Source organism: Rhodoferax sp. RT5P35 (assembly GCF_056521385.1).
On record NZ_JBWMAX010000018.1, the window covers coordinates 1 to 57,671 of the forward strand.

The following is a 57,671-nucleotide window of genomic DNA, read 5'->3' on the forward strand; positions in this document are numbered from 1 at the left end:
ACCGGGGCCGACATCGACCACGATGCCTGCGCCTTCGTGGCCGAGGATGGCGGGGAAGATGCCTTCGGGGTCGGCACCGCTGAGGGTGTAGTAGTCGGTGTGGCAGATGCCGGTGGCCTTGATTTCGACCAGCACTTCGCCGAACTTGGGGCCTTCCAGGTCCACGGTTTCGATGGTCAGGGGGGCGCCTGCTTTCCAGGCGACGGCGGCTTTGGTTTTCATGGCAATGTCCTTGCTGCTGGCAAAGCTTGAACTATAAGCGGACAGCACCAATTCCCATCAGTTTGCAGTGCGATTTTTATAATAAAAGTGCCTCTGGCGTAGGTGCTGCATACGTGCGTAGCTATCAACACTATAGCGAGCATGGCTTTAGCCCGGTCATGAAAAAGCCCCAAGGAACAAACACCAAGGGGCTTTGAATCAAACCAGGGCAAGCGTAGCAAAGCCCCTACCAGAACAGCGCGGAACTGGCTCCGCCAGGCCGCTGCTGTTGCCCCCTGCAAGGGGGTTGGCGAAAGACGCGAAGCGCTGCAGCCTGGGGGTGTTCAACACCCTATGCGAAGAACTTCTTCAGCTTGTCCGTCCAGCTGTCACCGGTGGGCGAATGCTTACCGCCCCCCTTTTTGAAAGAGTCTTCCAGCTCGCGCATCAGCTTGCGCTGGTGTTCGGTGAGCTTGACCGGGGTTTCCACCGTGATGTGGCAGTACAGGTCGCCAGGCGAGCTGTCGCGCACGCCCTTGATACCCTTGCCGCGCAGGCGGAACTGCTTGCCCGCTTGCGTGCCTTCGGGGATGTCGATGGCAGCTTTACCCGCCAGGGTGGGCACTTCGATCTCTCCGCCCAGGGCGGCGGTGATAAAGCTCACCGGTACCGAGCAATGCAGGTCGCCGCCGTCGCGCTCGAAAATGTCGTGCTTCTTGGTGCGAATCTCGATGTACAGATCCCCCGAGGGGCCACCGTTCGAGCCCGGCTCGCCATTGCCCACGCTGCGGATGCGCATGCCGTCGTCGATACCGGCGGGGATTTTGACTTCCAGCGTTTTTTGCTTTTTGACCTTGCCCTGGCCGCTGCAGACGGTGCAGGGGTCGGGAATGACCTTGCCCGTGCCACGGCAGGTGGGGCAGGTTTGCTGCACGCTGAAGAAGCCCTGGCGCATCTGCACCGTGCCCTGGCCCGCGCAGGTGCCGCAGGTTTTGGCCTGGGTGCCAGGTTTGGCACCGCTGCCGTGGCAGGTGTCGCAGGCTTCCCAGGTGGGGATACGGATCTGCGCTTCCTTGCCACGTGCGGCTTCTTCCAGCGTGACTTCCATGGCGTAGCTGAGGTCGGCGCCGCGGAACACCTGGCGACCGCCACCGGCGCGACCACCGCGGCTTTGGCCGAACATGTCGCCAAAAATATCGCCAAAGGCCTCGGCAAAGCCACCGCCCGCAAAGCCTTCGGCCCCCGGGCCGCCACGCATGTTCGGGTCGACACCGGCAAAGCCATGCTGGTCGTAGGCGGCACGCTTTTGCGCATCGCTCAGCATTTCGTAGGCTTCCTTGATTTCCTTGAACTTGTCTTCGGCACCCTTGGCCGAATCCCCCTGGTTGCGGTCAGGGTGGTGCTTCATCGCCAGCTTGCGATAGGCCTTCTTGATTTCTTCCTCGGAGGCGTTCTTGGGAACGCCGAGGGCTTCGTAATAATCTCGTTTGCTCATGCTGCAATCACTTTCTCACTACGGCGATCGGGGTGGGGCCGGATAGCCCGTTACGCAAAAAGCCGCGCCGGAAGTCCTGTGAAGGACCAGCCGGGCGCGGCGCGGGTTTTTGATCAGCCTACGGCTAACCAGTTAGCCCTTCTTGACTTCTTTCACTTCGGCGTCGACCACGTTGTCGTCAGCGGCTTTGGCAGCTTCGGCTTGTGGCTCTGCGCCACCGGCTGCTGCTGCATCAGCGGCCTGCTTGGCTTGCATGTCGGCGTACATCTTCTCGCCCAGCTTCTGGCTGACAGTCATCAGGGCTGTGTTCTTCTCGTCGATGGCGGCTTTGTCCTCGCCCTTCAACGCTTCTTCCAGGGCCTTGATGGCGGCTTCAATGCTTTCCTTCTCGGCGGCTTCGATCTTGTCGCCGTACTCGGTCAGGCTCTTCTTGACGCTGTGCACGCTGGCTTCGCCCTGGTTACGGGCTTGCACCAGTTCCAGCTTCTTTTTGTCGTCGGCGGCGTTCAGCTCGGCATCTTTCACCATTTGCTGGATTTCGGCTTCCGACAGACCGGAGTTGGCCTTGATGGTGACCTTGTTTTCCTTGCCGGTGCCCTTGTCTTTCGCGCCGACGTGCAAGATGCCGTTGGCGTCGATGTCGAACGACACTTCGATCTGCGGCGTACCACGCGCTGCCGGTGGGATGCCTTCCAGGTTGAACTCACCCAGCAGCTTGTTGACGTTGGCGATCTCGCGCTCGCCCTGGAACACCTTGATGGTTACGGCGGGCTGGTTGTCGTCGGCGGTAGAGAAGGTCTGCGCAAACTTGGTCGGGATGGTCGTGTTCTTGACGATCATCTTGGTCATCACGCCGCCCAGGGTTTCAATACCCAGCGACAACGGGGTCACGTCCAGCAGCAGCACGTCCTTGCGGTCGCCGCTCAACACCTGGCCCTGGATGGCTGCGCCCACGGCCACGGCTTCGTCAGGGTTCACGTCCTTGCGGGGTTCCTTGCCAAAGAATTCCTTCACCTTTTCTTGCACCTTGGGCATGCGGGTCATGCCGCCGACCAAAATCACGTCATGGATGTCGGCCACGCTCACACCCGCATCCTTGATGGCGGTGCGGCAGGGGGCGATGGTGCGCTCAATCAGTTCTTCGACCAGGGCTTCGAGCTTGGAGCGGCTGAGCTTGATGTTCAGGTGCTTGGGGCCGGAGGCATCTGCCGTGACGTAGGGCAGGTTGATGTCGGTGGATGCGCTGTTGGACAGCTCGATCTTGGCCTTTTCAGCGGCTTCCTTCAGGCGCTGAAGGGCCAGCACGTCTTTCGACAGATCGACGCCGGATTCTTTCTTGAACTCGGCAATGATGAAGTCGATGATGCGCTGGTCAAAGTCTTCGCCGCCCAGGAAGGTGTCGCCATTGGTGGACAGCACTTCGAATTGCTTTTCGCCATCGACATCGGCGATTTCGATGATGGACACGTCGAACGTACCGCCGCCCAGGTCATACACCGCAATCTTGCGGTCGCCTTTTTCGTGCTTGTCCAGGCCAAAAGCCAAAGCAGCTGCGGTAGGCTCATTGATGATGCGCTTCACGTCCAAGCCAGCAATGCGGCCTGCGTCCTTGGTGGCTTGGCGCTGTGCGTCGTTGAAGTACGCGGGCACGGTGATCACGGCTTCAGTGACGGCTTCGCCCAGGTAGTCTTCGGCGGTCTTCTTCATCTTGCGCAGAATGTCGGCGCTGACCTGCTGGGCCGAAATCTTGTTGCCGCGCACTTCCACCCAGGCATCGCCGTTGTCGGCCGCCACGATGGAGTAAGGCATCAGGTCGATGTCTTTCTGGACTTCTTTTTCAGAAAACTTGCGACCGATCAAACGCTTGACGGCGTACAGTGTGTTCTTGGGGTTGGTGACCGCCTGGCGCTTGGCGGACGCGCCCACCAGCACTTCGCCGTCTTCCTGGTACGCGACGATGGACGGGGTGGTGCGTGCACCTTCGGCGTTTTCGATCACGCGGGGCACATTGCCTTCCATGACGGAAACGCAGCTGTTGGTGGTGCCCAAGTCAATGCCAATAATTCTTCCCATGATTTCGTCCTTAGATTTGTGTAAGTGTTGCGGGCTTCAAGCAAAGCCCTGATGCGTTCAAGGTGCGGATTACTTTCGCCACTTCAAGAGTGGGGAGATTGAAATCCCTGCGCTTTTTATTTATTTAGGAGCGGTAACCGTGACCAGGGCCGGGCGCAGCACGCGCTCCGAGATCAAATAGCCCTTTTGCAGCACGCTGACCACGGTGTTGGCTTCCTGCTCGGCAGGCACCACGCTGATGGCCTGGTGCTGGTGCGGGTCGAACTTGGTTCCCGCGGCGGGGGCGATCTCAATCACCTTGTTGCGTTCTAGCGCGCTTTTGAGCTGGCGCAGGGTGGCTTCGGCGCCTTCGCGGATCTGCGCGGGCGTGCCGTCCTTGATGGCCAGACCGGCTTCCAGGCTGTCGGCCACGGGCAGCAGGCTTTCGGCAAAGCTTTCCAGGCTGAACTTGCGGGCCTTGGCGATATCGTCTTCGGCGCGGCGGCGGGCGTTTTCGGCATCGGCCTTGGCGCGCAGAAACTGGTCGGCCAGATCGGCGCTTTTGGCTTTCAGGGCAGCCAGTTCGGCCTGGGCCATGGCCAGCGCTTCCACGTCGCTGGTTGCTTGCTCATCGGCAGGGGCCATGCCGTCCAGGGGCTGGTGGTCGGGATTGGTGTTGTTTTCAGACATGTTCTGGAGGGTGAATGGAGTGAACCAGTTACGCAAACTTGTGCCGCCCAGGCCTTTTGCAAGGGGGCGGCGTCGAAAAAATGGGTTGGCGCGGCGGGACCACAGGCCCCGCCCAGGGAAGTTTCAGCCCTTGATGGCCAGCAGTTCCACGTCGAATTTCAGCGTGGCATTCGGTGGAATCGCGCCGCCCGCACCGCGTGCGCCGTAGCCCAGGGCGGCGGGGATGACCAGGGTGCGGGCACCACCGACTTGCATGCCGGCCACGCCTTCGTCCCAGCCCTTGATGACCATGCCTGCGCCCAGCGAGAACACGAAGGGGTCTTTGCGGTCCTTGCTGGAGTCGAACTTGGCACCTTGCACGCCGTCGTTGTAGAGCCAGCCGGTGTAGTGCACGGTAACGCTCTTGCCCTTGGTGGCGACATCGCCCGAGCCCTGGATGGTGTCTTCAAACTGCAGGCCGGAGGCGGTGGTGGTGAAAGCCATGTGTGTTCCTTGGAATGGTTGCTGAAACTACGCATACCCCCAGGCTACAGCGCAAGTGCTTTGCGTTTAGGCTGATGCAGGGGCAGTATGTAGTTACTGCTATTTAAAATATAGCTACTGGCGCAATAAGAATCTGCACCAGAGCCCTAAAAGACCCTGAATTATGCCAGCAGCCCGCGCCGCGCCAGATCGGCCATCAAAGCGCCCATGCCATAGGTCCACGGCGGCACCTGGTCGCAAGTGTTGACACGATTGACCAATTGGCCAAGCTGCGCCGTGCCGACGGTCACCACATCACCCACCGTGTGGGTGAATCCCTGGCTCGCGCTGTGGCGGTCTTGGGTGGGGGCAAACATGGTGCCCAGAAAAAGCATCAGCCCGTCGGGGTACTGGTGGTTGGGGCCGATAGCCTGGGCCACCAGATCCAGCGGGTCGCGGCTGATTTTGGACAGGCTGCTGCTGCCATGCATCACAAAGCCGTCGTCTTGCCCCGTAACCTGCATCGCCAGATCGCAGCGGCGTACGTCGTCAATGCCGAAATGCGCATCGAACAGGCGAATGAACGGCCCGATGGCGCAAGACGCGTTGTTGTCCTTGGCCTTGCCCAGCAACAGGGCGCTGCGGCCCTCGAAGTCGCGCAGATTTACATCGTTGCCCAGGGCTGCGCCCACGGTTTCGCCCCGGCTGTTGACGGCAAGCACCACCTCGGGCTCGGGGTTGTTCCAGCTGCTGCCAGGGTGGATGCCTACCTCGGCACCCGTACCCACGGCGCTCAGCGGCTGTGATTTGGTGAAGATTTCGGCATCCGGGCCGATGCCTACTTCCAGGTACTGCGACCACATGCCCTGCGCCAGCAGCACCTCTTTGAGCTGGGCGGCGGCGGGCGAGCCGGGCTGGATGTTGCTGAGGTTGTCACCAATTACCGCCACCACGGCTGCGCGCACAGCCACGGCCTTGCTGGCATCGCCCCGGGCTTGTTCTTCGATCACCCGCTCCAGCATGCTGGCCACAAAGGTCACACCTGCGGCCTTTAGCGCCTGCAGGTCGCAGGGTGCCAGCAGCCAGGGTAGGGCGGGGTCGCGGGCGTCAAAGGCCGAATTCGCCAGTACCGCGGCGGTATCGGCGATGCGTGCGCCGGGCTGGGCGCGCACCTGGGCGGCGGCATCGGGCAGGTTCAGCAATTGGCTGGCGGTGGCGGCCAGGTGTTCCATGCTGATAATGCCGTCGGACTGTACGCGGACTAACACCGGACCGGTGCCTTCGATCCAGATGCGGCCGATGAGCACGGCCTGGGCGTGGTCGGCGGGCAGGGTGCTGGTCAGTGTGAGGTGCTGCTGCATGAAAGTCCTAATACGTAGCGCGGCCGCCTGAAAGATCGAACACCGCGCCGGTGGCAAAGGCGCACTCGGCGGAGCACAGCCAGGCCACCTGGTCGGCGACTTCTTCAGACGTCAAAAAGCGCTGCATGGGGATGCGCGCCAGGATGGATTGGCGGCGCTCGTCGGTCAGGGCATCGGCCATGGCCGTCATCACAGCGGCGGGCGTGATGGCGTTGACCAGCACGCCCTCGGTGGCCAGCTCCTTGCCCAGGGTTTTGGTAAGGGCGATCATCCCGGCTTTGGAGGCGGCGTAGGCGGCGGCCTGAGGCATGCCTTCCTTACCCTGGATGCTGGACACATTCACGATGCGGCCGCGCCAGTCGGATGCCGGGTTCTTCAAGATCCACGGGATGACGGCGTGGCAGCACAGAAAGCTGCCGACCAGGTTTACATCTAGCACCCGGCGAAATTGTGCTGGGCTGTGCTCCCAGGTGTTGGCAACCGGGCCGAGGATGCCGGCGTTGTTGACCAACGTGTCGATATGGCCAAAACGCTTTGCGGTGGCTGCAGCGGCGGCCTGTACTGAGTCTTCGCTGGTCACATCGACCTGTTGGGCCACGACCCTGCTGCCCAACCGGTCGGCCAGGGATTGCGCTCCCGCCGTGTTGGCATCCCACAGGGCGATGCTGGCACCTGCGCCCCACAGACGTTCGGCCATGGCCAGGCCCAGGCCGCCGCTGCCGCCAGTGACGACGGCGACGCGGCCCTTGAAATCATAGGCAAGCGGCATGGCCATGGCTTATTTGCCCACCAATTGGTTGGTGTAGAAGGCAGTGGCGGGCAAGTCGGTCTTCAGTTCCTGGTAGTCCTGCGCCATCTTCAGGGTGCGGGCCCAGTCGTCTGGGTTCATCCAGCCGATGGGCTGGGTTTCGCCACCCGCGGCGCGCTGCAGGGCCAGGCCGGCTTTGAGCTGCTTCAGGGCCAGGTCTTTGTCCAGGTCGGGCTTGATCTTGGCGATGGCGGCGATGGCTTCTTCGGGATTCTTGCTTGCGTAGGCAATCGACTTCTGTGTGGCACGGATGAACTTTTGCACCAACGCTGGGTTGGACTTGATGGTGTCGCTATGGGCCACGGCGACCAGCCCCAGCGTGTTGGCGCCGATATCGGCATAGCCCAGGGTGGTCACCGGCAGGCCGCGCTGGGCCAGGATCAGTGACTGGTTTTCCAGCCCACCCAGCATGGCATCGACTTTTTTCTCCAGCATGGCGACCAGCTTGCCGCTGCCGTCTACGCGCACAAACTTCACCTTGGAGATGTCGATCGGGTTGGCGCTGGCAAGCGACGGAAAGATGGTCAGTGCAGCTTCGCCGGTGGTGGCGGCAATGGTTTTGCCTTCCAGGTCCTTCACCGATTTGATGCCCGCATCGGCCCGCGCGATCACGGCGAACGGGGTCTTGTTCATGATGCCCATCACCGCTTGCACCGGCGCGCCCTTGCTGGCGCCGCCAATCACGCTGCCGCCGTCGCTCAGGCCAAAAGTGTCTGACTTGCTGCCCACAATCTGGATCGCACGGCCTGAGCCTTGGCCTTCGCCAATGGTCAGATCAATGCCTTCTTCTTTGTAAAAGCCCTTGTCCACTCCAAGCTGAAAGAACGAGTGGAAGCCATACAGCAGCCAGTTCAGCCGCAACGAGGCTTTTTCTTGCGCCATGGCCTGGGCGCTGAGGCACAGGGCGATGGCCAGGGCGGCAGTTTTGAGGATTAATTTCATGCGGGTCTCCGGTGGGTTTTTGGGTAAGGAAAGGCGGTCAATGGGCACTGCCGGCGGCGGATATGCCTTGGGGTTCGCGGCGAGAGATATGCCAGGGGATGGCGATCATTTCAACCAGCTCCACGATGCCGTACAGCGCCAGGCCCAATACGCTGAGCACGATGATGGTGGCAAAGGTCATGGTGGTGTCCAGCGAGCCGTTGTACTCCAGCAGCAAAAAGCCCAGGCCTTTGTCAGAGGCTACAAACTCGGCCACCACGGCGGCGGTGGATGACAAGGCGGCGGCCACCTTGAAGCCGGTGAACATGGTGGGCAGCGCGTGTGGGATCTGGATCTTGAAGAAGGTGCGTAGACGCGAGGCTCCGGTGGACTTGGCCAGGTCCATGATGTCTGCGTCCACCGAGCGGAACGCGGTGATGGCCGACACCACCACCGGGAAAAACGATAGCAGGAACACCAGCAGCACCTTGGGCATCAGCCCAAAACCAAACCAGATGATGAACAGCGGTGCCACCGCGATCTTGGGGATGATCTGGAAGAACACCAGCAGCGGGTACAGCGTGCGCTCCAGGGTGCGCGAGAAGGCGATACCCAGCGCAATCAGTACCCCCAGCACCACGGCCAACCCATAGCCCAGCAGCATGGGCTGCAAGGTGTACATGCTGGCCTCGGCCAGGCGCGGGAATTTGGCGACCAGGCTGACCAGGATCAGGCTGGGCGCGGGCAGGATGTACGGCTTGATGCCGGTCACCATGCAGAAGATCTGCCAGGCCAGCAAAAAGCCCCCAAAAGTCAGCGCCAGGCGCACAGCCTGCTGGTAACGCCCAAACATTCGCAAATGCATCTTGTCTCCGTCTCTTTGTAGATGGGCAGCGGCTGCCACCCGGTTTTATTTCCCCTGCCGTGTTTGACAGTGGGCTGCGTTTTTGTTAATGTAACTACATTCCACTAAAAATACAATTCCAAAATGAGACTCGTCAAAGGTTTACTCGATCGCTGCCTGGAGGCACTGGAGCTGCTGGCCAGCCAGCCCGAATGGATGCGTTTGTCTGACATTGCTCTGCGCCTGGACCTGCAAAACGGCCCGGCACACCGGCTGCTGGCCAACCTGGTAGAGCAGGGCTGGGTGGAGCAGGAGCCGGTGACCGAGCGCTACCGGCTCACGCTCAAACTGTCTTTGCTGGGCCAGCAGTACCTGTATGGGACCGGTTTGCCGGGCCTGGTGCAGCCGGTGCTGGACGCGGTGGCCAAGCAGTGCAAGGAACTGGTGCGGCTGACCGTGGTGGATGGCGAGCGCCTGCGCTGGTTTGCATCGTCCCAGGGCGCAACGCCGGGGCTGATGTACCAGCCGTCCATGACGGGCGCGATCATCCTGCACGCCACCGCCAACGGCAAAGCCTGGCTGGCCAGCCAGACCGACGAGCAGGCCTTGCACTGCGCCATGCGTGGCGGGTTTGCCCAGGACCAGACGGTGGTGCCGGTGGCCGGGCCGCGGGCGCTGCGCACCGTGGCCGCTTTGCTGGACGAGTTGCAAGCCACCCGCCAGCGCAATTTTGGTCTGGCGGTGGAAGAGGCTGAACCCGGAGTTAGCGCGGTGGCCGTGGTGGTGCGCAATGCCAGCGACCAGGTCGTAGGCACCATGAGCATCGCCGGGCCGTGCCTGCGTTTGACACCCGACCGCTACGCCGAGTGCCACGCCCAGTTGGCACAGGCCGCCAGCACATTGAAGATGGTCTGGCCGCGCAGCGAACCGCTGCCCGTCTGATGGAAAAAATGAATAACAAGGAGACAAGCATGCTGGGAATTGATATCCAAGGGGTCACCAAGCGCTACCAGCGCGGTGGCAAGGAAACCACGGCGCTGCAAAGCATCGACCTGCAGGTTGAACAGGGTGAATTCATTGCCGTGGTGGGGCCGTCGGGCTGCGGCAAATCCACCCTGATGCGGCTGGTGGCCGGGCTGCACGGTGTCAGCAGTGGCAGCATTGCGGTCAATGGAAAGCCAGTGAACGGGCCGGTCAGCGATGTCGGCATCGTCTTCCAAAGCCCGGTGCTGCTGGAATGGCGCAACACGCTGGACAACGTGTTGTTCCAGGCCGATATGCGTGGCTACAACGTGGCCGACTACAAAGAGCGCGCCATGCAATTGCTGCACCAGGTGGGCCTGCAGGATTTTGCCGACCGCTACCCGCACGAGCTGTCTGGCGGCATGCGCCAGCGCGCCTCGATTGCACGGGCCTTGCTGCACAACCCCCCGCTGCTGTTGATGGACGAGCCCTTCGGTGCACTGGATGCGCTGACCCGCGAACAGGTACGCTTGGACCTGGAAAAGCTTTGGATCAGCACCAAGAAAACCGTGCTCTTCATCACCCACAGCGTAGACGAAGCCGTACTGCTGGCCGACCGTGTGTTGGTGATGTCGGCCCGCCCCGGCAAGATCGACCGCGAGCTGAAAATCGACTTGCCGCGCCTGCGGGGCCTGGAAGCCCGGCGGGACCAGCGCTTCTTTGATGCCTGCGACGAGATCAACGAAATCTTCTTCAGCAAGGGCGTGCTTTCGCGCGAGGTGGTGGCCGAGGTCAAAGCGCACGCAGCATGAGCCCGGAATTTAAAGAAAATAGGGCTCTAGCGCAGGAGAAATCTACGCTAGCAGCTACGGAAATAATAGCAAGACGGCGCACCGGGCGGGTGGGCGCGCGCCTGCCCGAGGCCTGCCGCCCAGCCGATGCCGAGCAGGGCTGGCAGGTCCAGCAGCAGGTCACCCTGGGCCTGAACCAGGCGGTGGCGGGCTGGAAATGCGCGCTGCCCACGACCGGCAAGCTGATCGCCGCGCCGATCTACGCCGATGCCGTGTACACCGCACCCCAGGTGCGGCTGCCAGCCCGGCAGGGCGCCGCCGCTGAGGGCTATTTCGAGCCAGAAATCGGCTATGTGTTGGCCCACGGTCTGCCGGCCCGGCCCCAGCCCTACACGCCACAAGAGGTGGATGCCGCTGTGCTGCACGCCCGCTGCGCGCTGGAAATCATTGGCAGCCGCTATGCCATCGATGCAGAGGTGCCATTCCCCGAACAGTTGGCCGATGGTTTGCTGAATTCCGGTCTGGTGCTGGGCCCGGTGCTGGACGACAGCCATTGGGCGGAATTTGCGCTGACGGTGGATGTGCAGGATGCGATCTCCGCCAATTACACCGCCCGCCACCCCGACACCCACCCGCGCGCCGGCCTGTACTGGCTAGCCAATTTCCTGCGCGAGCGCGGCCTGGGCTTGCAAGCCGGGCAGACCGTGATCACCGGCTCGCTGGCCGGGGTGCTGCGCTGGCCCGCGGGCAAGGCGATTGCTCTGCGCTACGGCGAGCGGGCTGATTTTGATTTTTCTTTCGATTACCTATAAGGAGGCATGTATGCGATTGGTACGTTATGGCGCGGTAGGCGCCGAGAAACCGGGTTTGCTCGACAGCCAGGGCGGCATCCGCGACCTGTCGGGCCTGGTGCCTGATATTGCCGGCAATGTGCTCAGCCCTGAAGGCCTGGACCGGTTGCGGGCGGTTGATCCCCAATCCCTGCCGCTGGTGCCCGCAGGTGTGCGCCTGGGGGCCTGCGTGGGCCAGGTGCAAAACATCGTCTGCATCGGCCTGAACTATTCCGACCATGCGGCCGAGACCAACGCCACCATCCCCAGCCAACCCATTGTGTTCAACAAACACACCAGCAGCCTCAGCGGGCCGAACGACGATGTACTGCGCGCACCCGGCTCGGTGAAGATGGATTGGGAGGTGGAGTTGGGCATCGTCATCGGCCAGCCAACCTGGAACGTCAGCCAGGCCGATGCCTTGCACCATGTAGCCGGCTACTGCCTGGTCAACGACATGTCCGAGCGCGCCTACCAGATCGAGTTCGAAGGCCAGTGGACCAAGGGCAAGAGCTACCCCACGCATTGCCCCATCGGCCCCTGGCTGCTAACCCGCGACGAGATGCCGGACGTGCAGAACCTGGATATGTGGCTGGACGTGAACGGCAAGCGCCGCCAGACCGGCAACACCCGCACCATGATCTTCGGCGTGGACGTGATCGTCAGCTACCTGAGCCGCTTCATGGCCCTGCTGCCGGGCGACGTGATTCCCACCGGCACACCACCCGGCGTCGGCCTGGGCCAGAAGCCACCAGTATTTCTGCAAAACGGAGATGTAATGACTCTGGGTATTGCCGGCCTGGGCGAGCAGCGCCAGGTAGTGGTGCCGTTCTCGGACGCGTTTGGCGAAGCTTGGGCCGCACGCGTCCGCAGAGGTGCGCCGTGAGCCTAGCTGGGCTGGGTGCTGTCGCCATCTGGCACGACCTGCTGCCCGAAGCCAAGGCCAACTTCTACGAATGGCATAACCGCGAACATATGCCCGAGCGCGCGGGCATCCCCGGCTTTTTGCGCGGCCGCCGCTACATCGCGCTGCAAGGCGGGCCGGAATACTTCAACCTGTACGAGGCGCAAAGCCCCGAGGTGGTTGGTGGCCAGGACTACCTGAACCGGCTGAACAGCCCCACGCCATGGACCAAGGCCTCGGTACAGGCATTTCGCAATGTGTCGCGTTCTATTTGCCGGGTGGACTACACCGGTGGCGTAGGCCAGGGCGGCGTGATCGCCACGCTGCGCTTCGATGTACCCGAAGTATTGCGTGCTGCAGTGGCCCGGCAGCTGCGCCAACAGGTGCTGCCTGCGCTGTGCGAGGCGCCCGGCATGGTGGGAGCCCATCTGTGCCTGGCCGATGTAGAAGGCAGCCAGGTACAAACCGCCGAGAAACAAGCCCGCGCCGACACCACCCTGGTGCCCACCTGGGTGGTACTGGCGGAGGGCGTCCACGCCGCCGCGCTGGATGCCGTGCTGCCGGGCGTGCAGGCTGTGCTGGCGCAGGCCGGTGCGGGGGAGGTCGCAGCATCGGTGTACCAACTGGAGTACACGCGTTGCAAAACGCCGTGGTCTGCGGGTTAAGTGCTAGGTTTTGGCCGCCGGGTGGTCCCCGTCGGGCCGGTTGGCCGGGTCGATGTGGGTCATCAGGTTCAGCACCGCGTGCTGCTGAAGCACTCGGCGGCGGGCTTCCACGGCGATGCCGTGGCCGGCTTCGACGGTGATGTCGGCGGCCACCACGATGTGTGCGTCGGCCACCAGCATGTCGCCCATGCGGCGGGTTTTCAGTTCGTGCACGCCCAGCACGCCGGGGGTCTGGGCGATGGTGTGCTGGATGGCCTCTACCTCTTGCGTGTCGGCACCCCGGTCCATCAGGTCGTTCAGCGCATCCCAGCCAAACGACCAACCCATCTTGCCCACCATCAAGCCCACGACCAATGCCGCTATCGGGTCCAGCAATGGGTAGCCCAGCAGGTTGCCACCGATACCGCAGGCCACCACCAGGGACGAGGCCGCGTCCGAGCGGGCGTGCCAGGCGTTGGCCACCAGCATGCCCGACTTGACGGCCGTGGCCACCCGCAGCATGTAGCGGAACAGGCACTCCTTGGCCACCAGCGCGGCCAGTGCTACCCACAGCGCCGACAGGTGCACGCTGGGGATAGTGCTGGGCTGTTCCAGCTTGAGCACCGCCGTCCACACCATGCCCAGGCCCACCGCCAGCAGCAGCAAACCCAGTACCAGCGAGGCCCCGGTTTCAAAGCGCTGGTGGCCGTAAGGGTGCTCGGTATCGGCATCCTTGCGGCTGTGGTGGTTGGCCAGTAAGACGGCAAAGTCGGCTACCAGGTCGGACAGGGAATGCACGCCATCGGCGATCAGTCCCTGCGATTTGGCGAAGATGCCTACCAGGATCTGCACCGTGCTCAGGGTGATGTTGACGGCCACGCTGATCCAGGTGCTTCTGGACGCGGCAGCGGCTTTCAGGGCCATTTGCTGGGTGCTGTCGTGTTCGTCTTCTGTTGGGAATGGGTTCAGCATGCGTGCTCCTGAATATGTAGCTGTATTACAAGCCTACACCAGCACCAACACCCATCAAAGTCAAGATGCCCATGACCAGAAAAATAGCGGCGGCAATGCGGTGCACGATCTTGGTGGGCATACGCTCGGCGATTTTGTTGCCCAGTAGCACGGCCGGCACGTTGGCCAGCATCATGCCCAGCGTAGTGCCCGTTACCACGGCCACGAAATTGTGGTATTTGGCGGCCAAGGCAATGGTGGCAAACTGGGTTTTGTCGCCCATTTCGGCCAGGAAGAAAGCGATCAGCGTGGTGCCGAATACGCCAAAGCGGGCCAGCTTGGCATCTTCTTCTTCAAACTTGTCGGGCACCAGCGTCCAGCCAGCCATGCCGATGAAGGAAATGCCCAACACCCAGCGCAGGGTTTCGGGCCCGACCAAGGAGGTCACCCAGGAGCCGACGGCACCCGCAAAGGCGTGGTTGGCGATGGTGGATACCAAGATGGCCGCAATGATGGGCCAGGGCTTTTTGAATTTGGCCGCCAGAATGAAGGCGAGGAGTTGGGTTTTGTCGCCGATTTCCGCAAGAGCGACGATGCCTGTGGAGATGAGAAATGCTTCCATGGGTATTTTTTCCTTAGCCGGATCTAAGACGAATGACCACATCCCCTCCCGGCTGAACCGAGGTGACATGGTCAAAGGTCTTGCTAAGAATCTGCCTAAAACTGGTTTAGGCATCAACCGCTTGCACCATAGCCGAACGGCTAAGTATGTTGACGCAAGCCCCACATAAGAGTGGGCGGCTACTCCCCAATGAACCCCATTATTTTACCCGACGGAACAGGGTAATTCCTTATACGGTGACCCAATCGCAGCCAAGAGCCGCCTGTGCCACGCCCAGTGTGACGTCGGCGCAACCTTTGGCCGCTGCCAGCGCTGCCAGCGCCAGCTCGGGTCGGTTGTTTTGCTCGCTCAAATGCGCGGCCATGATGCGGCGCAGACCGCCCACGGCCAGGGCCTGGGCAATCTCGGCGGCGGCATCATTGGCCAGGTGGCCGTACATGCCGCCCACGCGCTGCTTTAGAAACGGCGGGTAGCGCGACGCGGCCAGCAGGTCCGGATCGTGGTTGCATTCCAGCAGCAGGGCCTGGCAGCCCATCAGCTGATCCAGCACGTGCGGCGTGGCGTGGCCCAGGTCAGTCAGGATGCCCAGGTGCGCATCGCCCTGGCTGCAGCGCAGTTGCAACGGCTCACGGGCATCGTGGGGCACGGTGAAAGGCATGAGCTGCAGGTTGCCCAAGTCGATGGTTTCGGTGTCACGGGCGATACGCAGCAGGCCGTCCAGGTCGGGCAACTCCGGAAGGGCGATGGCCGCATGGGTGCCGTGGCTCATCCACACCGGGATGCGGTGGCGCACAGCCCATTGCGGCGCGCAGCCGACATGGTCGCCGTGCTCGTGGGTGATGAAGATTGCGTCGATCTGCCCGGCCTGTAGGCCCGCCAGCGCCAGCCGCTGGTCGAGTTGCTTTTGGCCAAAGCCGCAATCCACCAACAGGCGGGTGGTGTGGGCCCCGTGGCAGGCTTCGACAATGGTGCCGTTGCCAGCGCTGCCACTGCCCAGGCTTTTGAAGCGTAAGGTGCTTATTTCAGGTCGTCCGCAATGATCTGGACGATCTTCTTGGCGTTGTCAGACACTTCGGGTGCGCCCGCCGCGTTCAGCACCGAGACGGTGGTGGTCGAGCCTTCGGTGACCACCGCGATACGGTACTGCAGCGGTGGCGTGGTGTTGTCTTTGCTGAACAGCTTGGTGAAGAAGCCAGGCTGGATTTTGGTGGCGTTGGGCGCTACGTAGCGCACAAAGTAGGTGCCTTTGCTGCGGTCGCGGTCTTCCACGGTGAAGCCGGTGCGGTCCAGCGTCAGGCCGACGCGGCGCCAGGCGCGGTCAAAACCATCGTCCAATTGCACTACGGGTTGGTTGTTGACCGTAGCGATGCGGGCATTGGCCTTGGCGGCTTCGGGTGCCAGGGCGGTTTTGACTTGCTCGTCATTGGCACCCAGTTTCAGCATCAGGCGGCGCAGGAATTCAACTTCCAGCTCGGGATCGGTGGGGCGCGGTTGCCAGATGGTCTGGTCTTTCGCCTGGCTAGTGTAGACCTCGACCATGCCACGGTGGCTGATGTAGATCTCGGTGCCGCCGGTGGCGGTGCGCTCCAGGCGGGTGCGGTATTTGTCGCGTTCGCCGGTCGAGTACAGGGATTCAAAAACCTTGCCAATGGTGCTGCGGATGATGTCCTGCGGCAGCTTGGCGCGGTTTTCGGCCCAGTCGGTTTCCATGATGCCCAGGCCGGGGTTGTCTTCGGTCAGCAGGAAGCCGTTTTGCTGCCAGAAGTCGCGCACCGGGCCCCACAGCTTGTCGGCCGGGCGGTTGATCACCAGCCAGCGCTGCGATCCTGCGCGTTCAATGCGGATATCGCCCAACGAGGTGGCGGCGGTGGGGGCCGCAGCAGCGACTTGGCCGACTTTGTAGTTGCTGGCGGTGATGGCTGCACCCGGCACCACGTAGCGGGAGTCGCGCGTGAGCTGTGACAGGTCGGGCGGCACGTCTAGCGCCGGGCCTACCGTGCCCGCGCTCTTGTAGTCAATCTTGTCGCCCTGCAGCACCGAGCAGGCACCCAGCGCCAATGTCAGGCCCACTAGTCCTACATTCAATCCAGCTTTCAATCCAGTTTTGGCAATATGGTTCACGTATCGTTCCTAAAAGGTTTACAGCAAGCCGCCGCTGCGCAGCGCGTCTTTGACGGTGGTGTGGAAAGAGTCCGACAGGGGGGTCATGGGTAGGCGCAGCGTGGGGCCGCACAGGCCCAGCTCGGCCATGACCCATTTCACGGGAATCGGGTTGGCTTCGACAAACAGGTTTTTGTGCACCGGCATAAGCTGGCGTTGGATTTCCATGGCGCGGCGGGCATCGCCTGCCATGGCTGCCACGCAGAGTTCGTGCATCAGGCGCGGGGCCACGTTGGCCGTTACGCTGATGTTGCCCTGGCCGCCACACAGCATCAAAGCTACGGCGGTCGGGTCGTCGCCCGAGTAGACGGCAAAGCCTTTGGGTACGTCGCGGATCAGCCACTGGGCGCGTTCGATGTTGCCGGTGGCTTCCTTGATACCGATGATGCCCGGCACCTGGGCCAGGCGCAGCACAGTGTCGTGCAGCATATCGGCGACCGAGCGGCCGGGCACGTTGTACAGCACCATGGGCAAATCCACCGCTTCGGCGATGGCCTTGAAGTGCTGGTATTGGCCTTCTTGGGTGGGTTTGTTGTAGTAGGGCACAACCTGCAGATGGCAGTCGGCACCCACTTTTTTGGCAAAGCGGGTGAGCTCGATGGCCTCCGCAGTGGAATTGGCACCGCAGCCCGCCATGATCGGCACCCGGCCCTTGGCCTGCTCGACCGACACGCGGAGGATCTCGCAGTGCTCTTCCACGGTGACCGTGGGCGACTCGCCGGTGGTACCGACCACACCAATGCAGTCCGTCCCCTCTGCAATATGCCAGTCGATCAGTGTGCGCAGGGTGGGGTAGTCCACGCTGCCGTCTTCAAGCATCGGGGTCACCAGTGCCACGATGCTGCCAGTAATGGGTGTCATGTCCGCAGTCTCAAACGGGAAAATCGCCATTCTAACGAGGGCGTGTAACGCGAATTTTGCGCTGGAAAAAACGCTTTGCTATGTTTTAAATAGCGAATGGCGTAGGTGTTATATGCGCTAGAGGCCAATTTCATTCAAAAACAGGCCCAGAGCTGGTCGGCCAGGGTGACCAGGAACTCGGGCTGGGTGTACAGCGCGAACACCCCCGCCAGCGCTGCCAAGGCGGCACCCCACCATGCCCATGTTTTTGCCATGGCTTCAGGCCCTCTGCGCCAGCACGCCCGCGCGGCGGATGGGCGCTTCTTTGACCGGCAGGTTCACCAGGCCTGCAAACACCCCCAGGGCGATGGCGATGTACCAGACCAGGTCGTAGTTGCCGTTGCGGTCGTACAGAACGCCGCCCAGCCACACGCCCAGAAAAGAGCCGATCTGGTGGCTTAAAAATACAAAGCCGCTCAGCATGGACATGTGCTGGATACCAAAAATCTGCGCCAGCGCCGCATTGGTGGGCGGCACGGTAGACAGCCACAGCACCCCCATCACCGCTGCAAAAATGTAGACGCTGGTGGGCGACAGCGGGGCCAGCAAGAAGATGCTAATGGTCACAGCCCGTGCAAAGTAAATGAAAGACAAGATAGTCTTTTTCTGCATGCGCTGCCCCAGCGTGCCCGCTGCGTAGGTGCCAAACACATTGAACAGACCGATCAGCGCCAACGCATAGCTGGCCACCTGGGGCGACAAGCCCTTGTCGCGCAAATAGCTGGGCATGTGCACGCCAATGAACACCACCTGGAAGCCGCACACAAAATAGCCCGCCATCAGTAATTGGAAGCTGGGGTATTGGAAGGCCTCTTTGAGCGCCTGCCCAATGGTTTGTTCCCGCTGCACCGCCTGGGCACCGGCAAAACCTGGCTCGCGCAGGCCCCAGGACAGCGGAATGATCAGGCAGGCCGCGCCCCCCAGCACCACCAGCGCCTGTTGCCAGCCCAGGTGGCTGATCAGCAGCCCTTCGGTCGGTACCATCAGAAACTGGCCAAACGAGCCCGCAGCCGCCGCAATTCCCATGGCCCACGAGCGCTTGTTGGCCGCCACATTGCGCCCGATGACGCCGTAAATCACCGCATAGGTGGTGCCTGCTTGGGCAATGCCTATCAACACCCCGGCGCTCAGCGTAAACAGCAGCGGCGTGGGCGCGTGCGCCATGCCGATCAGCCCCAGCGCATAACACAGCGCGCCCACCACAATTACCTTCACCGCCCCCAGCTTGTCGGCCAGCATGCCCGCAAACACGCCACTGACACCCCAGGTCAGGTTCTGGATGGCGATGGCAAAAGCAAAGGTTTCGCGGGTCCAGCCCTGGGCTTGTGTGATGGGCTGCAGCCACAGGCCAAAGCCGTGGCGGATGCCCATGGACAGGGTAACGATGGCACCGCCACAGATGAGGAGTTGGGTGAGAGAAAGAGGGGCTTTGGAACTTTGCATGGCTTTACTTTAACTAAATCGGCGTGTAGGACTTTGAATGCTGTGATTGCATCCAGTGCTCTACAATTCAAAAAATATGGCCACCCAAAACCCCGCTACCCCTGTCGCTACTCCCGTCTATTCCGAAAGCTCGATCCGCGTCCTCAAGGGCCTGGAGCCCGTCAAGCAGCGTCCGGGCATGTACACCCGTACCGACAACCCCCTGCACGTCATCCAGGAAGTGTTGGACAACGCGGCCGACGAGGCGCTGGCGGGCCATGGCAAAAAGATCCGCGTCACACTGTTTGCCGACGGCTCGGTCGGCATCGACGACGATGGCCGCGGCATCCCGTTTGGCATGCACCCGGAAGAAAACGCACCGGTGATCGAGCTGGTGTTCACCCGCCTGCACGCGGGCGGCAAGTTTGACAAGGGCAAAGGCGGGGCCTACAGCTTCTCGGGCGGCCTGCATGGCGTGGGGGTCAGCGTGACCAACGCGCTGGCGCTGCGGCTGGAAGCCACTTCCTACCGCGAAGGCTCGGTGGCCAACCTGGTGTTTGCCGCCGGTGACGTGGTCCAGCCCTTGCAAATCCGCAAGGCCGAGGCGGGCGACCGAAAATCCGGCACCAGTGTGCGCGTCTGGCCGGATCCCAAATACTTTGAATCCTCGGTCCTGCCCATGGCCGAGCTGACCCATTTGCTGCGCAGCAAAGCCGTGCTCATGCCCGGTGTCACGGTCACCCTGACCATCGAGAAAACCAAGGACGTGCAGACCTGGGCCTACAAGGGCGGCCTGCGCGACTACCTGACGCAAACCCTCAACGGCGAGCCGGTGATTCCGCTGTTCGAAGGCGAAGGTTTTGCCGACGGCGGCCACGACACTTTTGCCGAAGGCGAGGGCGCGCAGTGGTGCGTGGCCTTTACCGAAGACGGCGCGCCCATGCGCGAAAGCTACGTCAACCTGATCCCCACCAGCGTGGGCGGCACCCACGAATCCGGCCTGCGCGACGGCTTGTTCACCGCAGTCAAAAGCTTCATTGAGCTGCATTCCCTGCTGCCCAAGGGCGTGAAGCTGCTGCCAGAAGACGTGTTTGCCCGCGCCAGCTTTGTGCTCAGCGCCAAGGTGCTGGACCCGCAGTTCCAGGGCCAGATCAAGGAGCGGCTGAATTCACGCGACGCGGTGCGCCTGGTGTCCAGCTTTGTGCGGCCTGCCCTGGAGCTGTGGCTGAACCAGCACGTGGACTACGGCAAAAAACTGGCCGAACTGGCCATCAAGGCCGCCCAGTACCGCCAAAAAGCCGGGCAAAAAGTGGAAAAGCGCAAGGGCTCCGGCGTGGCCGTGCTGCCCGGCAAGCTGACCGACTGCGAAAGCAAAGATTTGGCGCAAAACGAGGTGTTTCTGGTCGAGGGCGATTCGGCCGGTGGCAGCGCCAAGATGGGTCGCGACAAGGCCAGCCAGGCTATCTTGCCCCTGCGCGGCAAGGTGCTCAACACCTGGGAGGTGGAGCGCGACCGGCTGTTTGCCAACACCGAAATCCACGACATCTCGGTGGCCATCGGCGTGGACCCGCACGGCCCCAATGACACGCCCGATTTAAGCGGCCTGCGCTACGGCAAGATCTGCATCCTCAGCGATGCGGATGTGGACGGCTCGCACATCCAGGTACTGCTGTTGACCCTGTTTTTCCGCCACTTTCCCAAACTGATCGAAACCGGCCATGTATTCGTCGCCCGCCCGCCGCTGTACCGGGTGGATGCGCCCGCCCGTGGCAAAAAACCCGCCAGCAAAGCCTATGCGCTGGACGAAGGCGAACGCAGCGCCATCCTGGACAAGCTGCGCAAGGAAGGTGTGCGCGAAGGGGCCTGGAGCATTAGCCGCTTCAAAGGCCTGGGCGAGATGAATGCCGAGCAACTGTGGGACACCACCCTCAACCCCGACACCCGCCGCCTCTTGCCGGTGCAGCTGGGCAGTGTTAACTTCGCCCAGACCGAAAGCCTGATCACCAAGCTGATGGGCAAAGGCGAAGCCGCCTCCCGCCGGGAGCTGATGGAGCTGCACGGCGACACCGTGGAACTCGATGTCTAATGAATTTATGAACAAAATAAGCCTCTGGCGCAGATTCTGTATAGGCATTGCGCTATCAATAATGCAGCATGTCGCTCTGGCCGACGTGTGGGGCTACATCGACCCGCAGGGCGTGGCGCACTTTGCCACCGAGCGCACGGACGAGCGTTACGAGCTGTTCTACAAGGGCGACGAAAGCTTTGACACCACCCTGGGGCTGAAGGCGGCCAGCACCGACCGGCCCGTGGATGTACCCACCGCGCCGCCCAAACTGCTGGCTTTTTTTGACATTTCACCCAGCTACAAGCTGGTCAAACACCATCTGCGTGAGGCTTCCACCAAACTTAGCGTGGACTATGAATTGCTGCAGGCGCTGATCGTGGCCGAGTCGGGCTTCAACAGCACCGCCGTGTCGCCCAAGGGTGCCGTCGGCCTGATGCAGATCATGCCGGCCACGGCCGAGCGCTATGGGCTGGTGGGCGATGCCAAACTCAGCATCGAGCAAAAGCTGTTCGACCCCAAAACCAATATCCGCATCGGCACGCGCTACCTCAGCGACCTGATCCGCATGTTCCCAGGCCAGTTGGACCTGGCTGTGGCCTCGTACAACGCAGGCGAGGGCGCAGTGCAAAAGGCGGGCAACCGCATTCCCAATTACAAAGAAACCCAGGCTTACGTGAAAACCGTGCTCCAGCTCTACAACGGCCTGAAGCCACCCGCCGCTGTGGCCGAGCAGCGCCGCCTGCCTTCGCGTATCCGCATGGAGCTCTCTGGCGGTGCCGTAGGGCGGGGCAATTTGCCTTGATCGTTTGGGTTTTTGCGACCCACCGGGTCGCTGTCTTTTCTTTCTCCATTTCCACTCTCCATGACCGACCAACCCGAACTGGACCTGCCCGAAGATCCGCCCTTGCTGCCGCCGGACGCCACCCCTGAGCCCGCCATCGACGACGACGGCCTGAGTCTGGCCAGCTACGCGCAGCGCGCTTACCTGGAATATGCCCTGAGCGTGGTCAAGGGCCGCGCCATTCCCGACGTGACCGATGGCCAGAAGCCGGTGCAGCGGCGCATTTTGTATTCCATGTCGCGCATGGGCTTGGGCTTTGGCGGGGCCAATGGGGCTACCGGGGCCAAGCCGGTCAAATGCGCCCGCGTGGTCGGCGATGTGCTGGGCCGCTTCCACCCGCACGGCGACCAGGCCGCCTACGACGCACTGGTGCGCATGGCGCAAGACTTCAGCCAGCGCTACCCGCTGATCGACGGCCAGGGCAACTTCGGCAGCCGCGACGGCGACGGCGCAGCGGCCATGCGCTACACCGAGGCGCGGCTGGCCCGTATCACCAGCCTGTTGCTGGACGAAATTGACGAAGGCACGGTGGACTTTGTGCCCAACTACGACGGCTCTACCCAGGAGCCGCAGCAGCTGCCCGCCCGCCTGCCATTCAACCTGCTCAACGGTGCCAGCGGCATCGCCGTGGGCCTGGCCACCGAAATCCCCAGCCATAACCTGCGCGAGATTGCCGATGCCTGCGTGGCGCTGATCAAAACCCCGCAGCTTAGCGAAGAAGAGCTGTTCACCCTGGTGCCCGGCCCGGATTACCCCGGCGGCGGCCAGATCATCAGCAGCAGCACCGACATTGCCGATGCCTACCGCACCGGCCGTGGCTCGCTCAAGGTTCGGGCGCGCTGGAAGATCGAAGAGCTGGCACGCGGCCAGTGGCAGCTGGTGGTGGGCGAACTACCGCCCGGTGTCAGCACCCAGCGCGTGCTGGAAGAGATCGAAGAACTCACCAACCCGCGCATCAAGGCCGGTAAAAAGACCCTGAGCCTGGAGCAGACCCAGCTCAAAGCCTCGGTGCTGTCGGTACTGGACGTGGTGCGCGACGAATCCAACAAAGACGCGGCCGTGCGCCTGGTTTTCGAGCCCAAAACCAGCCGCATCGAACAGCAGGAGCTGATCACCGCGCTGCTGGCCCATACCAGCCTGGAAACCTCTTCGCCGATCAACCTGACCATGATCGGGCTGGACGGGCGGCCGATGCAGAAATCGCTACGCCAGATGCTGCAGGAGTGGATTGCCTTTCGCCAAACCACGCTGCAGCGCCGCAGCCAGCACCGGCTGGACAAGGTGCTGGAGCGCATCCACATCCTGGAGGGGCGGCAAATTGTGCTGCTCAATATCGACGAGGTGATCGCCATCATCCGCCAGGCTGACGAGCCCAAGGCGGCGTTGATTGCGCGCTTTGCTTTGAGCGACCGCCAGGCCGAAGACATCCTGGAAATCCGCCTGCGCCAACTGGCCCGGCTGGAAGCCATCAAGATCGAGCAAGAGCTGAAAACCTTGCGCGACGAGCAGGCCAAGCTGGAAGAGCTGCTGGCCAACCCCGCCGTGTTGCGCCGTTTGATGGTCAAAGAAATCGAAGCCGACGCGAAGATTTTTGCCGACCCGCGCCGTACCCTGATCCAGGCGGAGAAGCGCGCCGTGGTGGAAGTCAAGGTGGTGGATGAGCCTGTAACGGTGGTGGTTTCGCAAAAAGGCTGGGTGCGCGCGCAAAAGGGCTGGGCCAAAGACCCGAACGGCCAGCCCGAATACAGCTTCAAATCCGGCGACGCGCTGTACGGCACGTTTGAATGCCGCTCTGTCGATACCTTGCTGGTGTTCGGTACCGCCAAAGACAAGGTGGGCCGGGTCTACACCGTGCCCGTGGCCGCGCTGCCCGGTGCGCGCGGCGACGGCCAGCCCGTCACCACGCTGATCGAACTGGAAAGTGGCACCCAGGTGGCGCACTACTTTGCCGGGCCGGGCAGCGCCACGCTGCTGCTGTCCAGCTCGGGCGGTTACGGCTTTTTGGCCACCGTGGACGACATGCAGGCCCGCAACAAGAGCGGCAAGGCCTTCATCACCGTGGGCGAGGGCGAGGCGGTGAACCCGCCGTCGCACGCCAGCGGCGGCAGTGGCAGCCAGCCGGTGGTGCCTGCCACCCATGTAGCTTGTGCCTCCACGGGCGGGCGGATTTTGACCTTTGAGATCGCCGATTTGAAGCTGCAGCCCAAGGGCGGGCGCGGCCTGATGCTGATTGCGCTGGAAGACACCGATAGCCTGGCGGGGGCCGCAGCCTATACCCGCAGCATCCGCATCGACGGCATGGGGCGCGGTGCCAAGCCACGCTCTGAAACGCTGGAAATCCGCAGTTTGAACAACGCGCGGGCCGTGCGCGGGCGCAAGGGCAAGCTGGCCGATCTGGGCTTTAAACCGAGCAACGTGGTGCGGGTGGAATAAGAGCGCCATGTAAGGGTGTTCAAACGGTTTCCTGGGGGTGAACCCTGTCACAATTTATGAAGTGGAAAAATCCCGCACAACCAGGAAACAGAATGAACTTCAGCAATTTGCGCGTCGCGGCAAAACTCTGGGTGGCCGTAGGCACGATTGTGGTCGCACTGCTGGTATTGGCCGGGGTCACGGGTTACCGCGTGGTGGCATTGCAGGTCCAAACCCAGGCCGCCCAACTGGCCAAAGACCAGCGCGTGATCCAGTCCATCCGCTGGGCGGGTCTGACCAGTCTGAATGCGGCGCGCGCCGAGGCCGCTTTGCTGAGCTCTGACCCAGCGGTGGCGGCGGCTTTCAAAGAACCCACTACGGCCACCAGTGCCCAGATCACCGAGATCCAAAAGAGTTTCTCCACGATGGATTTGAGCCCGGCGGACAAAGCCCAGCTCGACACCATCGCCAGCGCTCGCAACAAGGTGCTGGACATCCGTGGGCGGGCGCAGCAACTGAAAAAAGACGGTAAAACCGACGAGGCCCTGGCACTGCTGCAAGGCGAAGTCAAGGCGGCTGTCAGCAGCTATTTGGCCGACCAGCGCAAGTTTGTCGAAATGCAGGAGCAGGCGCTGGCGCAGACCGGAGCCGATGCCAGCGCCGAGCGCGCGCTGCTGTTCAATATTATCTGCACCTCGTTGGCGGTGCTGGTGCTGGGCATGCTGGCCGGGGCGTTTTGGCTGATCCGCAGCATCCAGCAGCCGCTGGGCCAGGCCAACCAGGCGGCAGCCCGCATCGCCGAGGGAGACCTCAGCGTGTCACTGGATTCGGCGCGCAAAGACGAGTTTGGCGATTTGCTGCGCTCGCTGAGCGCCATGGGCTTGTCGCTGGGCCGCATGGTTCATCAGGTGCGCCAAAGCACCGACAGCATTGCCACCGCCAGCTCCGAGATCGCCAGCGGCAACAACGACCTGGCGGCCCGCACCGAGCAGACCGCCAGCAACCTGCAGCAAACCGCGGCTTCCATGGACCACCTGACCCAGACCGTGCGCCAGAGTGCCGACAACGCCAACCAGGCCAGCTCCCTGGCGGCCAGCGCATCCAGCGTGGCGCAAAAGGGCGGCGAAGTGGTCAAACAGGTGGTGGTGACGATGGAAGAGATCAACGCCAGCAGCAAGAAGATTTCTGACATCATCGGCGTGATCGACGGCATTGCTTTCCAGACCAACATTCTGGCGCTGAATGCGGCCGTTGAAGCCGCCCGCGCGGGTGAGCAGGGCCGGGGTTTTGCGGTAGTGGCCAGTGAAGTGCGCAGCCTGGCCCAGCGCAGCGCACAGGCTGCCAAGGAGATCAAGGGCCTGATCGGCACCTCGGTAGAGAAAGTTGAGTCTGGTGCGCGGCTGGTAGCCGAAGCGGGCAGCACCATGAGCGACATCGTGCAGTCGGTGAAACGCGTGACCGATATCGTCGGTGAGATCACCGCAGCGGCCACCGAGCAGAGCACCGGCATCAACGAAATCAACCGTGCGGTGGTGAATCTGGACCAGATGACCCAGCAGAACTCGGCCCTGGTCGAGGAAAGCGCCGCTGCCGCCACCAGCATGCGCGAGCAGGCTGGGCAATTGGCCACCGCGGTGGCGGTGTTCAAGGTGAACCCTTCGCTGCATGCGGTGCGGTCGGCGGCCTATAACCCGGATACCCCGGCTCCCGTGCTGCGCACCCCGTTGGCTGCGCCCGCAGTACGGGCACCTGCGGCCAAGCCGCAAAACAAGCCGGTGGCTGCTCCGGTACGGAAGGTGGCTCCTGTTGTGCGCTTGGCCCGCCCCTTGGCGGCTCCCAAGGCCAAACCCGCTGCCGCACCCAAGGGTGGCGAGGGCGACTGGGAAAGCTTTTAAAAGAGAGCTAACCCGACTTCAGCCGGAACGCATCCATTCAAGAAACACCGCAGAACTTGCTTTGCCGGGCCACTGGCATCGCCCCTTTGCCAAAGGGGTTGGCGAAAGATGCGAAGCACTGCAGCCTGGGGGTTAGCCGATTTCAGCGATCAGCTCAATCTCGACGCAGGCACCCATCGGGATCTGCGCCACGCCGAAGGCGCTACGGGCGTGGGCACCAATGACCGGGCCAAACACCGCGCCCATCAGCTCGCTGGCACCGTTGGTGACCAGGTGCTGTTCGGTGAAGTCGGGGGTGGAGTTGACCAGCGACATCAGCTTGACAATGCGGGTCACCTTGTTCAGGTCGCCCACGGCAGCGTGCAGCGTGCCCAGCAGGTCGATGGCGATGGCCCGCGCGGCATCCTTGCCCTCGGCGGTGGCGATGTTTTTGCCCAATTGACCCACCCAGACCGCACCGTCTTTCTTGGCAATGTGGCCGCTCAAGAACACCAGTTTGCCGGTTTGCACAAACGGTACGTAGGCGGCCGCCGGAATGGCGACGGGGGGCAGGGTGATGTTGAGTTCTTGCAACTTGGCGTAGATATCCATGGAGGTTCCTTTTTTTGATGAAATAAGCCTCTAGCGCATATTTTGTCTGCGCTAGTAGCTATGAATTATGTAGCACTTCTGCCTACTGCCACTGCTGGGTGGGCGGCAACCAAATACTGCTTTGGCTCTGGGATTGGGATTGCGAAGGGCCATCGCCAGCTTGGCGGGCCTGTGCGGTGCAAGGCGGCGGTGGGGTCACAGGCTCCAGCGGCATCACCGTCACGGCCACGCTCAGGATGTGGCTGGCACCGCCATGGATCACGCCGCGCATGGGAGATACGTCGGAATAGTCGCGGCCAGTGGCCAGGGTGACGTAGTCGTCGCCAGGGGCGCGGTTGTTGGTCGGGTCAAAGTCGCTCCAGCCCAGGTCGCCGGTTTGGTCGGGCACGTAGACCGAGGCCCACGCGTGCGACGCGTCGCTGCCGATCAAGCGCGGCTGGCCCGGGGCCGGGTGGGTCAAGAGGTAGCCGCTGACGTAGCGCGCCGGCAGGCCCATGGCGCGGCAACAGGCCACCATGATGTGGGCGAAGTCCTGGCACACGCCTTTGCGCTGGGCCAGTGCCTCGACCGCCGGGGTGCTGACCTCGGTGCTTTGCGAGGAGTAGGTGAAGTCGTCGTAGATGCGCTCCATCAGGTTCTGCGCGGCGGCCAGCAGCGGCACCCCGGGGCCAAAGCTGGGTTTGGCATAGGCCAAAAAATCCGGGTGGCGGGGCACGTAAGGCGAGGGAAAAACAAATTCTGAAGCGGCGCTGAACTGGGCTCCTGCCCGGTAGCGAAAGCGCTCGCGCACCTGCTCCCAGGTCAGGGCGCTGACAGGCCACACCGGCACGCTGGTGTGCACCAGGCTGCGCGCCACCACGCTGAGCTCTTCGTGCACGGCCTGCAGCGCAAAGAACGAGCACAAGTTGCCATACACGTCCAGCGACTGGGTGAGCTGGCTGGGCGTGGGCGTGACGGACAGGGTGTGGCTCAGCAACTGCTGGTGCGGGGTACTGGGCGGGCGCAAATGCGCCACATGCTGCGCCGTTTCCACCGCAGGCTGGTAGGAATAATGGGTTTCGTGGGTAATCTCAAGTTGCATGGCCGTGTTCCGTTGACGTGTCCATCAAGCTCCCAAGCTGGTTTTCGAATCCCGTGAGTGGGTGAAGTAGGTGGCGCTGATTTCGTCTGACACGTCAAACGCGCACTGGCTGCATTGCGCCAAAAGGTCGGTCAACACTGTGTAGTGGCCTTGGGCATCCACGCTGCACAGCGCGGCCAGATCCCAGTCGGCGGGCGACATGACTTTGTTTGACATGGCACTGAGCACACCGGCAGGGCTGCCCGCCAGCTTGGCCAGACGGCCGCGCAAGGTGTGCGCCACCCAGGCCAGCGAGCGTGGGTTGTCGCGGTCCAGCACCAGCAAATCGACCAGCGCCGCCACGTCGCGGCTCTGCTGGTACTGCGAGTGGAAGGTGATGGTGCTGTCAAACAGCGCCACCATGGCCTCGAAGCCGCCGGTGTTGGCCAGCGAGCCCGCTTTGAAGCCGCGCGCCAAGGCCGTGGACAAAAAGCCCAGGCGCTCAATGTGGCGGCCGATGCTCAGCAGGCGCCAGCCGTCGTCGCGGGTCATGCGGTCGGTCTGGGCACCCGTCATGGCGGCCAGATGGGTGCTGGTAGCTTCCAGCACGCGCAGGGCTTCCATGGGCGAAAAGTCGCCATCCTTGGCGTTTTTGGCGCAGCGGCTGAAGAACTTGTCTTCGGCCCGCACGATCACGTTCCAGTGCTCTTGCGACAGGCGTTCGCGCAGCTTGGAGGCTACCTGTTTGATGGCGCGCAAGTTGTAGCCCACGCTGGGCACGGCGCTGGGGTCGGCCAACCCGGCTATCAGCGAGCGTTCGAACACCCGGCGGGCCTGCAGCGGCGACGGCACAGCCGCCAGCACCAGGCCATGGCGGGTGGCCATGTCGTGCAGCCACACCAGCAGCGGGGTGGCGGTTTGGTCTTCGCCGCCCAGGCTGTCCAGTGTGACGCGGGCCAGGCGCAGGCTGTTTTCGGTGCGTTCGGCGTAGCGGCCCAGCCAGAAGAGGTTTTCCGCGGCGCGGCTGGTCACGCGGTGGCTGCGCCGGGTCACCATCTCTACCGACAGGCTCGCCTGCAGCAAGGTGGTGCGGTCCACCTCGCCAGTGGTTTTGACCCACACGTCGGCACTGCTGCCGCCGCGCTGCATGGAGGCCACGCTGTCGCGCGAATTGACCATGCGCGCCAGCCCGCCGGGCAGGACCCGCCAGGACTGCGGCCCGTCGGACACGGCAAACACCCGCAGCATCATGGAGCGCGGTGCAATGCGCGCCGGGTGGTTGGGTTGGGCGTTCCAGGTCGGCATTTGCGACAAGGGCAGGTAGGCCTGCACGGTGTATTCATCACCCTGGCGGGCGATGCGGCCCGCCCATTCGTCGAGTTCTCGGCGCGACAGGCTGCGGCCCAGCACGGCATCGAAGGCGCGGCGGCTGGCCGCGCCCTGGTAGGTGGGTTTGATCACGCTGTTGGCCAGCTCGGGCAAGGCCGCGTCCGATGCCGCGCGTTCGCCGCACCACCAGGTGGGCAGGGCGGGCAGCAGCAGTTCCTGGCCCAGCACATGGCGCGACAAGGCGGGCAAAAAGCCCAGCAGCGCGGGTGACTCCAAAAACGCCGAACCCGGTGGGTTGGCCATCACCAGATTGCCCGCCCGTACCACCTGCATCAGCCCGGGCACACCGAGGCGGGAGTCGGGGCGCAGCTCCAGCGGGTCCAGAAACTGGTCGTCCAGGCGCTTGAGCAGACCGTGCACCGGCTCCAGGCCCTTGAGGGTCTTGAGGTACAGGCGCTGGTCGCGCACCGTCAGGTCGCTGCCTTCCACCAGGGTCAGGCCCAGGTAGCGGGCCAGGTAGGCGTGTTCGAAATAGGTTTCGTTGTAAGGGCCGGGCGTGAGCAGGGCGATGTGCGCGTCCTTGCCCGCCGGGCTCATGCGTTTGAGGCCATCGACCAGGCTGCGGTAGGTGGCGGCCAGCCGCTGGATGTGCATGGACTCAAAGGCCTGGGGAAACAACCGTGAAATGGAAAGGCGGTTTTCCAGCAAATAGCCCAGACCGGAAGGGGCCTGGGTGCGCTGCGACACCACCCACCAATTGCCGTCGGGGCCGCGGGCCAGATCGAACGCGGTGATGTGCAAATGCGTGCCGCCCAGGGGCTGCACGCCGTGCATGGGACGCAAATAGCCAGGGTGGCCTTGTACCAAAGCCGGGGGGAGCAAGCCGCGCGCCAGCAGTTGCTGCGGGCCATAGATATCGGCCAGTACGCGGTCCAGTACGCGCACGCGCTGCAAAACGCCGGTTTCAATCCGTTTCCAACTCTGCGGCGACACGATCATCGGAAACAGATCGAGCGACCAGGGCCGCTGCGGGTTGTCGGGATCGGCGTAAACGTTGTAGGTCACGCCGTTGTCGTGGATCTGGTGCTGCAGCTGCTCGGTGCGGTGGTTCAGATCGGCAAAGCCGCTAGAGCCCAATTGCTCAAAGAACTCGCTCCACTCGGGTGTCAAGTGGCCCGGTTCTGCGGAATTTTTTGGCGGGTTGGCCTCGGCAGGCCGGGACTTGCCGCGCAGCTCGTCGAAATGCCCGGCCACGGCGGGACGGGCCAGCGCCGACGCCAGGGCGCGGGGGTCTTCTGACATCGGCATTTGAAAGAGGGGGGGGGTCTTGTTTTCCACGTGTCAACCGATTGTCACACCAGAAATGGGACTTACGGAGCGCTGAAAGGCGTCAAAAAATGGAGGGAACTATGTGATAAAAACATAAACGCAGAGGCGACCCCGCACAGGGCCGCCTCTGTGCTGCGCGGCACGGTTTACCGGCGCAAATCAAGCGTGAACGGGAACTCTTTGCTGGCTGGCACGTTGATCGTCGCGGGTGGCACATGCATCACACCGGGCGTGTGGCCCATGCGGCTGAAGCGTGACAGGCGGCGACTTTCGGCGGTGTAGGCATTCACCGGGAAGGTGTCGTAGCTCAGGCCACCGGGGTGGTTCACAAAGTACTGGCAGCCGCCGATGGAGTGCTTCATCCAGGTGTCCACGATGTCAAAGGTCAACGGGGCGTGGATGCCGATGGTGGGGTGCAGCGCCGACGGTGGGTTCCAGGCGCGGTAGCGCACACCGGCCACAAATTCACCGTTGGTGCCGGTGGACTGCATGGGCATGGCGCGGCCATTGCAGGTGATGACGTAACGGCTTTGGTTCATGCCGGTGACCTTCACCTCGATGCGCTCAAGGGAGGAGTCGACATACCGCGCGGTGCCGGTAGAGCCATTTTCTTCGCCCAGCACGTGCCAGGGTTCCAGCGCGTTGCGCAGCGTCATCTCAATCCCGTGGCTCTTCACGTCGCCGACCAGCGGGAAGCGGAATTCGAGGTGCGGCGCGAACCAGCTGCGGTCGAAGGCAAAGCCTGCGGCCACCATTTCGTCGATCACATCGTGGAAGTCCATCTGGATGAAGGTCGGCAGCATGAAGCGGTCGTGCAGCTCGGTACCCCAGCGGGTGGCCGGTGCCTTGTAGGGGTTGTCCCAGAAGCGGGCCACCAGAGCACGCAGCAGCAACTGCTGCGAGATGCTCATGCGGGCGTGCGGCGGCATTTCGAAAGCGCGCAGCTCCAGCAGGCCCAGGCGGCCGGTAGCGCTGTCGGGCGAGTACATCTTGTCGATGGAGAACTCGCTGCGGTGGGTGTTGCCGGTGGCGTCGATCAGGATGTTGCGCAGCGTGCGGTCCACAATCCACGGCGGCATGTCCTGGCCGTATTTTTCGCGGTTCATGGCCACCTGTTCGATGGCGATTTCCAGCTCGTAGAGCTGATCGTTGCGGGCCTCGTCCACGCGGGGCGACTGGCTGGTGGGGCCGACGAACATGCCGCTGAACAGATAGCTCAGAGACGGGTGGTTGTGCCAGTACAGCAGCATGCTGGTCAGCAGCTCGGGCTTGCGCAGGAACGGGCTGTCGGCGGGCGTGGAGCCACCCATCACGAAGTGGTTGCCGCCGCCGGTGCCGATGTGGCGGCCGTCGGTCATGAACTTCTCGGCGCTCAGGCGCGATTCGAACGCGGCTTCGTACAAAAATTCGGTGTTGGCCACCAGCTCGCCCCAGGTAGCGACGGGGTGTACGTTGACCTCGATCACGCCGGGGTCGGGGGTCACGGCCAGCAGCTTCAGGCGCGGGTCACGCGGAGGCGGATAGCCTTCCAGGACCAGCTTCACGCCCAGTTGCTCTGCGGTATTTTCAATTGCTGCCAGCAGCTCCAGGTAGTCCTCCAGCATCTCCAGCGGTGGCATGAAGATATACAGCACGCCGGACTTTTCGCCCACGGCTTCGGCCTTGGGGCCGCTGGCGCGGCGCGGGTCGCGCACTTCCACGCACAGCGCGGTACGGGTCAGCCAATGGGCCGATTCGTTCTTGTTGGGCACGCGGGTGGAGAAGCTGCTCGGTTCGGTTTGCAGCGGGCTGTGGGCGCTAGCCAGGGGCGGCACGGCGGTGTAGGCACTGGCCACCTGGTCCTGGCGCTGGCGGGTGGCCTCAGGCACGGGGTTCACACCGGCCTGGAAGGGCAGGTTGGCGCGCTCGGTCAGCGTGGGAATGCTGCTGGATGGGCTCGGGCTGCTGGGTGTGGCCAAGCCGGGACGGGCCGGTCCGCCGACGGCAGTCATGTTCGTGGTGAACACGCCAGGCTTTGCGGCCGAGCGCTGCGCATAGCGGGCGTACATGCTGCTGGATTCGGGCAGCGGCTCGCGGGGGATGGACGGGTCTTGCTCCACCATGTAGGGGAACTCGGCCTCGCTCACCCAGGGCAGGGAGTCGAGTGGCAGGCGCAGGCCCATGGGCGAGTCGCCGGGCATCAGGTACATGCGTTCGTCGCGCACGAACCAGGGGCCGGTAGTCCAGACGGGGCCGGCCACACGGCTGGTATCGGCGGGCTTGACGGGCAGCACGTAGCCGATGACGGCATCCAGCTTCTGCTCAAACACGCGGCGCAGGCGGGCACGCTCCATCTCGTCGCTGAGCTTGGAGTTGAACGGGTCCACATTCACCGGCAGGCGGCGCTCGCGCCACAGGTAGTACCAGGTGTCTTCGTGGGCGGCGACGATGAACTTGGGCGTAATGCCAAGGTTGGCGGCCAGCTTTTCGGTGAAGCGGCGGGCATCTTCGCTGGTGTAGCTGGAGGGCACGCGCTCGTCGGCAAACAGGTCGGGGTTGCGCCACACGGGTTGGCCGTCGGTGCGCCAGAAGATGTTGAGCGCCCAGCGCGGCAATTGCTCGCCGGGGTACCACTTGCCCTGGCCGAAGTGCAGGAAGCCGCCCTGGCCGTACTGGTCGCGCAGCTTGTGGGTCAGGCCGGTGGCGAAGGCGCGCTTTGTCGGGCCGAGGGCATCGGTGTTCCATTCGGCGGCATCGCGGTCGCTCACGGCCACAAAGGTGGGTTCGCCGCCCATGGTCAGGCGCACGTCACCGGCGGCCAGCTTTTCATCGACGGCTTCGCCAAGCGCCAGGATGTCGGCCCATTGCTCGTCGGTGTAGGGCTTGGTGACGCGGGGGGATTCGTACAGCCGGGTGATCACCATGTGGTGGGCGAATTCGACCTCGGCTTCGTCCACGCTGCCTTCGATGGGCGCAGCGCTGGACGGCTGGGGCGTGCAGGCCAGCGGGATGTGGCCTTCGCCCGCGAACAGGCCGGAGGTGGCATCCAGGCCGACCCAGCCTGCGCCGGGCAGAAACACTTCGCACCATGCGTGCAGGTCGGTGAAATCGACCGTGGTACCGCTGGGGCCGTCCAGGGCTTTTACGTCGGGGGTGAGCTGGATCAGGTAGCCCGACACAAAGCGTGCGGCCAGGCCGCAGTGGCGCAGCAGTTGCACCAGCAGCCAGCCGGAGTCGCGGCAAGAGCCGCTGGCTTTTTCCAGCGTTTCTTCGGGCGTTTGCACGCCGGGCTCCATGCGGATCAGGTACTTGATGTCGCTCTGGATTTGCTGGTTGATGGCCACCAGGAAGTCGTTGGTGGGCTGGGTTTTGAGGTCCAGCTTGTCCAGATAGGCCTGCACCAGCGGGGTGGCGGGCTCGGTGACCAGATAGGGCGAGAGTTCGTCTTGCAGCGTGGGGCTGTACTTGAAGGGGAAGTTCTGCGCCTCGGGCTCCAGAAAGTAGTCGAAGGGGTTGTAGACCGCCATTTCGACAACCAGATCGACCGTGACCTTGAACTCGGTGGTTTTGGCGGGGAATACCAGGCGGGCCTGGTAGTTGGCAAACGGGTCTTGCTGCCAGTTTACAAAGTGGTCAGCGGGCTCGATCTTGAGCGAATAAGAGATGACGTTGCTGCGGCAGTGGGGGGCGGGACGCAGACGGATGACCTGTGGGCCGAGGTTGACCGGGCGGTCGTACTTGTAGTGCGTGACGTGGTTCAGTGCGGCATGAATGGACATGGATGCGTCTCTTAGGGCTTCAAAATTAGATGATTTTGGCAACGCCATAACCTACCCGCATACTAGCAAGTCCTGAGCCATGGATTGTCTATGGCGTGTTGCGATTGGGGTATGACCTTATGCAAAACCAGTGGCCTTCGGAGATCAAACGCGTGGCGCTGGTGGCACCGGGTTTGCTTGGCTGGGCGCTCGGTACGGGTCTGCAAATGGGCCAAGGCGCGTTGTGGGGTGTACCCGTTTACATGGCATTCATGCTTCTTGCGCTTATTCTAATTGCGCTGGTAGCTATTAATAGAATAGCATTGCGGTTGGCGGCCGGGTCGGGCATGTTGCGTTGGCTGGTGGCGCTGTTGGGCGGACTGTTTCTGGCGTTTGGCCTGTGCGGCATGCGGGCCGTGGCATTTGTCGACACCGCTTTGGACCCGAATTTAGAGGGCCAAGACATCTCTGTGGTCGGAATTGTGGTGGCAATGCCACAGCGCAGTGAAGCGGGCTTGCGGTTCCGTTTGCAAGTGGAGTCGGCCCGGCTGAATGCTGCCCCAGCTACCGTGCCGCCGCTGATCGATCTGGCCTGGTACAGCGGTGTATTGGCGTTTGGCGGGGGAGGCAGCGCCACGCAACTGGAGCTGCAGCGCCAGCCCGACGATTTGCGCGCCGGGGAGCGCTGGCAAATGACGGTGCGCCTCAAGGCCCCGCACGGCGGCCGCAATCCGCATGGTTTTGACTACGAACTCTGGCTCTGGGAGCAGGGCGTACAGGCCACCGGCAGCGTGCGCGCAGGACCCAAAGATGTGGCACCGCAGCGCTTGGCCGCGACCTGGCAGCATCCGGTGGAGCGGGCCAGGCAGGCGGTACGCGACAGCATTTATCTGCAGGTGGCGGACCGGCATTTGGCCGGGGCCATCGCCGCGCTGGTGGTGGGCGATCAGAACGCTATCGAACGCGCTGACTGGGATATGTTCCGGGCCACAGGTGTGGCGCATCTGATGAGCATCTCCGGTTTGCACGTGACCATGTTTGCCTGGCTAGCCGCGGCGGCGGTGGGCTGGCTGTGGCGGCGCAGCGATGTACTGGGCTGGCGAGCGGGTGAAGCCTGGCCGGTGCCGCAGGTGGCGCTGGTGGGCGGTGTGCTGCTGGCTACGGCGTACGCGGTGTTCAGCGGCTGGGGTGTGCCGTCGCAGCGCACCGTCTGGATGCTGGCCACCATGGGCCTGCTGCGGGTGGGCGGGCGGCAATGGCCCTGGCCTTCGGTGTGCCTGCTGGCTTGTGCGGTGGTGCTGGCCGTCGACCCTTATGCCTTGCTGCAGGCCGGGTTTTGGTTGAGCTTTGTGGCGGTGGCGGTGCTGTTTGCTACGGATTCAGGAGCTGCTAGCCAAGGCGATATAAGCGCTAGAGGTAGATTTGCCTTAATGTTGCGCGAGCAGTGGACCATCACTCTGGCGCTGACCCCGTTGACGCTGCTGCTGTTCCAGCAGGTGTCGGTGGTGGGCCTGCTGGCCAATTTGCTGGCGATTCCGTGGGTGACATTGGTGGTCACACCGCTGTGCATGCTGGGCGCGCTGCTGCCGCCGCTGTGGCAGGCGGCAGCGCTGGCCATCGACGCGCTGGGCTGGGTGCTGCAGCTGCTGGTGCAAGTACCGTTTGCTACTATTTCCGTAGCAGCTCCTGAACTATGGATGGGCGCTACGGCCATATTGGGCGGTGTTCTGCTGGTGCTGCGCCTGCCCTGGGGTTGGCGGGCCATGGGCGTGCCGCTGCTGCTGCCGGTGCTGCTGTGGCAAAGCCCGCGTCCAACCCATGGCCATTTCGGGCTGCTGGCCGCCGACATCGGCCAGGGCAACGCCGTGGTGGTACGCACTGCCGCGCACACGCTGGTGTATGACACCGGCCCGCGCTTTGGACTGGACAGCGATGCAGGCCAACGGGTGCTGGTGCCCTTGCTGCGGGCGTGGGGCGAAACGGTGGACACGGTGGTGGTCAGCCACCGCGACAGTGACCACAGCGGCGGCGCGGCTTCGTTGCTGGCAACGCAGCCGCAGGCTACGCTGCTGAGCTCTATCGAAGCGGGCAATCCCCTGCAGACCGTACGCCCCGTGCAGCGCTGTGCGGCAGGCCAGGGCTGGACCTGGGATGGCGTGCGTTTTGATGTGCTGCATCCGCAGGTGACCGACTACGCGGTGGCGCAAAAGCCCAACGCTTTGAGCTGTGTGTTGCGCATCTCCAATGGCATGCATACGGCGCTGCTGGTGGCCGACATCGAGCAGCCGCAAGAGGCCGCATTGGTCGCTAGCCACGCGCTGCTCAAGGCCGATGTCTTGCTGGTGCCGCACCATGGCAGCAAAACCTCCAGCAGCCCGGCATTTTTGGATGCAGTGCAGCCGCGTTTTGCGCTGGTGCAAGCCGGTTACCGCAACCGGTTTGGCCACCCTGCGCCGCCGGTGCTGGAGCGCTACCAGCAGCGCGGCATCCCGGTGGTGGATAGCAGCCACTGCGGGGCTGCCAGTTGGCAATCGACGGCACCCACCCAGATGCATTGCGAGCGCCAGGACGATCCCCGTTACTGGCAACACCGTCCGCCGTGAGATAGCTGCGCAAACAGCGCTACGATGGGTGCCGTGGAGGTGCCACAGAGGTACGGACTGGCCCGCACCTCCCATAGACCGCTTGTTTTTGCACCAACCTGGCGCGCTACTTGCTATGCTTATGTATCAGGAGATGGACTTATTTATGCAAAAATTTGACGAGATGTACACAGGTCTGCCGTACGAGTTTTTCTCAAAGGGTAAGCAGATTCGGGACCACTACAAAATCTACGATGCCTGGTTGGCCAGGCAGCCCGGCGACATGATGGCCAAGCGCCGCGAAGAAGCTGAAATGATTTTCCGCCGCGTCGGCATCACCTTTGCGGTGTACGGCGCCAAAGACGAAGACGGCTCGGGCACCGAGCGCTTGATTCCTTTCGATCTGATCCCCCGCATCATCCCCGCGCAAGAGTGGGGCAGTATGGAGAAAGGCCTGGTACAACGCGTCACCGCCCTGAACCGTTTTTTGCACGATGTCTACCACGACCAGGAGATTCTGAAGGCGGGGATCATCCCCACCGACCAGATCATGCACAACGCCCAGTTCCGCCCCGAGATGATCGGCGTGGACCTGCCCAACCAGATCTATTCGCACATCTCTGGTGTCGACATCGTCCGCGCCCCCGATGCCCAGGGCAATGGCGAGTACTACGTGCTGGAAGACAACCTGCGCGTGCCCAGCGGCGTGAGCTACATGCTGGAAGACCGCAAAATGATGATGCGGCTCTTCCCCGACCTGTTCAACAGCCACCGCGTGGCACCCGTGGCGCACTACCCCGACCTGCTGCTGGAAACCCTGCGTGCCTCGGCCCCCGCCGCCACCTCGGATCCGACCGTGGTGGTACTGACCCCTGGCATGTACAACAGCGCCTACTTTGAGCACGCGTTTTTGGCCCAGCAAATGGGTGTCGAGTTGGTGGAAGGGCAAGACCTGTTCGTCAAAGACAAGTTCTGCTACATGCGCACCACCCGCGGCCCGAAACGCGTGGATGTGATTTACCGCCGGGTGGACGACGACTACCTCGACCCGCAGGTGTTCCGCCCCACGTCCACCCTGGGCTGCGACGGCCTGATGTCGGCTTACCGGGCGGGCAATGTGTCGATCTGTAACGGTGTAGGTACAGGTGTGGCCGACGACAAGTCCATCTACCCCTATGTGCCCCAGATGATCGAGTTCTACCTCGGCGAGAAGCCGATTCTGAACAACGTGCCCACCTTCATGTGCCGCAACCCGGAAGACCTGAAATACACCCTGGCCAACCTCAAAGACCTGGTGGTCAAAGAGGTACACGGCGCTGGCGGCTACGGTATGCTGGTCGGCCCGGCCTCCACCAAAGCCGAGATCGAGGAATTCCGCGCGGCCTTGTTGGCTAACCCCAGCGGCTACATCGCCCAGCCCACGCTCAGCCTGTCCAGCTGCCCGACCTTTGTGGAGAGCGGCATTGCACCGCGCCACATCGACTTGCGCCCCTATGTGCTGTCGGCTAAAACCGTCCAGATGGTGCCCGGCGGCCTGACCCGCGTAGCCCTGAAAGACGGCTCGCTGGTGGTTAACTCATCGCAAGGTGGAGGCACCAAAGACACCTGGATTCTGGAAGACGATGCCGTGCCTGCGACGGTTCCCGTCATTCCAGCAGAGACGCAAATCCAGACCCAATCGTAGACAACAGACCACAGGAATAACCACATGCTGTCACGCACCGCCGACCATCTTTTCTGGATGTCCCGTTATACCGAGCGCGCGGAGAACACCGCCCGGATGTTGGATATCAACTACCAAACCGCGCTGCTGCCCCAGTCGGCCGCGGTGGCACAGGTGGGCTTGCAAGGCCTGCTGTCGATCAGCGAACTGCTGCAGCCCTACATAGCAAAGCACGGCGAGATCACCTCCAAAGCGGTGATGGAGTTCATGGTGAAAGACGAAGAAAACCCGTCTTCCATCATCTCTTGCCTGCGGGCCGCCCGTGAGAACGCCCGTGCCGTGCGCGGCACCCTGACCACCGAAGTCTGGGAGACGCTCAACACCACCTGGCTGGAGGTCAACCGCATGCTCAAGGCGGGCGATTTCGAGACCGACCCCGCGCAGTTCTTCGAGTGGGTCAAGTTCCGCTCGCACCTGTCGCGCGGTGTCACGCTGGGCACCATGCTGCAGGACGAGGCTTTCCACTTCACCCGTCTGGGTACCTTCCTGGAGCGGGCCGACAATACCGCCCGTTTGGTGGACGTGAAGTTCCATGCTGTGCAAAGCGACTTTTTTGGTGCCGCCAGCGAGAAAGACCAAGAGTACGACTTCTACCACTGGAGCGCGATTTTGCGCAGCGTGTCGGGCTTCGAGGTGTACCGCAAGGTGTACCGCGACGTGATCAAGCCCGAGCGCGTGGCCGAACTGCTGATTTTGCGTGCTGACATGCCGCGCTCTTTGCACGGCAGCCTGAACGAGGTGCTGAGCAACCTGTCGCTGGTGTCCACCAATCCCAACAGCGAAACCCTGCGCCGCGCGGGCAAGCTGCGCGCCGATCTGCAGTTTGCCCGTATTGACGAAATACTGGCCACTGGCCTACACGCCTTCCTCACGCAGTTCCTGGACCGTGTCAACGAGCTGGGCGCGCACATTAGCCGCGAATTTCTGGTGCCGGTGACCACCTGAGATGCAAGCTGACGGTTTCCGCATCGGCAACCCCCAAACACCACCCCACACGCCCCTGGTGGCCTGTGGGGTGGTGTCATTTCCTGGCATGAAACCACGTGCCCGTGCGTTGTGCCGGTAGGCTTCAAACCCGCCCAAGTATTCACCCGCTGGCTGGGTCGCCTGAGTGTGGGGCGCAAGCTCACGCTGATTTATCTGCTTGACCTGACCGCCGTAATTTACGTGTCGAGCATCCTGATCCACGAGAAATTCCAGTCGATCGATTTCACCCGCAAAGAGATCGTCGGTACGGCCTACAGCGCGGCAGTACGAGACGTGCTGATGCAGCCTTTTTTGCCGCCCCAAACTGGTGCATTGCCCCCGTCGGTGGCCTTGTTGCGTTTGGATACCTTGCGCATGCGCTACGACGATGCCTTGCAGACAGCGCAGGCCAGCAAGGCCTTTGTAGACAGCTGGCAGCAGCTCAGCGCCGAGACCCACCCGGCCGAGCACCAAAAGGCCTTGAAGCCCATGCTGCGCCAGGCCCGCGAGTTGCTGACCACCGTGGGCAACCAGTCCAACCTGATCCTGGACCCCGATCTGGACAGCTACTACGCCATGTCGCTGGTGGTGCTGCGTTTCCCCGAGCTGCTGGAGGTACTCAACGACACCATCCGCATCCTGCCCAAGGTCCCGTCAGCAGTGGCGATTCCGTCCGGTGTGCAAGACCGTCGCACCGAACTGCTGATCTTGGCCGGGCGGCTGGATGCCGTGGCCTTGGGCATCCGTTCAGACTACAACCAGGCCTTTGCCGCCGGCACCCCGGCGCAGCGCGCCGCGCTGGAGGGCAGCCGTACTGCGCTGGAGGTCCGGCTGGGCGAATTTTTGGCGGCGGTGCAACTGCTGGCCGATGGCGATGCCAATCCGCACAACCTGGAATTGCTGCAGCGGCATTACGGCGACTCGCTGCTGGCGCTGACCGAGGCCTGGGCCCGTACCGCCACCGATTTGGACCGGCTGCTGCACGAGCGGGTGGAGGCGTTGTTCAACCGCATGTGGCTGCACCTGGGCACCGCCTTTTTGTTGCTCAGCTGTATTTTGAGTTTGGTGTATGCCGTGGCCCGCCAGATATCGCGGCCCCTGAAAAACCTGGCCTCGGTGGCCGACGCGGTGCGCCAGACGGGCGACCATACGCGTCGCGCTGTGTGGCACAGCCGGGACGAAATCGGCCAACTGGTTACCGCCTTCAACGGCATGCTGGCCCAGTTGGACCAGCAACGGCTGGCCGAGCAGGAAGCCGCCGCCCGTAGCCGCGCCGCCCAGGCCCAGCAGGCGCTGGTCGAGGCGATTCCGATTGCGCTGGTGGTCACCTCGGTGCCCGACCACGAGGTGCTGCACGCCAACGCTCCGGCCCTGCCTTGGCTGGCCGGGCAGAGCCGTGACCCCTGGCGCACGGGACTGGAGCCGGGCGTGCGCGCACGGTTTTTCCAGCAACTGTCGGACCAGGGCAAGGTGGATGAGTTCGAGGTGCGCTGGCTGAGCGGTGCCGAGCCCTCGTGGGCGGTGCTGTCAGCGCGCAGGCTGCAGTTCCAGGGGCGGGACGCGGTACTCACGGCCTTTACCCCGATCAATGTGCTCAAGGTGATGGAACGCCGCCTGGAGCTCTGGGCCAAGGTGTTTGAGGCTTCCAGCGAGAGCATCATCATCATGGACGGGCAGCAGAAGATTTTGAGCGTCAACCGGGCGTTTTGCCGCAGCACCTCGTACGACTTCTACGAGGTGATTGGTGAGCACCTGAGCGTGCTGCTGGAAGGTACAGAAGTGGCGAGCGTGGAGCAAAGCCTAAACGGCCTGTCGCAAGACCGCGATGCCTGGCAGGGCGAGGTCCATTTCCGCAAACGCTCGGGCGAAACCTACCCGGCGTGGCTGATGATTTCGGCAGTGCGCGACGGCTCGCACTTTGGCGCGGTGTCGCAGTACATTGGCATCTCGGTCGACATCACCGACCGCAAGCGTACCGAGGCCCGGGTGCAGTTTCTGGCCCAGCACGATGTGCTGACCGAACTGCCCAACCGGGCGCTGTGCGTGATCCGGTTGGAGGCGGCTATCGAGGCCGCACAGCGCAGCGGCGAGCGGGTGGCCGTGCTGTTCATCGACCTGGACCGCTTCAAAAATATCAACGATACCCTGGGCCACCATATTGGCGATGGTGTGCTGCGCTCGGTGGCCAGCCGTCTGAGCCAGGCCGTGCGCGGTGATGACACCGTGAGTCGCCTGGGTGGCGATGAGTATGTGGTGATTCTGCGCGGCGTGTCCGGGCGCGAGGAGGTGCAGCTGGCGGTGGAGCGCCGGCTGATTCCGCAGATCCGCCAAACCCACCACGTCGATGGCCACGACCTGCAGGTCTCGTGCAGCGTGGGCATTGCGCTGTACCCGGACGACGGCCTGGACCTGCCCCTGCTGATGCGCCGCGCCGATGCCGCCATGTACGCCGCTAAAAATGCCGGGCGCGACATGGCGCGGTTTTACGAGCCCGAAATTGAGCAACTGGCCCAGCAGCGGCAGATGCTGGAGCAGCAACTGCGCCACGCCCTGGAGCGCGGCGAATTCAGCCTGCACTTCCAGCCCAAGATCAATGCCAAGGCGCTGGATGGACTGGATGTGGTCGGTGTCGAGGCCTTGCTGCGCTGGGATAACCCGGAGCTGGGTTCGGTGCCGCCAGCACGTTTCATTCCAGTGGCCGAAGAAACCGGTTTGATCCGGCCCATTGGTGCCTGGGTGTTGCAGCAGGCCTGCGGGCAACTGGCGCAATGGCATGCGCAGGGTTTTACCGCTTTGACGGTCTCGGTGAACCTATCGGCCCTGCAACTGGCCGACAGCGGGCTGCTGGTGCAGATCCAGCAGTGCCTGCAAGACCACGGCATCGCACCTGCCGCGCTGGAACTGGAGATTACAGAGTCGGTGCTGATGGACAACACCAGCCTGGCCGTGGAGCAACTTGCGGCGCTGAAAGCCCTGGGCGTGCAACTGTCGATCGACGACTTTGGCACCGGCTATTCCAGCCTGGCCTACCTCAAGCGCTTTGCCATCGACAAGCTGAAAATTGACCAGTCGTTTGTGCGCGACATGGTGACTGACCCCACCGACCTTGCCATCATCCGCGCCATCATCGCCCTGGGCCACACGCTGGGCCTGAAGGTGGTGGCCGAAGGAGTGGAGCTGGCCGAGGTGGCGGGCCAGCTCAAAGCCCTGGCCTGTGACGAGCTGCAAGGCTATCACTTTGCCCGCCCCATGTCGGCCGAGGCCTTTGCGCCCTGGCTGCAAGACCGCAAGCTGCGGCCCGAGCGGCGGCGAGTTCACCCGGCGTGACCCGGTATGAACGGCAGAATCAGTCGTGCCGCGCCGCGTTGTAGTTGGCGGTGAGTAGCTTGTCGGTATACGCAATCGCTAGGGCGCTGAGCAAGAACGCCACGTGGATGATGGTTTGCCACATCAGCACCTTATCGTCGTAGTTGGCGGCGTTGATGAAGGTCCGCAGCAGGTGGATGGACGAAATGCCGATGATGGACAAGGCCAGCTTGATCTTGAGCACCGAGGCATTCACATGGTTCAGCCACTCCGGCTGGTCTGGGTGGCTTTGTAGGTCCATGCGGCTCACAAAGGTCTCGTAGCCGCCCACAATCACCATGATCAGCAGGTTGGAAATCATCACCACGTCGATCAGCGCCAGCACCACCAGCATGATGATGGTTTCATTCAAGCCGCTGGGCAGGGCCGCATTTTTGTAGCCAATGTTGTTAACTAACGTTTGCAGCGCGTCTTGGTTGCCAAAAGAAGCCTCTATCAGGTGCGTCAGCTCCACCAGGAAGTGCACCACATACACCGCCTGCGCTGCGATCAGGCCCAGGTACAGCGGTAACTGCAGCCAACGGCTGGCAAAAATGAAACGGGGCAGGGGGCGCAGCGGTTTGGGTTTGGGCGGGGTAGATTCGGACATTTTTGGGGTGAAGGGGCGTTAATTGCAAAGTTGGATTGTAGGATCAGGGCTTGTACCGTTTTTTCACGTCAGCAATACGTAAGAGCCAAGACCGACATTAACGCCAGCGATAACTAATCCCAAATCCATCGAGGAGACAAACCCATGAGTTCTGCCATTGAGTCCGTGTTGATTGAAAACCGCGTGTTCCCCCCTAGCGAGGCGATGCAAAAATCGGCCCGCATCAGCGGCATGGATGGCTACAACGCCTTGTGCGCTGAGGCGGAGAGCGACTTCGAAGGCTTCTGGGCCCGCCTGGCGCGCGAAAACGTGCTGTGGAACAAACCCTTCACCCAGACCCTGGACGAGTCCAATGCACCGTTCTACCAGTGGTTTGCCGACGGCGAACTCAATGCTTCGGCCAACTGCCTGGACAAGCACATGGGCACACCGACCGAAAACAAGACGGCGGTGATCTTCGAAGCCGATGACGGTACGGTCAAAAAGACCACTTACAAAGAGTTACTCACCCAGGTCAGCCAGTTCGCCAACGCGCTCAAGGCTGCGGGCATCCAAAAGGGCGACCGCGTGCTGGTCTATATGCCCATGACGTTGGAAGGCGTAGTCGCCATGCAGGCCTGCGCCCGCATCGGTGCCACCCACAGCGTAGTGTTTGGTGGTTTCTCGTCAAAGGCCTTGAACGAACGCATCATCGATGCCGGTGCTGTGGCCGTCATCACCGCCAATTACCAGATGCGCGGCGGCAAAGAGCTGCCTTTGAAGTCCATCGTCGACGAAGGCATCGCCATGGGCGGCTGTGCGTCGATCAAGAATGTGTTTGTGTACGAGCGCACCGCCACCGCCTGCGCCATGGTGGCCGGGCGCGACCAGACCTTTGCCCAAGCGACGGCAGGCCAAAGCAGCGACTGCCCGCCTGTACCCGTGGGTGCCGAGCATCCGCTGTTCATCCTCTACACCTCCGGCTCCACCGGCAAACCCAAAGGCGTGCAGCACAGCACCGGCGGCTACCTGCTGTGGGCCAAGCTGACGATGGACTGGACCTTTGATTTGAAGCCCGACGACGTGTTCTGGTGCACCGCCGACATCGGCTGGATCACCGGCCACACCTACGTGGCCTACGGCCCGCTGGCAGCCGGGGCCACGCAAATCATCTTTGAAGGCATTCCCACCTACCCGAATGCCGGGCGCTTCTGGCAGATGATCGAACGCCACAAGTGCACGATTTTCTACACCGCGCCCACCGCTATCCGCTCGCTGATCAAGGCTGCCGAGGCCGACGAAAAAGTCCACCCCGACCGCTCCAATCTGGACAGCCTGCGCATCCTGGGTTCGGTGGGCGAGCCGATCAACCCCGAAGCCTGGATGTGGTACTACAAGAACGTGGGCCACGAGCGCTGCCCCATCGTCGACACCTTCTGGCAGACCGAAACCGGCGGCCACATGATGTCGCCCATGCCTGGTGCCACACCGCTGGTGCCCGGTAGCTGCACGTTGCCGCTGCCCGGCATCATGGCTTCCATCGTCGACGAGGTGGGCAACGACCTGCCCAACGGCACCGGTGGCCTGCTGGTCGTCAAGCGGCCCTGGCCCAGCATGATCCGCACCATCTGGAACGACCCGGATCGCTTCAAAAAGAGCTACTTCCCCGAAGAAATGGGCGGCACCACCTACTTGGCCGGTGACGGCGCAGTGCGCAGTGCCGACCGCGGCTACTTCCGCATTACCGGCCGTATCGACGATGTGCTGAACGTGTCGGGCCACCGCATGGGCACTATGGAGATCGAATCCGCCCTGGTGTCGCACACCGCCCTGGTGGCCGAAGCCGCTGTGGTGGGCCGCCCGGACGACCTGACCGGCGAGGCCATCTGCGCCTTCGTGGTCTTGAAACGCGGCTGCCCCACCGGCGACGAGGCCAAGAAAATAGCCAACGAGCTGCGCGCCTGGGTGGCCAAGGAAATCGGCCCCATCGCTAAGCCCAAGGACATCCGCTTTGGCGAAAACCTGCCCAAGACGCGCAGCGGCAAGATCATGCGCCGCCTGCTGCGCAACCTGGCCAAGGGCGAGGCGGTGACGCAAGACACGTCCACGCTGGAAAACCCGGCCATCCTGGGCCAATTGGGGCAAGCCTATTGATCTTTACAGGCTTTTCAGACTGCTCACGCTCACTGCCTGAACGTGAGCAGCTACCGAAACCATAGCAATCCGTTCAGCGACTGCCATCCAGCGAAACCACCTGCCGCCAGGGCAGTTGGGGATGGGACTCGTAGTCGGCCACCACCCAGGTGCGGGTGGGGTGTTCGGCCATGGCGTTCAAAACCCCGTTGATGACTCGGATGGAAGCCCCGTCCAGGGCCGCATAGGGTTGGTCCAGGCAGGTCACCCTTGCCCCACTGGCGAGCAAACCCGCGAGCGCAGTCTTGCGCCGGCTGCCCGCCGAGAGCATGTAGAGCTTTTTGTCCTGGTGGGGCTGTAGTAGCAAGGCCTCTACCAATTCCTGGTGCAGCCCGGTATCCCAGTGCGGGCTGCGTTGTTGCATCGCTGCCCAAATTTCTTGCGGAGTCTGCCCATCCTGGCCGGGCAAAGCCAGGTCCAGCCACAGCGCGCCGGTGTCGCCGAGGCGGCGTAAATAGTGGGTTTTGCCCGCGCCTTCATCGCCAGTCACGGCAATCAGGCCCGGGGGAAGGGTGGGGAGGTCGGTCATGGTGTGCCGATTATCTACAGGCCGGGCTGGGGTACAGTGGCCGCGCACAAAGGAGTCCAGCATGGGGGTTTTGGTGGGTGGTAATGTCTTGGGTAGGGACTACAAGCAAGCCAACGCGGAGGCTGTATGAGGGTATCCAAACTGCTCAACCAGGGCCGCGCGCACCAGACGCAGGGCCGTACCCAGCAGGCGTTTGCCTGCTACCAGTCGGCGCTGCAGGAGCAGCCCCAGCATCCCGAGGCCCTGCATCTGATGGGCATGGCTTACGTGGCCATGGGCATGGCCGTCTTGGGCGTGCCACTGGTTCGCCAGGCCATTGCCCTGGAGCCCACTGCCATCGCTTACCGCCTGGAACTGGCGCAGGTGCTGGCACAGCAAGGGCAGGCCGACGAGGCCTGCGCGGTGCTGGAAGCCGCCTGCGCTGTCGAGCCGGTGAGTCCGCAAGCACTCGCCCAGCTGGGTGCCTTGCAGATCCAGCGCAACCGCTACGCCGAAGCCGAACGCAGCTATGCCACCGCCGTGGCGCTGGACGGCCAGCACGCCACCTGGTACGAAGCGCTGGCGCAGTTGCAGCACCAGCGCTGGAGCCTGCCCGAGGCCCTGGCCAGCCGCCAGCGCGCCCTGGCCCTAGGCGACAAACAAATGGCACAGCGCCTGAACCTGGGCTATGCCGAACCACAGGCGCACCGGTACGTGCCGCCGCCGCTGGACGCACTGCGCGCAGCGCCTGGCGTTGATTTGGCCGCCGCCTGCCAAGAGCGCGACCTGCTGGTCATCGACGATTTTCTGCTGGACCCGATGGCCTTTCGGGCGCAGGCCCTGGCCCTGTGCCTGCAGCGCACCCAATTGCTGGCCAACGGCGTGTTCCCCGGCGTGCAAACCGCCGCCCAGCCCTGCGATGCCACCATGCAGCGCATCGCCGACGCGCTGGGCCGCACTGTCAAATGGGATTCGCCCGACCACGAAGCCCTGCGCGTCAGCTTGGGCCATGACGAGGCCCGTGCCGATGTGCATGTAGACAGCCCCACGCTGCCGCATATTTTTGGCGGCGTGCTCTACCTGAGCTTGCCCGAGGATTGCCAGGGCGGCACCAGCTTTTATCGCCACCGGGCCACCGGCCTGGCGCGCCGCCCGGAAGCCGCCGACGTGCAGGCGGGCGGATTTGCCAGCCTGATGGACTTCCAAAAACGCCACCTGCCGCCCAACAAACTCCAGCCTTTCGCCCAGTGGCGGGCGCAGCGCGATGGCCGCTGGGAGTGGCTGTTCGAGGTGCCGATGCGCTTCAACCGCCTGGTCGTCTTCCGCAGCGACTACTTCCACGCCGTGAGCGAGTTGTTTGGCAACCGGCCGGACAACGGGCGGCTGGTGCAGTTGTTCCATTTCCAGACTGCTAGCTGATTGCTATATTTTAAGTAGCTAATGGCGTAGCGGGAATATGCGCTAGAGGCTGAAAAGACCATTAAAAATCCCGCGGCAACAGCGCGGGCTTGGGTTGCGGGCAGAGGTAGGTTTACTTCAGCGAAAGCACCCACGCGGCCAGTTTCTTGGAGTCGGCTTCGTTGACCTGGGCGTTGGCAGGCATGGCCATGGGCCCCCACACGCCGGAGCCGCCCTTGCGGATTTTCAGCGCCAGTTGCGCGGCCGCACCCTTGTCGTCCCGGTATTTTTCGGCCACATCCTTAAAGGCCGGGCCCACCAGTTTGCTGTCCACCGCGTGGCAGCCCAGGCAGTTCTTGGCCTTAGCCAGGTCCAGGCTGGCCATAGCCGGGGTGCAGCAGGCGGCAGCCAGTGCCAAAGTAAACAGGGCTTGTCTCATTTTTTTCCTTATGGTGTAGGGTACAGTGAATAATTTTATCGGGCGGTAGCCATTCCTGCAGTGTTGCGGGCTGTACCCCCCACTGGAGCGAAACATGCTGTTTTTGGGAATCGGAATCGTGATGTTGCTGCTGAAATACATGGAAGTTGCCCCCGTGGTCGGCTGGAGCTGGACCATCGTGCTGTCGCCTTTTATGCTGGCCGTGCTGTGGTGGTGGTGGGCCGACACCACCGGCTATACCAAGCGCAAAGTGATGCAACGCGAAGACGCACGCAAGCAGACGCGCATCGACAAAAACAAGGAAGCCATGGGTACCAAGCGCAAGCCCCCGCGCTAGCCTTGCACGCACTTACAAAAAAAGCCCAGGGCATTGCTGCTCTGGGCTTTTTTAATGTCGCAAGAGATCAATACGCGTCGAGCACGGCACCCTTGCTGGCAGTGGAGGCGTTGAACGCGAACTTGGCCTGCACGCCGCGGGTGTAGCGTGGCTTGGGGGCGGTCCAGGCGGCGCGGCGCTGGGCGATCACTTCGTCGCTCACATTGAGTTGCAGCAGCAGCTGGTGCGCGTCGATGGTGATGGAGTCGCCTTCTTCGATGAAGGCAATGGTGCCGCCCACGGCCGCCTCGGGGGCCACGTGGCCCACCACCATGCCCCAGGTGCCGCCGGAGAAACGGCCATCGGTGATCAGGCCCACCGACTCGCCCAGGCCCTGGCCGACCAGCGCGCCAGTGGGGGCCAGCATTTCGGGCATGCCGGGGCCGCCCTTGGGGCCCAGGTAGCGCAACACCATCACGTCGCCCGCCACGATTTTGTTGTCCAGAATGGCTTTCAGGGCCGACTGCTCGTCGTCGAACACGCGGGCCGGGCCGGTCATCACGGGCTTTTTCAGGCCGGTGATCTTGGCCACTGCGCCTTCGGGCGACAGATTGCCCTTGAGGATGGCCAGGTGGCCCTGGGCGTACATGGGGCGATCAATCGGGCGGATTACGTCCTGGTCGGCACGCGGCACGTCGGGGATGTCGGCCAGCACCTCGGCCACGGTCTGGCCGGTGATGGTGATGCAGTCGCCGTGCAGCAGGCCGGCGGCCAGCAGGGTCTTCATCACCTGCGGAATACCGCCTGCGCGGTGCAGGTCCACGGCCAGGTATTGGCCGCTGGGCTTCAGGTCGCACAGCACCGGGGTTTTGACGCGCACGCGCTCGAAGTCGTCAATCGTCCATTCCACTTCGGCCGCGTGGGCGATGGCCAAAAAGTGCAGCACGGCGTTGGTCGAGCCGCCGGTGGCCATGATCACCGCCACGGCGTTTTCGATCGACTTGCGGGTCACGATGTCGCGGGGTTTCAGGTCTTTTTTGATGGCCTCGACCAGCACGCGGGCCGACTCCTGCGCCGAGTTCAGCTTCTCGTCGTGCGGGTTCGCCATGGTGCTGGAGTAGATCAAGCTGATGCCCAAAGCCTCGAACGCGCTGGACATGGTGTTGGCCGTGTACATGCCGCCGCAGGAGCCCGTGCCGGGGATGGCGCGGCGCTCGATCTGCAGCAGGTCTTCGTCGCTCATGCGGCCCGCGGCGTTTTCGCCCACGGCTTCGAACACGCTGACGATGTTCAGGTCTTTACCCTTGTAGTGGCCCGGCAGGATGGTGCCGCCGTACACATAGATGGCGGGCACGTTGGCGCGCAGCATGCCCATCAGGCCGCCGGGCATGTTCTTGTCGCAGCCGCCGACCACCAACACGCCGTCCATCCACTGGCCTTGCACGCAGGTCTCAATACAGTCGCTGATGACTTCGCGGCTGACCAGGCTGTACTTCATGCCCTCGGTGCCCATGGCCATGCCGTCGGAGATGGTGGGCGTGCCAAACACCTGGGCGTTGGCACCCGCCGCTTCAATCGCCGCGATGGCTGCGTCGGTGAGCTTTTGCAGGCCGCTGTTGCACGGCGTGATGGTGCTGTGGCCGTTGGCCACGCCGACCATGGGCTTTTTGAAATCCGCCTCTTCGTAGCCCATGGCGTAGTACATCGAGCGGTTGGGCGCGCGCGACTTGCCTTCGGTGATGTTCTTGGAGCGGGGGTTAAGGACGATGGGGACGATGGGTTTGGTGTCCATGGGAGGTCTCTTTGTGTCGTGGGGAAGATATTTTTGCAGGCTGAAGTATCCGCCACCCGAAAATGCGCGTCCAATCTATTTTTAAGTGCGTATTAATATGCCATACATATGAATGATATCGAGTTGAGATTGTGGAACCAGTTTGCCGTGCTGGCCGACGAGCTGCACTTTGGCCACGCCGCCCGGCGCCTGCACATGACCCAGCCGCCGCTGACGCAAGCCATTGCTCTACTGGAAAAGCGCCTGGCCGTGCGCTTGTTTGACCGCACCAAGCGCAGCGTGCAGCTCACCGCCACCGGGCGGGCGCTGCTGCCCGAGGTGCTGGACCTGCTGGCCCGCGCCCAGGCCTTGCCCGAACACGCCCGGGCGGCGGCCGCGGGCGAGCTGGGCCGCCTGCGGCTAGCCTTTGTGTCCACGGTGGGCTTTGCGTTGCTGCCGCAGTGGGTGCGCGGCTTTCGTGCCCTGCACCCGTTGGTGCAAATGGAGCTGGTGGAGGCCACGGGCGATGTGCAGTTACAGGCCTTTGCCCAGGGCACGCTGGACGCGGGCTTCATGCTGCACGCGCCCGGTTTCGCCCCGGTGGGGCTGGAGCGCCACACCGTGCACCAGGAGCCGCTGGTGCTGGCCGTGCCCGAGCAGCACCCCCTGGCGGCACTCCCTCGGCTGACGTTGGCCGCCGTGCTGGACGCGCCCTTGGTGATCTTTCCGCGCCGCATCGTGCCATCGCTATATGACGCGATCTTTGCCGCCTACCACGCCGCCGGGCACCTGCCGACGGTGGCGCAAGAGGCTATCCAGATGCAGACCATCGTCAACCTGGTGTCCGCTGGGCTGGGCTGCGCCTGGGTGCCGCACAGCGTGACGCAGTTCCAGCGGCCAGGGGTGGTGTACCGCAGTGTGGAGCCGGGTAAAAAAGGCAAGGGTGGCGTGGCGCTGCCGGGGTGCGAGACCAGTCTGGTGTGGTCGGCGGACCAATCCAGCCCGGCGCTGGAGCGGTTCATTGCCTTTGTGGCGCAATAGCTATATTATTGATAGCTGCTTGTGTATGCTGAATTTGGGCGAGAGGCTTATTTTGTGCTAAACCTGGAACCTACTGTGCAGGCACTTTGCCAAAGCCCGGCAGGCGCAGTTGCCGGTGTTTCACATCGATGCCGAAGCCCAGCCCCAGCAGGTTCAACTCCAGGCCCTCTTCGCGCGCCACCGTCACCCCCGCCAGGCCCAGCAGCGATACCTGCCAGCCCGTGCCACTGGGGGCATGGTCAACGAAGGTGTTGGGGCCGAGGTAGTCCTTGCCTATGGCGGTGGGCGGCAGGTCCAGGTGCAGCGCGGGCACGCGGCGCGCGACCCATGCGACAAAGGTATTGCTATTCGGGCCAGGCCAGAGTCGGTACGCATGGCCCCAGGGATAGGCCGCCACGGCCGCCTCTATGGCATCGATCATGCCCTCTGCGTCCGCACCGCGGTGGTCGACCAGCAGTTGCGGATAAGCCCCGTACCAGCGGGCATCGGGATGGCTGCTGCTGCCGGTGACCAGCGCCTCCTCGCCGTTTTGGGCCCGCCAACCCACCACCTGGTAAGTGGTGTAGTGGTCTGCGCCCGCGCGCTTGACGGCAATCCACGGGTGGATGGCAAAAGCGCCACGCCAGCGCACGGTGCGCGCGCCAAACACCTGCACCACCGCACGCCGCTCCACCGCCGGGTCGGGTGTCTGGCCGGTGCTGTCGCTACGGGCCTGGTTCCAGGGGGTGTGCATGTCGAGCGTGCCCGAGGCCAGCACGCCCACGGGGCCAAGGAGCAATAGCAGCACCAGGCCCAACAGGCGCAGGGGCCAGCGCAGCCAGCGGCGGCGCGCGCGAGCGGTTGGGTGGGCAGAAGAGGTGTTGAAAGCTGAACCAGAAGCCATATTTGGAGTATGCCCTTGCGGTTATACCCAGGGCAGGTGGTGGGATTCGCCGTTTTCAGGCTTTGGTTTGGGTGCGGGCCAGGCAGGGCGAGGGCTGCGGGCACAATACCGGCCATGCTGATCCACCCCCAAATCAATCCAATCGCCCTGCAAATCGGGCCTCTCGCGGTCCACTGGTACGGCCTGACCTATCTGGCCGCGTTTGCGCTGTTCATGTTCCTGGGCATCCGCCGTTTGCGGCATCCGCCGTTTGCCCGCATCACCGGGCCGGGGGCCTGGGTCTCGAAAGACGTGGAAGACATTTTGTTCCTGGGTGTGATGGGCGTGGTGCTGGGCGGGCGCCTGGGCTACTGTCTGTTTTATAAGCCCGGTTACTACCTCAGCCATCCACTGGAAGTGTTTTATGTGTGGCAAGGCGGCATGTCTTTCCACGGTGGGCTGCTGGGCGTGATTGCGTCCATGGTGTGGTTTGCCACCTCGCGCAAAAAGCCGTTCTGGCAGGTGGCCGACTTTGTGGCTCCGTGCGTGCCCACGGGTTTGGCGGCAGGTCGGGTTGGCAACTTCATCAACGGTGAACTCTGGGGGCGGCTGAGTGCACCCGATTTGCCCTGGGGCATGGTGTTCCGCGACGGCGGCCCGCTGCCGCGCCACCCATCGCAGGTCTACCAGTTTCTGATGGAGGGTTTGCTGCTGTTCGTGCTGCTGTGGCTGTATGCGCGCAAAGAGCGTGCGCCGGGCCAGGTGGCCGCTGCGTTCCTGTTTGGCTACGGCGTGTTCCGCTTTATTGCCGAGTTCTTCCGCGAGCCGGATGCCTTCTTGGGTCTGCTGTCACTGGGCATGAGCATGGGTCAGTGGCTGTGCGTGCCGATGATTCTGGGCGGGGCGCTGATGTGGTGGTGGGCAGGCAAAGTCGCCGCACCACGCCTGGAGAAAAAATTTAAGTAAAAATGGCCTCTAGCGTATGTTCCACCTGCGCTAGTAGCTATGAAATAGATAGTATTTGACTTGGAAGGACTACGGCATGCCCGAGCGCAACCACAACCTGTTTACGGCGCTGCGGGCCGGTTTTCCGTCTGATCTGGATGCCGTGGCCATAGAGACCGACAACGGCCTGCGGTACTCCTGGCGGGATCTGGACCGCAGCACGGCCATGTTGGCCAACTTGCTGGCCTCGCTGGGCCTGCCCGCCGGGGCCCGCATTGCAGTGCAGGTAGACAAATCGGTGGAAGCAGTGGCCTTGTACCTGGCCACCTTGCGCGCAGGCTATGTGTTTTTGCCGCTCAACACCGCCTACCAAGCCGATGAAATCCGCTACTTCATTGGCAACGCCGAGCCCGCCGTGGTGGTCTGCAGCGCGCCCAACTTTGGTTGGGTCAGCAAGATCGCCTTCATGGCGGGCACCGAATATGTCTTTACCTTGAACAGCGACCGCACCGGTTCCCTGCTGGACCGCGCCGCCCACCACAGCGACCAGCACACCGTGGCGCAGCAACAGGCCGACGACCTGGCCGCGATTTTGTACACCAGCGGCACCACTGGGCGCAGCAAAGGCGCGATGCTGTCGCACGGCAATCTGCTGAGCAATGCCGCTACGCTGAAAGACTACTGGGGCTGGCAACCTGGCGATGTACTGATCCACGTCTTGCCCATCTTCCACGTGCACGGCCTGTTTGTGGCTATCCACGGTGCGCTACTCAATGGCAGCAAGATGTTGTGGGGCGCCAAGTTTGACGCGCGCAAAGTGGTGCAATGGCTGCCCCGCGCCACGTTGTTCATGGGCGTGCCCACACTGTACGTGCGCCTGCTGCAAGAGCCAGAGCTGACGCCCGAGGCGGCGCGCACTATGCGTTTGTTCATCGCCGGGTCGGCTCCGCTGCTGATCGACACCTTCAACGCATGGCAGGCGCGCACTGGCCACACCATTCTGGAACGCTACGGCATGAGCGAAACCGCCATGCTGACCTCCAACCCCTACCGCCTGGAGGATGGCGAGCGGCGCGGCGGCACCGTGGGCTTCCCACTTCCGGGTGTGCAGCTACGGGTGGTGGACGGTGCGAACCAGCCCCTGCCTACCGGCGAGATCGGCGGCATCCAGGTACGCGGGCCGAATGTGTTCCAGGGCTACTGGCGCATGCCCGAAAAGACGGCCGAAGAATTCACGGCCGATGGCTTTTTCAAAACGGGCGATGTAGGCCAGGTCGACGCACGGGGCTATGTGCACATTGTGGGCCGCAGCAAAGATCTCATCATCAGCGGCGGCTACAACGTTTACCCCGCCGAGGTCGAGGCCGCCATCAACGAACTGCCCGGTGTGGCCGAAAGCGCGGTGGTAGGCGTGCCGCATACCGACTTTGGGGAGGTGGGCGTGGCCGTGGTCATTGCGCAGGCGGGGGTGGTACTTGACCCGGTGCAGATTTTGGCGGCACTGAAGGCCCGCATAGCCCACTTCAAAGTGCCCAAACACTGCTTTTTAGTGGCCGAGTTGCCGCGCAACGCGATGGGCAAAGTACAAAAGAACAGCTTGCGCGCCGTGTATGGAACACCCCAGGCTGCGCCAGCCTCCTTGCAGGGGGTGGACCCAGTGGTCCGGTAAAGCCGGTTTCACGGTATCTCTGATGGCGGCCGATTTGGCCTTTGCTGGTGTATTGCCAAAGGCGCGCGCAGAATGCACAAAATGTGACGACTTGATTTAAGTTTGTGCAGGGTTAGACGATAAATGGTTTACACCAGGTTACAAATAGCCTTGTTTTCCAGCGGTTCATGCGCTGTTTTGTTTTTCGTCCGAATCCAAAGTAAATGGCTTTACTGTGAACTATTTCACGTTTCGTAACAGAATGTGACCTGTTGACGGCATAATCAAAAAATGCAGTTTTTAGTTGTACACACTTAAACCATGGGAGAAACCTCTTCCCGCTGGATTGATGTAGCCCAATTGCGCCGGGGACTGTTCATTCAGCTAGACCTTGGTTGGATGGACCACCCATTCCCCAAGGGCAGCTTCAAAATCACCTCTGACGACCAAATCAAGACAATTTTGTCCTTGGGTGTGAGCCAGGTACGGTACTTTCCGGACCAAAGTGATCCACCCACCGACAGCGTACCTGCGCCCTTGACTGCGTCCGATGGCTCTTCCCCGCGGTCCTCCGACCCACGCGCAGCAGACTCTGACAAGCTTCCCCAAGCCCCCCTAAGTGAGGCCGAGCTACTGCGTTTGCAGCGCCGAGATCGACTCGCCGCCCAGCGGCGCAGTCTGTCGGTGTGCGAGCGCCGGTTCAATGAAGCTACCCAGCAGTACCGGCGGGTGGTCGATCAGGCTAGCAGCCGGGCGGTGCCGATGCGCGAAGAGTGCACCGCCCTGGTGACAGGCTGTGTGGAGGACATCCTGGCCGAGGGCGAGTCTGCTATCCGTTTGCTGTCCGAGGCCATGGGCGAGCGCAGCGCGGTACATCCGGTGAATGTGATGGTGGTGTCTTTGCTGTTGGGCAAAGCCCTGGGTCTGCCTGCCGCTGCGCTGACCGATCTGGGTCTGGCGGCGTTGCTGCACGACCTGGGCAAGGTCCAGATGGCCGAGCGCATGCGCTACCAGGACCCGGGTTTTTCGGCCTCCGAGCAGTTGGTTTACCAGGAGCATGTAGAGCACAGCTTGGTGTTGGGACGGCGCATGGGCCTATCACAAGACGTGCTGCGCTCCATTGCCCAGCACCACGAACTGGCCGATGGCAGCGGTTTTCCGTCGGGTCTGGTGGGGGCCAATATGTCGGCCAGTGGCAAGATCCTGGCGCTGGTCAACCGCTACGACAACCTGTGCAACCCGCCCCGGCTGGTCAACGCCATGACCCCGCACGAAGCCTTGTCGCTAATTTTTGCGCAAATGAAGGCGCGCTTCGATACCGCTACGCTGGGCGCGTTCATCCGCATGATGGGTGTGTACCCGCCGGGCTCGGTGGTGCAACTGCTGAACGACGGGTATGCGATGGTGGTGTCGGTCAACTCGACCCGCCCTTTGAAACCCTATGTGGTGGTATTCGATGCCGGTGTGCCGCGCGATGAGGCGCTGATGGTGGACCTGGAGCACGCTCCCGAGCTGGGCATACGGCGCAGCCTTAAACCCTCGCAATTGCCGCGTGCGGTACAAGACTATTTGTCGCCCCGCCAGCGGGTGTCTTATTTTTTTGAGCGGGTGGTTACTACCGACCGGCCTGGTGCCTAGGGTGAACGCGGGTGTACTCGGGGCCCTGATCGACAGCCTGCCCGACGCAGTATGGATTGTTGCGCCCGGCGATTGCAGCATCGTGATGGTCAATGCCGCGGCCGCCCAGTTGCTGGGCCTGTCGCGCGAGGCCATGGTGGGCCAGTTGGCCACCGAGTTCAGTCCGGCCCCCGAAGACCTGTATTTTTGGGCCGATGTGGCGGCGGGCCATGCCCCGCTGGACCAGCGCATCCATTCCGAAAGCCTGGTGCTGCATGCCGATGGCCGCAGCCTGCTGGTGGAGCGGCGTGTCAGCCCCTTGGCTTTGGGTAATGGCGACCTGGTGTACGTGGTGGCCCTGCGCGACCTGGGCCCGCTGCGCCGCATGGAAGATCGCCTGGAACTGGTGCTGGCCGAAATGCAGGCCACGCTGGAGTCCACGGTGGATGGTATTTTGGTGTGCAGTTTGGACGGCGTGGTGACGGTGCGCAACCGCCAGTTCGCCGAGCTGTGGGACCTGCCCGAAGCTCTGCTGGACCCGCACGTGGATGCCGCGCTGTACGCCCATATGGCCCGGGTTGTGGTCAATATTGCGGCTTATCAGCGGCGGATGGACTTCATCGTCAACACGCCGCTGTACCAGGGTACCGACATGCTGCTGCTGCGCAGCGGGCGCATTCTGGAGCGGGTGACGCGGCCGCAGATCAGCCAGGGGCGGTCGATTGGTCGGGTGTATTCGTTTCGCGACATCACTGAGCGGGTCGAGTCCGAAGCGCAATTGCAGCTTGCAGGCAAGGTGTTTGAGTCCAGTCTGGATGCGATTTTTATTGCCGATGCACAGCACCGGATCGTGGCAGTCAACCCGGGTTGCGAGCGTTTGAGCCGCTCCAGCGAGGCGCAGTTCATGGGGCAGTTGGCTCCCGATCTGTTCCAGGACACCGGCGGTGGCGAGCTGTTTGGCCGGGTCCAGCGGGGCTGGCACCGTGAAGGCCACTGGGATGGTGAGGCCCAGCACCAGCGTGGCGATGGCAGCTGCTGTGTGGTGCACTTGTCATGGGTGGCCCTGCGCGATGCCCAGGGCGTGGTGACGCAAAGCATAGGTTTCTTCAAGGATCTGACCGAGAAAAAAGCCAGTTTCGAACGCATCGAGCAACTGGCGTATTCCGACGTGCTGACCGGCTTGCCGAACCGGCTGATGCTGTCGCAGCGGGTGGATTTTGCGCTGCGCCTGGCCGAGCGGGACGGGGGCGAGTTCGCCATCCTGTTCCTCGATCTGGACCGGTTTAAAAATATCAACGATTCGCTGGGCCATTTGTTTGGCGACCGGGTGCTGGTCGAGGTGGGCCAGCGCATGCTGAACTGCCTGCGCCAGGTAGACACGCTGTGCCGCCTGGGTGGCGATGAGTTTGTGATGTACCTGCACCAGGCCGATGCCGAGGGGGCCA

44 protein-coding genes, 1 pseudogene and 1 riboswitch (1 of these 46 running past the window's edge) are annotated in these 57,671 nt (G+C 63.0%); of the genes and pseudogenes, 21 read left to right on the forward strand and 24 right to left on the reverse strand.

What is annotated here, in order from left to right:
* From AC097L_RS21440 to AC097L_RS21480, 9 genes are all read right to left on the reverse strand, one after another.
* A partial coding sequence (locus AC097L_RS21440; protein WP_479586330.1) for an alcohol dehydrogenase catalytic domain-containing protein occupies positions 1-222 on the reverse strand: 222 nt, incomplete at its 3' end.
* 331 nt (positions 223-553) lie between these two features.
* Entirely contained in the window at positions 554-1,696 is a 1,143-nt protein-coding gene (gene dnaJ / locus AC097L_RS21445; RefSeq protein WP_479588752.1) for a molecular chaperone DnaJ, read from the reverse strand.
* Between the two features lie 132 nt (positions 1,697-1,828).
* Positions 1,829-3,769 carry a molecular chaperone DnaK gene (gene dnaK / locus AC097L_RS21450; protein WP_479588753.1) on the reverse strand — a complete coding sequence of 647 codons (1,941 nt, stop codon included), beginning with the start codon at positions 3,767-3,769 and terminating at the stop codon, positions 1,829-1,831.
* 120 nt (positions 3,770-3,889) lie between these two features.
* Positions 3,890-4,438: a nucleotide exchange factor GrpE gene (gene grpE, locus AC097L_RS21455; protein ID WP_479588754.1), complete on the reverse strand. Its 549-nt coding sequence runs from the start codon at positions 4,436-4,438 to the stop codon at positions 3,890-3,892.
* A 123-nt stretch (positions 4,439-4,561) separates the two neighbouring features.
* A complete protein-coding gene (locus tag AC097L_RS21460) occupies positions 4,562-4,921 on the reverse strand; it encodes an FKBP-type peptidyl-prolyl cis-trans isomerase (protein WP_479588755.1) in 360 nt (119 codons plus the stop codon).
* 161 nt (positions 4,922-5,082) lie between these two features.
* Complete coding sequence (locus tag AC097L_RS21465) at positions 5,083-6,261, reverse strand: fumarylacetoacetate hydrolase family protein (protein ID WP_479588756.1); 1,179 nt, start codon at positions 6,259-6,261, stop codon at positions 5,083-5,085.
* A gap of 7 nt (positions 6,262-6,268) precedes the next feature.
* The gene (locus tag AC097L_RS21470) at positions 6,269-7,030 is read right to left on the reverse strand and encodes an SDR family NAD(P)-dependent oxidoreductase (RefSeq protein WP_479588757.1); all 762 of its coding nucleotides are present in this window, start codon (positions 7,028-7,030) and stop codon (positions 6,269-6,271) included.
* Between the two features lie 9 nt (positions 7,031-7,039).
* Positions 7,040-8,011 carry an ABC transporter substrate-binding protein gene (locus AC097L_RS21475; protein WP_479588758.1) on the reverse strand — a complete coding sequence of 324 codons (972 nt, stop codon included), beginning with the start codon at positions 8,009-8,011 and terminating at the stop codon, positions 7,040-7,042.
* 37 nt (positions 8,012-8,048) lie between these two features.
* Positions 8,049-8,855: an ABC transporter permease gene (locus tag AC097L_RS21480; RefSeq protein WP_479588759.1), complete on the reverse strand. Its 807-nt coding sequence runs from the start codon at positions 8,853-8,855 to the stop codon at positions 8,049-8,051.
* A gap of 123 nt (positions 8,856-8,978) precedes the next feature.
* Between AC097L_RS21480 and AC097L_RS21485 the strand changes: the two genes are divergently transcribed.
* Genes AC097L_RS21485 through AC097L_RS21505 form a run of 5 tightly spaced genes read left to right on the forward strand, consistent with a single transcriptional unit; the run spans position 8,979 to position 12,987 of the window.
* A complete protein-coding gene (locus AC097L_RS21485; protein WP_479588760.1) occupies positions 8,979-9,776 on the forward strand; it encodes an IclR family transcriptional regulator in 798 nt (265 codons plus the stop codon).
* Between the two features lie 29 nt (positions 9,777-9,805).
* The gene (locus tag AC097L_RS21490; protein ID WP_479588761.1) at positions 9,806-10,609 is read left to right on the forward strand and encodes an ABC transporter ATP-binding protein; all 804 of its coding nucleotides are present in this window, start codon (positions 9,806-9,808) and stop codon (positions 10,607-10,609) included.
* Positions 10,606-11,400: a hypothetical protein gene (locus AC097L_RS21495; protein WP_479588762.1), complete on the forward strand. Its 795-nt coding sequence runs from the start codon at positions 10,606-10,608 to the stop codon at positions 11,398-11,400. Before AC097L_RS21490 ends, AC097L_RS21495 begins: the two co-directional genes overlap by 4 nt.
* A gap of 10 nt (positions 11,401-11,410) precedes the next feature.
* On the forward strand, positions 11,411-12,304 hold the full coding sequence (locus AC097L_RS21500) for a fumarylacetoacetate hydrolase family protein (RefSeq protein WP_479588763.1): 894 nt from the start codon (positions 11,411-11,413) through the stop codon (positions 12,302-12,304).
* Positions 12,301-12,987 (forward strand): hypothetical protein, encoded by a 687-nt coding sequence (locus AC097L_RS21505; RefSeq protein WP_479588764.1) that lies wholly within the window; start codon positions 12,301-12,303, stop codon positions 12,985-12,987. Before AC097L_RS21500 ends, AC097L_RS21505 begins: the two co-directional genes overlap by 4 nt.
* 3 nt (positions 12,988-12,990) lie before the next feature.
* On the opposite strand, the gene AC097L_RS21510 is transcribed toward AC097L_RS21505, so the two are convergent.
* From AC097L_RS21510 to AC097L_RS21535, 6 genes are all read right to left on the reverse strand, one after another.
* A complete protein-coding gene (locus AC097L_RS21510; protein ID WP_479588765.1) occupies positions 12,991-13,938 on the reverse strand; it encodes a cation diffusion facilitator family transporter in 948 nt (315 codons plus the stop codon).
* 25 nt (positions 13,939-13,963) lie between these two features.
* A complete protein-coding gene (locus AC097L_RS21515; RefSeq protein WP_479588766.1) occupies positions 13,964-14,539 on the reverse strand; it encodes a TMEM165/GDT1 family protein in 576 nt (191 codons plus the stop codon).
* 59 nt (positions 14,540-14,598) lie between these two features.
* Positions 14,599-14,739: riboswitch (yybP-ykoY riboswitch) on the reverse strand.
* Positions 14,740-14,768: 29 nt separating this feature from the next.
* Complete coding sequence (locus AC097L_RS21520; RefSeq protein WP_479588818.1) at positions 14,769-15,560, reverse strand: MBL fold metallo-hydrolase; 792 nt, start codon at positions 15,558-15,560, stop codon at positions 14,769-14,771.
* Positions 15,557-16,636, reverse strand: coding sequence for an outer membrane protein assembly factor BamC (gene bamC / locus AC097L_RS21525; RefSeq protein WP_479588819.1), 1,080 nt, complete (start codon positions 16,634-16,636; stop codon positions 15,557-15,559). Before bamC ends, AC097L_RS21520 begins: the two co-directional genes overlap by 4 nt.
* 42 nt (positions 16,637-16,678) lie before the next feature.
* Positions 16,679-17,560 carry a 4-hydroxy-tetrahydrodipicolinate synthase gene (dapA, locus tag AC097L_RS21530; protein ID WP_479588767.1) on the reverse strand — a complete coding sequence of 294 codons (882 nt, stop codon included), beginning with the start codon at positions 17,558-17,560 and terminating at the stop codon, positions 16,679-16,681.
* Between the two features lie 258 nt (positions 17,561-17,818).
* Positions 17,819-19,042 (reverse strand): MFS transporter, encoded by a 1,224-nt coding sequence (locus tag AC097L_RS21535; protein WP_479588768.1) that lies wholly within the window; start codon positions 19,040-19,042, stop codon positions 17,819-17,821.
* 76 nt (positions 19,043-19,118) lie between these two features.
* Between AC097L_RS21535 and AC097L_RS21540 the strand changes: the two genes are divergently transcribed.
* The 4 genes from AC097L_RS21540 to AC097L_RS21555 all read left to right on the forward strand — a co-directional run bounded on the left by AC097L_RS21540 (position 19,119) and on the right by AC097L_RS21555 (position 26,237).
* Positions 19,119-21,107, forward strand: coding sequence for a DNA topoisomerase IV subunit B (locus tag AC097L_RS21540; protein WP_479588769.1), 1,989 nt, complete (start codon positions 19,119-19,121; stop codon positions 21,105-21,107).
* A 61-nt stretch (positions 21,108-21,168) separates the two neighbouring features.
* Complete coding sequence (locus tag AC097L_RS21545) at positions 21,169-21,891, forward strand: lytic transglycosylase domain-containing protein (RefSeq protein ID WP_479588770.1); 723 nt, start codon at positions 21,169-21,171, stop codon at positions 21,889-21,891.
* 60 nt (positions 21,892-21,951) lie between these two features.
* Complete coding sequence (gene parC / locus AC097L_RS21550) at positions 21,952-24,363, forward strand: DNA topoisomerase IV subunit A (RefSeq protein WP_479588771.1); 2,412 nt, start codon at positions 21,952-21,954, stop codon at positions 24,361-24,363.
* Between the two features lie 92 nt (positions 24,364-24,455).
* Positions 24,456-26,237, forward strand: a complete 1,782-nt coding sequence (locus tag AC097L_RS21555; protein ID WP_479588772.1) for a methyl-accepting chemotaxis protein — start codon at positions 24,456-24,458, stop codon at positions 26,235-26,237.
* 132 nt (positions 26,238-26,369) lie between these two features.
* Here AC097L_RS21555 and AC097L_RS21560 read toward each other — a convergent pair whose 3' ends face one another.
* The 4 genes from AC097L_RS21560 to AC097L_RS21575 form a co-directional block, all read right to left on the reverse strand.
* Positions 26,370-26,828 (reverse strand): RidA family protein, encoded by a 459-nt coding sequence (locus tag AC097L_RS21560; RefSeq protein WP_479588773.1) that lies wholly within the window; start codon positions 26,826-26,828, stop codon positions 26,370-26,372.
* 82 nt (positions 26,829-26,910) lie between these two features.
* On the reverse strand, positions 26,911-27,909 hold the full coding sequence (locus AC097L_RS21565; RefSeq protein WP_479588774.1) for a transglutaminase family protein: 999 nt from the start codon (positions 27,907-27,909) through the stop codon (positions 26,911-26,913).
* Positions 27,910-27,933: 24 nt separating this feature from the next.
* Positions 27,934-30,519, reverse strand: a complete 2,586-nt coding sequence (locus AC097L_RS21570; RefSeq protein WP_479588775.1) for a circularly permuted type 2 ATP-grasp protein — start codon at positions 30,517-30,519, stop codon at positions 27,934-27,936.
* Between the two features lie 173 nt (positions 30,520-30,692).
* A complete protein-coding gene (locus AC097L_RS21575; protein WP_479588776.1) occupies positions 30,693-34,304 on the reverse strand; it encodes a transglutaminase family protein in 3,612 nt (1,203 codons plus the stop codon).
* Between the two features lie 119 nt (positions 34,305-34,423).
* Here AC097L_RS21575 and AC097L_RS21580 point away from each other — a divergent pair, with 119 nt between their 5' ends.
* The 4 genes from AC097L_RS21580 to AC097L_RS21595 all read left to right on the forward strand — a co-directional run bounded on the left by AC097L_RS21580 (position 34,424) and on the right by AC097L_RS21595 (position 42,881).
* A complete protein-coding gene (locus AC097L_RS21580; RefSeq protein ID WP_479588777.1) occupies positions 34,424-36,886 on the forward strand; it encodes a DNA internalization-related competence protein ComEC/Rec2 in 2,463 nt (820 codons plus the stop codon).
* Positions 36,887-37,031: 145 nt separating this feature from the next.
* Positions 37,032-38,549 carry a circularly permuted type 2 ATP-grasp protein gene (locus AC097L_RS21585; RefSeq protein WP_479588778.1) on the forward strand — a complete coding sequence of 506 codons (1,518 nt, stop codon included), beginning with the start codon at positions 37,032-37,034 and terminating at the stop codon, positions 38,547-38,549.
* Between the two features lie 24 nt (positions 38,550-38,573).
* The gene (locus AC097L_RS21590) at positions 38,574-39,533 is read left to right on the forward strand and encodes an alpha-E domain-containing protein (RefSeq protein WP_479588779.1); all 960 of its coding nucleotides are present in this window, start codon (positions 38,574-38,576) and stop codon (positions 39,531-39,533) included.
* 111 nt (positions 39,534-39,644) lie between these two features.
* Positions 39,645-42,881, forward strand: coding sequence for an EAL domain-containing protein (locus tag AC097L_RS21595; RefSeq protein WP_479588780.1), 3,237 nt, complete (start codon positions 39,645-39,647; stop codon positions 42,879-42,881).
* Between the two features lie 19 nt (positions 42,882-42,900).
* On the opposite strand, the gene AC097L_RS21600 is transcribed toward AC097L_RS21595, so the two are convergent.
* Positions 42,901-43,509 carry a TIGR00645 family protein gene (locus tag AC097L_RS21600; RefSeq protein ID WP_479588781.1) on the reverse strand — a complete coding sequence of 203 codons (609 nt, stop codon included), beginning with the start codon at positions 43,507-43,509 and terminating at the stop codon, positions 42,901-42,903.
* Between the two features lie 144 nt (positions 43,510-43,653).
* Between AC097L_RS21600 and acs the strand changes: the two genes are divergently transcribed.
* Positions 43,654-45,642, forward strand: a complete 1,989-nt coding sequence (gene acs / locus AC097L_RS21605) for an acetate--CoA ligase (RefSeq protein ID WP_479588782.1) — start codon at positions 43,654-43,656, stop codon at positions 45,640-45,642.
* Between the two features lie 73 nt (positions 45,643-45,715).
* Here acs and AC097L_RS21610 read toward each other — a convergent pair whose 3' ends face one another.
* Positions 45,716-46,210, reverse strand: a complete 495-nt coding sequence (locus AC097L_RS21610) for a hypothetical protein (protein ID WP_479588783.1) — start codon at positions 46,208-46,210, stop codon at positions 45,716-45,718.
* 126 nt (positions 46,211-46,336) lie between these two features.
* On the opposite strand from AC097L_RS21610, the gene AC097L_RS21615 reads away from it, so the two are divergent.
* A complete protein-coding gene (locus AC097L_RS21615) occupies positions 46,337-47,608 on the forward strand; it encodes a DUF6445 family protein (protein WP_479588784.1) in 1,272 nt (423 codons plus the stop codon).
* Between the two features lie 112 nt (positions 47,609-47,720).
* On the opposite strand, the gene AC097L_RS21620 is transcribed toward AC097L_RS21615, so the two are convergent.
* A complete protein-coding gene (locus AC097L_RS21620; RefSeq protein ID WP_479588785.1) occupies positions 47,721-48,026 on the reverse strand; it encodes a c-type cytochrome in 306 nt (101 codons plus the stop codon).
* A gap of 94 nt (positions 48,027-48,120) precedes the next feature.
* Here AC097L_RS21620 and AC097L_RS21625 point away from each other — a divergent pair, with 94 nt between their 5' ends.
* A complete protein-coding gene (locus AC097L_RS21625; RefSeq protein ID WP_348014714.1) occupies positions 48,121-48,363 on the forward strand; it encodes a TIGR04438 family Trp-rich protein in 243 nt (80 codons plus the stop codon).
* Between the two features lie 67 nt (positions 48,364-48,430).
* Here the strand turns inward: AC097L_RS21625 and ilvD are convergent, their stop codons facing one another.
* Entirely contained in the window at positions 48,431-50,134 is a 1,704-nt protein-coding gene (gene ilvD, locus AC097L_RS21630) for a dihydroxy-acid dehydratase (protein ID WP_479588786.1), read from the reverse strand.
* Positions 50,135-50,242: 108 nt separating this feature from the next.
* Between ilvD and AC097L_RS21635 the strand changes: the two genes are divergently transcribed.
* Positions 50,243-51,154, forward strand: a complete 912-nt coding sequence (locus AC097L_RS21635) for a LysR substrate-binding domain-containing protein (protein ID WP_479588787.1) — start codon at positions 50,243-50,245, stop codon at positions 51,152-51,154.
* 70 nt (positions 51,155-51,224) lie between these two features.
* Here AC097L_RS21635 and AC097L_RS21640 read toward each other — a convergent pair whose 3' ends face one another.
* Positions 51,225-52,037: a DUF3750 domain-containing protein gene (locus AC097L_RS21640; RefSeq protein ID WP_479588788.1), complete on the reverse strand. Its 813-nt coding sequence runs from the start codon at positions 52,035-52,037 to the stop codon at positions 51,225-51,227.
* A gap of 114 nt (positions 52,038-52,151) precedes the next feature.
* On the opposite strand from AC097L_RS21640, the gene lgt reads away from it, so the two are divergent.
* The 4 genes and pseudogenes from lgt to AC097L_RS21660 all read left to right on the forward strand — a co-directional run.
* Positions 52,152-52,982 (forward strand): prolipoprotein diacylglyceryl transferase, encoded by an 831-nt coding sequence (gene lgt / locus AC097L_RS21645; protein ID WP_479588789.1) that lies wholly within the window; start codon positions 52,152-52,154, stop codon positions 52,980-52,982.
* Positions 52,983-53,058: 76 nt separating this feature from the next.
* Positions 53,059-54,630 carry a malonate--CoA ligase gene (locus AC097L_RS21650; RefSeq protein WP_479588790.1) on the forward strand — a complete coding sequence of 524 codons (1,572 nt, stop codon included), beginning with the start codon at positions 53,059-53,061 and terminating at the stop codon, positions 54,628-54,630.
* A 300-nt stretch (positions 54,631-54,930) separates the two neighbouring features.
* Complete coding sequence (locus AC097L_RS21655; RefSeq protein WP_479588791.1) at positions 54,931-56,247, forward strand: HD-GYP domain-containing protein; 1,317 nt, start codon at positions 54,931-54,933, stop codon at positions 56,245-56,247.
* An 82-nt stretch (positions 56,248-56,329) separates the two neighbouring features.
* Positions 56,330-57,671: pseudogene (locus tag AC097L_RS21660) on the forward strand (sensor domain-containing protein); its annotated part runs 881 nt beyond the window's last position; the annotation flags it as partial.

What these genes read in the sequence shown, in the direction of transcription:
- dnaJ (WP_479588752.1), bottom strand. Translation starts at nt 1,696, where the DNA reads ATGAGCAAACGAGATTATTACGAAGCCCTCGGCGTTCCCAAGAACGCC.
- dnaK (WP_479588753.1), bottom strand. Translation starts at nt 3,769, where the DNA reads ATGGGAAGAATTATTGGCATTGACTTGGGCACCACCAACAGCTGCGTT.
- grpE (WP_479588754.1), bottom strand. Translation starts at nt 4,438, where the DNA reads ATGTCTGAAAACAACACCAATCCCGACCACCAGCCCCTGGACGGCATG.
- AC097L_RS21460 (WP_479588755.1), bottom strand. Translation starts at nt 4,921, where the DNA reads ATGGCTTTCACCACCACCGCCTCCGGCCTGCAGTTTGAAGACACCATC.
- AC097L_RS21465 (WP_479588756.1), bottom strand. Translation starts at nt 6,261, where the DNA reads ATGCAGCAGCACCTCACACTGACCAGCACCCTGCCCGCCGACCACGCC.
- AC097L_RS21470 (WP_479588757.1), bottom strand. Translation starts at nt 7,030, where the DNA reads ATGCCGCTTGCCTATGATTTCAAGGGCCGCGTCGCCGTCGTCACTGGC.
- AC097L_RS21475 (WP_479588758.1), bottom strand. Translation starts at nt 8,011, where the DNA reads ATGAAATTAATCCTCAAAACTGCCGCCCTGGCCATCGCCCTGTGCCTC.
- AC097L_RS21480 (WP_479588759.1), bottom strand. Translation starts at nt 8,855, where the DNA reads ATGCATTTGCGAATGTTTGGGCGTTACCAGCAGGCTGTGCGCCTGGCG.
- AC097L_RS21485 (WP_479588760.1), top strand. Translation starts at nt 8,979, where the DNA reads ATGAGACTCGTCAAAGGTTTACTCGATCGCTGCCTGGAGGCACTGGAG.
- AC097L_RS21490 (WP_479588761.1), top strand. Translation starts at nt 9,806, where the DNA reads ATGCTGGGAATTGATATCCAAGGGGTCACCAAGCGCTACCAGCGCGGT.
- AC097L_RS21495 (WP_479588762.1), top strand. Translation starts at nt 10,606, where the DNA reads ATGAGCCCGGAATTTAAAGAAAATAGGGCTCTAGCGCAGGAGAAATCT.
- AC097L_RS21500 (WP_479588763.1), top strand. Translation starts at nt 11,411, where the DNA reads ATGCGATTGGTACGTTATGGCGCGGTAGGCGCCGAGAAACCGGGTTTG.
- AC097L_RS21510 (WP_479588765.1), bottom strand. Translation starts at nt 13,938, where the DNA reads ATGCTGAACCCATTCCCAACAGAAGACGAACACGACAGCACCCAGCAA.
- AC097L_RS21515 (WP_479588766.1), bottom strand. Translation starts at nt 14,539, where the DNA reads ATGGAAGCATTTCTCATCTCCACAGGCATCGTCGCTCTTGCGGAAATC.
- dapA (WP_479588767.1), bottom strand. Translation starts at nt 17,560, where the DNA reads ATGACACCCATTACTGGCAGCATCGTGGCACTGGTGACCCCGATGCTT.
- AC097L_RS21535 (WP_479588768.1), bottom strand. Translation starts at nt 19,042, where the DNA reads ATGCAAAGTTCCAAAGCCCCTCTTTCTCTCACCCAACTCCTCATCTGT.
- AC097L_RS21540 (WP_479588769.1), top strand. Translation starts at nt 19,119, where the DNA reads ATGGCCACCCAAAACCCCGCTACCCCTGTCGCTACTCCCGTCTATTCC.
- AC097L_RS21545 (WP_479588770.1), top strand. Translation starts at nt 21,169, where the DNA reads ATGCAGCATGTCGCTCTGGCCGACGTGTGGGGCTACATCGACCCGCAG.
- parC (WP_479588771.1), top strand. Translation starts at nt 21,952, where the DNA reads ATGACCGACCAACCCGAACTGGACCTGCCCGAAGATCCGCCCTTGCTG.
- AC097L_RS21555 (WP_479588772.1), top strand. Translation starts at nt 24,456, where the DNA reads ATGAACTTCAGCAATTTGCGCGTCGCGGCAAAACTCTGGGTGGCCGTA.
- AC097L_RS21560 (WP_479588773.1), bottom strand. Translation starts at nt 26,828, where the DNA reads ATGGATATCTACGCCAAGTTGCAAGAACTCAACATCACCCTGCCCCCC.
- AC097L_RS21565 (WP_479588774.1), bottom strand. Translation starts at nt 27,909, where the DNA reads ATGCAACTTGAGATTACCCACGAAACCCATTATTCCTACCAGCCTGCG.
- AC097L_RS21570 (WP_479588775.1), bottom strand. Translation starts at nt 30,519, where the DNA reads ATGTCAGAAGACCCCCGCGCCCTGGCGTCGGCGCTGGCCCGTCCCGCC.
- AC097L_RS21575 (WP_479588776.1), bottom strand. Translation starts at nt 34,304, where the DNA reads ATGTCCATTCATGCCGCACTGAACCACGTCACGCACTACAAGTACGAC.
- AC097L_RS21580 (WP_479588777.1), top strand. Translation starts at nt 34,424, where the DNA reads ATGCAAAACCAGTGGCCTTCGGAGATCAAACGCGTGGCGCTGGTGGCA.
- AC097L_RS21585 (WP_479588778.1), top strand. Translation starts at nt 37,032, where the DNA reads ATGCAAAAATTTGACGAGATGTACACAGGTCTGCCGTACGAGTTTTTC.
- AC097L_RS21590 (WP_479588779.1), top strand. Translation starts at nt 38,574, where the DNA reads ATGCTGTCACGCACCGCCGACCATCTTTTCTGGATGTCCCGTTATACC.
- AC097L_RS21600 (WP_479588781.1), bottom strand. Translation starts at nt 43,509, where the DNA reads ATGTCCGAATCTACCCCGCCCAAACCCAAACCGCTGCGCCCCCTGCCC.
- acs (WP_479588782.1), top strand. Translation starts at nt 43,654, where the DNA reads ATGAGTTCTGCCATTGAGTCCGTGTTGATTGAAAACCGCGTGTTCCCC.
- AC097L_RS21610 (WP_479588783.1), bottom strand. Translation starts at nt 46,210, where the DNA reads ATGACCGACCTCCCCACCCTTCCCCCGGGCCTGATTGCCGTGACTGGC.
- AC097L_RS21615 (WP_479588784.1), top strand. Translation starts at nt 46,337, where the DNA reads ATGAGGGTATCCAAACTGCTCAACCAGGGCCGCGCGCACCAGACGCAG.
- AC097L_RS21620 (WP_479588785.1), bottom strand. Translation starts at nt 48,026, where the DNA reads ATGAGACAAGCCCTGTTTACTTTGGCACTGGCTGCCGCCTGCTGCACC.
- AC097L_RS21625 (WP_348014714.1), top strand. Translation starts at nt 48,121, where the DNA reads ATGCTGTTTTTGGGAATCGGAATCGTGATGTTGCTGCTGAAATACATG.
- ilvD (WP_479588786.1), bottom strand. Translation starts at nt 50,134, where the DNA reads ATGGACACCAAACCCATCGTCCCCATCGTCCTTAACCCCCGCTCCAAG.
- AC097L_RS21635 (WP_479588787.1), top strand. Translation starts at nt 50,243, where the DNA reads ATGAATGATATCGAGTTGAGATTGTGGAACCAGTTTGCCGTGCTGGCC.
- AC097L_RS21640 (WP_479588788.1), bottom strand. Translation starts at nt 52,037, where the DNA reads ATGGCTTCTGGTTCAGCTTTCAACACCTCTTCTGCCCACCCAACCGCT.
- lgt (WP_479588789.1), top strand. Translation starts at nt 52,152, where the DNA reads ATGCTGATCCACCCCCAAATCAATCCAATCGCCCTGCAAATCGGGCCT.
- AC097L_RS21650 (WP_479588790.1), top strand. Translation starts at nt 53,059, where the DNA reads ATGCCCGAGCGCAACCACAACCTGTTTACGGCGCTGCGGGCCGGTTTT.
- AC097L_RS21655 (WP_479588791.1), top strand. Translation starts at nt 54,931, where the DNA reads ATGGGAGAAACCTCTTCCCGCTGGATTGATGTAGCCCAATTGCGCCGG.